The following is a 57,671-nucleotide window of genomic DNA, read 5'->3' on the forward strand; positions in this document are numbered from 1 at the left end:
ATACTTCTCTTCTTCGTCCTCAAGGCAAATCACCTTCTGGTCGGTTTCTGTTCTGGCCGTTCCGTCAGCCTTGCGCATAGCGCCCTGAGCCTGTGCCCGGTATGTAACACGATCAATCCGTTCGCCATATGTTTCCTTTGGATTGAACTGGATTCCGGCCGCCATAGCCATTTTGTTAAGCAATGGCTTGGATAAAGAAAATACATCTTCACAGATATCCTTTCCGTTCTGGTCCTTTCTTCCAGTTTTGACAGAACCGACTTTGAAAATGTCTCCGCTGTTATCGCCCAGATCGACCGGAACCTCTTCTACATGGAATTTGTAGAATGGATTAAGCTGCACGTCCGTTGCTGTCGGAACTAGCAGATTATAATTTTTGTATGCCGTAATAACTTCCGGCAGGCTTCCTAAAACCTCTTTCATCTACTTGATTACCTCCTGAATTTGTGATAAAATGACGGTGTTCTTTAAAAAATGTGGTTCAACCTGTTTTTTAAAGTTCTGACTTGAGCCTCCGATGCGGATTTATGAGTGCCGTCTACACTTCATATCTCCTTTAAGCGTCTGGGGCTTTTAATATGCATCTCCTACAGCAAATCTGGTCAATGCGTATATCCACACCCATATGAGCGGGATTGCTATCCATTCGGATCCGAGTTCTGCGCTTCCCCTTATTGCGCAAAGCATATCACTCAGATATCCGAAAAAGATAAGACTGATTGCTGTAGGAACGATGTAAACCATCGACCTTTTCAAAAAGCGAATTCTCTTTTTCATTTTCACTCTTTTCTTTTTTTTGGAATATTTCTCATACTCTTTCTCATTAAATTCTCGCACCACGGACAGATATATCCGTGTTTTGGAATCTTCTGTAATGTACTGATGTTCCACATTCTTTCGCACACCTTGCACTTTGCGTACATTCATCATCTTGCCTCCTTATCAATTAAGATCAATTCTTTGGCGATAACGCTCTGTAATGCACATCTGTCCATTTCGCGCCAGGTTACCGGAACCTGGCTGTTGTCCATCGCTTTCAGGATTCGCTCTGCGGCCTGATGGTATTTCTCAAGATCTTTTGCTGTCTGCATTTTCTCCTCATATACTGCCAGTCTAAGCTGACCATTTTTTTCTTCTTTCATCATCTTCTCGATGAAAATGATTGCTTTCTCTCTTTTCTCCTGTTTCAACATATGTTCCTCATGACAGCTGCACTGTTCTCCCGGATCCAGATAAGCTCCGCAGTCCGGACAGATTCTGTAAAAAGCCAATGTATTCACTCATTTCATTCAATCATGTATAATTGGTTAAATGCTTTCTTTGGGATTCTTCCCGAGGGATATCCCTTTGCAAGCTTTCCTTCTGCTATCAGCTCTGATCGCAGAGAACGAATCATCCGGTATGCCGTATCTCTACTCACATCCATGATCACTCTAACGTCGGCCGCTGTATAAAAAGAACGCTCCGCAGGTGTAAGTTTTTTGATCACACCATTTTCTGCCATACAAAACACCTCATTCCAAGTTTTTCTCAATCCAGTTTTTCAGGTTCTGTGCAATTTCGTTCACCTCATCTAATGTTTGAACGATCTTTTTAAGTTCCGGTTTTTCCTCTTCTGAGATAATTCCGTCTGCCGTAATATCAAGAAGTGATTCCTTTGCCTCGTTTATCTTCTTTAAAGAAGAAAGCATTCTCAGGCTGATTCTATCCAAGCCTTCGTTTCCAATCTTCGGCATATTCCTTCCCAACGGGCACATCTCCCGGCAATAGTTTCCTTTCAATTCCGGAGCCCTGTAACAATCTGCCATCAAAAGAACTTCCTCCTGATATGGGATTGTGCTTCCGAGCTCTATTCTTGCCAGTCGTGTGCGATCAATTCCAATTTCTTCCGCAGCACCTTCTCTGCTGCTCAGACGCTCATTTGACTTTGCCGCCTCATATCGTGCCTGGCAAAACATATTGGATGCTGCTTTCGTAGCAAATTTCGACATTTTTCTCTCCTTCTATTAACGGTATAATTTAGTTATGAATATTAGATCGTGTACTCTATGTTTATATCCAGAGCCCTGCTAATTTTTTTAGCAACCGTAGGGGCGTATCTCACACCGTTTATGGTAGTGGTTACATAATTCCTGCACATACCTACCTCATTACTCAGCTCTGTCACCGTCATGTCACGGTCTATCAAGGCTTTCTTGGCTTCTTTACACCATGGAGACAGTTTTCGTTTCAAAATATCACCTCCGATTTTCAATAAATGTGGTAAACATTTGTTGTTTACATTTGTTGAAGTTTGAATTAAAATGTGAATCAGAAGGGAGTTATCATGGATAATTGGACTGATAATCTCAAAAGAATCGGACTCGAACGTTACGGGGATGAAAATCGACGGATTCTTTCTGAACTTTTTAGAAATGGTATCCCTACCGGGAATGCTATCCTTTCAGAAGCATCTGCTGAAGCTCTTATCATTGCTGTGGCGGCTATGATCGAAGAAAATAACAAGGCACTGCTTTCTGAATTATCTATGTAACCCTATATTTTTTTACTGTGTATTCAACATTTGTTTATTACAATTTTAATATAATTCAAAATATTGAATTTGTCAATCGTTATTTTGAATTATATTCAATATTTTGAATTGGAGGTATCAATTGATCGCCGAACGAATAAAGGAAATATGCGATGCCCGTGGTACAAATATGACTTCGCTCTGTAGAGAGATAACAGGAAGTTCCGGTAACACTGCTACGTGGAAGAAAGATAAAGTACGTTCCGATTGGCTTCGTGAAATATGCAAAAAGCTATCGGTATCGGCTGATTATTTACTAGAATTATCTGAAAATCAACAAATAAACACTGGGAATAATTTAGCGTCTGACTTAGTAAATTACTCATATCCTAAGAATGATTTTGACTGGATGAGTAAAATAAATAAATTACCAGTCGAATCACAATATGAATTAAAAGGTTATTTAAATAGATTATTAGAGGAAACATCACCCACGAACGAACTTAAACAGGCAAAATAATAAGCTTCGAGTGGTACCGGAGCATAAAAAAGAAATAACTATACACATTTTGCTGTTCGTCATTGCTTGCAATATGTTTCTATTAATTAAATTCAAAAACACGAATCTGATAAATTTGAATATTTCTGATAAAAAACAAAGGATTATAAAATATGGGATTATCTGATATTTTTAAAATTAAAGATTATAAAGCCCAAATGGAAGCTCTTCAGGCAGAAAATGAAAGATTAAAGGCATACATCACGCCCGATATACAGGATGCAACTTCCCTATGTGAAAAACTTCAGGCAAAAATTCAGGAATTAGAATCCGACTTAAATTCAAAATCACAGGAAATTAATAGTATGGATAATGCTATCCAATCTAAGAAACAATATATACACTCTCTTAATTCAACTATTACTTCTAAGAAAAATGAAATTATAGTTCTGGATGATGAGATTTTGGTTCAGGAATATGGTTTATATAAACCTCGATATTCTTTTTCCAACGCATTAGGATACAAAGAAAAATTAGCTACTATACGTGCAGAACAAAAAGAACTAATAAAAAATAAAAGAGCCTTCACTGGAAATTCAAATTGGACTGTAAACGGGAGTATACAAAAGGGTAGAAAAATGGTATCTGATACCCAAAAATTATTACTTCGAGCTTTCAATGATGAATGCGATGAATTAGTTGGAAAAGTTAAATATTCAAATATAGATGCCTCGTTAAACAAAATGAAGAAGTCTGCTGAAACCATTTCCAAACTTGGTGTAACTATGGGAATCTCCCTAACAACATCTTATCTTAATTTGAAAATTCAAGAATTACAACTTGCTTTTGAATATCAAGTTAAAAAACAGGAAGAAAAAGAAGAAATTCGAGCCATGAAAGCTCAGGAAAGAGAAGCCGCAAAACTTCAACGGGAAATTGCTGAACAAAGAAAAAAGGCTGAGAAAGAAGAAAATCATTATGAACGAGCATTGTCGGATTTGAATAAGCAGCTACTTGCTTCTCCTGAAGATCCTGATTTACTTAATAAAAAAGAACTACTGGAAGACACACTCTCAAAGATAGAAAAATCATTGGCTGATCTTGACTATCGAGAAGCTAACCAACGTGCAGGTTATGTGTACATAATTTCAAATATTGGTGCATTTGGAGAAAATGTATATAAAATCGGCATGACACGTCGACTTGATCCTCAGGAAAGAGTGGATGAACTTGGAGATGCTTCGGTTCCATTTAAATTTGACGTCCATGCCATGATTTTTTCCGATGATGCTCCAGCTCTTGAGGCAGCTTTACATCGAGCTTTTGAAGCTAAAAAGGTAAATATGGTTAACACCAGACGTGAATTCTTTAATGTAACTCTGGACGAGATAAAAACGGTTATAAAAAATAACTTTGATAAAACTGTTGAATTCGTAGACGTTGCAGATGCTGAACAATATCGAATCAGTCTACGTATGAAAGAACAGCTAAAGCATAGCTCTCAAGCAAAACAATAAGCTTCGAGTGGTACCAAGACAGGAAAGGAAAATAGTTGTATGAAAAAGAAAACTTTATCTGGATTAATTGTATTTTTATTTTCTTCTATCGCATTTTCGACTATTGCAAATGCAGATTACAAAATTTTAACATCAGAAGAATTAGAAAGCATATCTCTTGGTGCTTTGAAAAAAGAATATCAGCTTTTAGCAGATGAATATTCCACTCTTTTAAATTCGTCCTCTAATTCAGCAGATGATAGTTATGATATTAATCAGTTTGCTCCAGGCACTGCGATAAAGGATGTTTATGTCAAACTCGGTGAGCCAGACGATATGCAGGATATGGATTATTTCAAAATATATCAATTTATTTCTGATGGAAATAATATTCCTTGCTATGGATTAGAGGATTTAATATTTACATTTTCCACAGACGAAAATGATAACATTGAAGATTATACACTTTCAGGTTCCTGTAGTTTAGATATGGGAACCCAAATAAACAATAAAATTGTAAATGATCTTTCAGAAAGATACGGGGATGGTAGTCTTTCCGAAAATAAATTTGGTACATCTCAAGTTGAATGGAATTTGCCATCTTCATGTAGCTATGATTCAGTATCTATGTCCAAAGACTCATACAAAAAGACTTCTATCACATTTGCTTTCAAATAGGAGAATGTTTTTATGACAATTGGTAAACGAATAAAAGACTTACGTACTGAAGCCAACTTGCTTCAGTCTGAGCTCGGAAAAGCAGTAGGTTTTTCCGGTCAAGTAGTATCGAATATCGAAAGGGGATACACGCAGCCATCAACCGAACTGGTGAACCGCTGTGCTGCTTACTTCGGAGTTCCTGCCGACTATATCCTTGGCAGAACAGTTTCCAGATATACTGCTGCCGATCCGGTCGAAACTTCCGAAATCCCGATAAAAATAAAATCCCGTATGGCTCAGTTGCAGATGAGCCTGCCGGATCTGATAAAAAAATCAAATCTCACAGAGGAAGCCTGCTGTGACATTCTGGCCGGAAAGACCATTCCGGGAATAGATGCCACTGCAAGCCTGTCAAAAGCCCTCGACACCTCTATGGATTACCTTGTGGGTAATTCTGAATACAGCTGTGCCATTGCTTCAGAAGACGAGCAGGACATCATCCTGCGGTACCGTCAGTTATCCAAGAAGGGAAAACGTATTTTTTTGGGAATGATGGAGAAGATGGAAGAAGAAAAAACAGAATAGTATATTTAACTGGGGAACCGTTGGGGTGTTATGTCAGCCGCCGGACACTTTGGTGAAAGGAGGCTGGTGCTGATGGTTACATATGGTGATTTATTTACTTTTGTAATTATGCTTTGTGCAGTTGTAACTCTTGTTATCAATTTAATGCATAAAAAATAGCGCCCTCGTCCTGGTAAGATAAGGCGCTATTTTTTTGCTGTTGTTTTATCCGGCGGTCAGGTGTACGCTGACCAACGGTTCTCTTGTTAAGTATATTATACAGTTGTCAGAAATATTTGTCAAACATTTGTTTATTACTTTTGTTGACTACTTTTGTTTAATTGGAGGATTCAGATGCCCGCTTATAAATATTTTACTAAAGACGGAAAGACAAAATGGTATGCAAACTTCTATTACGAGGACTGGCTTGGAAAACGGCAGCACAAATGTAAGAGAGGTTTTTCAACCAAGAAAGAGGCTGTAGAGTGGGAACGGGATTTTCTGGCACAGGGTGCGAAGGATCCGGACATCCTGTTTTCTGCTCTTGTTAAGAACTATATGTCCGACTGCAGTTCCCGTCTGAAGCTGACTACTCTGGAAAACAAGCGGTACCTGATTGAATTAAAGCTGCTGCCTTTTTTTAAAGATATGAAAATAGGGGATATCACGCCGATCGTTATACATCGTTGGCAGGACGCTATGATTAATCACAAGGATGAAAACGGCAGGATGTATTCTCAGACGTATCTGAAGACTATCAATAACCAAATGTCCGCTATAATGAATTATGCAGTTAAATACTATAAGCTCCGGAGTAATCCTTGCCTTGCAGCTGGTGCGATTGGAAAGAGCAGCGCGGATGAGATGCGCATCTGGACAAGGGAACAGTTTGATTACTTCCTGACATTTGAAAAGAAAAGCGCATACAGGATGGCATTCAGCCTCATGTTCTATGGTGGACTTCGGTCTGCAGAGGTTCTGGCCATTACTCCGGCGGATATCTTGCCAGACTGTTCCATATCTATCAATAAGAACTTCGTGGTGGTACAGGGAGAACAATATTTCCAGACAACCAAAACAGAAAAGAGCAAGCGCATCGTAAACATCCCTCAATCTCTGTATAAGGAGCTTCAGGACTATGTTTCCAGTATGGCCATAGAACCAGATGAGCGTATATTCTATTTTCAGAAATCCGGTATGCGGTCAGAATTTAAACGGGCAACTGCCAGATCTGGTCTTCCGGAAATCAGGATCCACGATCTCCGGCACTCCCACGCAAGTATGCTGATCGATATGAAATTTTCCATTAAAGAAATTTCGGACCGACTCGGTCATGAATCGCCAGAAACGACCTGGAAGGTATATGCTCATTTGTACCCAGGAAAAGACAGGAAGCTTGCTGACGCTCTCAATGAAGTAAGAGCCACAAATGATAATGTTAAGGATAAAAACGTATGAAACGTACAGCTTCATATAATAACAAAAATTTCCAAAAAATAAGACACTTTCTTCCCATTAACATCACCGTAGCATCACGAGAAAAAAGAAAATCCCGGAAACCCTTGTAAATAAAGGATTTCTGGGATTTTGCTCATTATTCAAACTCAATCGTACCCGGTGGCTTGCTGGTCAGGTCGTAGAATACGCGGTTAACGCCTTTAACTTCGTTAATAATGCGGTTCATAACCTTATTCAGTACTGCATACGGAATCTCAGCAGACTCGGCTGTCATGAAGTCGATGGTCTTCACTGCGCGGAGCGCTACAGCGTAATCATAAGTTCTGAAGTCACCCATAACGCCTACACTTCGCATATTTGTCAGTGCTGCAAAATACTGGTTCGGCATCCATGAAGGATCTTCACCATGTTCTTTCTTATACTCAGCTGCAGCATTGTCTACCTCTTCACGATAAATGAAATCTGCATCCTGTACAATACGAACCTTCTCTGCAGTAACTTCACCGATAATACGGATTCCAAGTCCCGGTCCCGGGAATGGCTGACGGAATACCAGTCTCTCCGGAATTCCAAGCTCCAGACCTGCTTTACGAACCTCATCCTTGAAAAGGTCGCGGAGCGGTTCGATGATTTCCTTGAAATCAACGAAATCCGGAAGTCCGCCTACATTGTGGTGAGATTTGATCACTGCGGACTCTCCGCCCAGACCACTCTCTACAACATCCGGATAAATAGTTCCCTGTGCCAGGAAATCTACCGCACCAATCTTCTTGGCCTCTTCTTCAAAAATACGGATAAATTCTTCACCGATGATCTTACGTTTTGCTTCAGGCTCTGTAACACCTGCCAGCTTGTCATAGTATCTCTGCTGTGCATTGACGCGGATAAAGTTCAGGTCAAACTGACCGTTTGGTCCGAATACACCCTCAACCTCATCTCCCTCATCTTTACGAAGAAGACCATGATCTACAAATACACAGGTAAGCTGCTTGCCGATTGCTCTGGAAAGAAGTCCTGCTGCAACGGAAGAGTCAACACCACCTGACAGGGCAAGGAGAACTTTTCCATCTCCGACCTTCTCGCGGATTTCTCTGATAGTATGCTCAACAAAAGCATCCATTTTCCAGTCTCCGGCACATCCGCATACACCAAGTACGAAGTTGGAAAGCATCTTCTTTCCTTCTACTGTATGAAGCACTTCCGGATGGAACTGGATCGCATACAGCTTCTTCTCCTCATTCTGTGCAGTTGCTACCGGACAGTCTGCTGTGTGAGCAGCAATCTCAAATCCTGGTGCAACCTGGGAAATATAATCTGTGTGGCTCATCCAGCAGATTGTTTTGTCAGATACGTCTTTGAAGATTTTGGAATCTGTCTTATCTACCAGAACCTCTGTCTTTCCATATTCGCTCACATCTGCTTTCTCAACTTTTCCGCCCAGAACATGCATCATAAGCTGTGCGCCATAGCAAAGTCCCAGAACAGGAATACCAAGCTCAAATAATTCTTTATTGCATGTAGGTGAATCTGCCTCATAGCAGCTGTTCGGACCACCGGTAAGGATGATTCCCTTAGGATTCATTGCCTTGATTTTCTCAAGATCGGTCTTGTATGAATAGATTTCGCAGTATACGTTACATTCTCTCACACGTCTGGCAACCAGCTGATTGTACTGACCGCCGAAATCCAGTACGACGACTGTTTCTCTTTTCATGTTTTCCTCCTTGTTTCTCATTATTTGTAACTGTAAAGATATTGAACCATTACCATTGAATTTTATTATAAATTACAGTTCGGATTTTTACAATGCTTATTTTCAGTTTTCCACCTTGTGTTTTCTTCCTACGTTATTGTTCACTCCGTTCACAGTAACGTAGCCAAAATTCATTCCAGATTGCCTGCGGCAATGGAATTTTGGCTTGTATGTCTCGGGATTTTGGCATATTCATGCCAAAACACCTCGCGGGATAGTGGTGTGTGAACAGTAATCTTACTTCCAATTTATAAGTTTTTTAGAATTTAATCACGTTTTTTTCAACAGTCCATCACATTTTACTCACAAATTCCCTGTATATTAATAAGCAAATAAAGCAAATGCTTTACAAACAGGTTGCAAATGCTTTTTCACATAGATTTTTAACTTTTTTCTTTTTCATACTTATGCCGGACCGCAAGGTCCGGCCCTCCTTCTTTTTACAGACCTTTTCAGGTCTTTTTTATAAGTTTTTTAGAATTTAATCACAATTTCTTCAACAGTCCATCACATTTTGCACACATTTTCCCTGTATATTAATAAGCAAATAAAGCAAACGCTTTATTTATAATAAAACTTTTTCTTTTTCATACTTGCCGGATCGCAAGATCCGGCACTCCTTCTTTTAAAATGTGAAATCCCGCTCACAGTAAGACACAACTGTGAGCGGGATTTTTGTGTTACCGCAGAGAACTAGTGTGCCGACAAGTTGATTCTTGAAACAATCTTGCAGGATAAATTTTCTTATTTCAAGGCGGAGGAAGGAGGCGTAGCGGTGGCTACGGCGACCGACGACAACGCGGAAATAAGAAATTTAGACGCAAGATTGTTCGAGAAATCAACTTGTTGGCACACTAGCTTGATTCGGTTAAATTCCCATTGTAAGAATCTCCATCAGTACCCCAAGCAATGACGGATTCAAATTCATGGATACCAGAACTGGCACTGCCTCTGTACCCAGCTCTTTCACTACTTTATAAACCTCTGTCTTCTGTGCATAGGTAATCTGTGCTTTTTCCAGAATCTCATAGACCTCTTCTGCATAGTCTCTCTGATAAACAGCTGCATCTGCCGCAAAAGTAACCTTCACCTGTGCATCTGTCGGCACATCCTTCAAGATCACTATTGTTCCATGAAGCTTCTCATCCTCTGCGGACTCTGCATCCTTATATGCCTGTCCGTTTACAGTAACCTCCTGCGGTTTGTCCTGAATGTTGCAGAAGCGAATCTTCCAGGAACGTTTCTGCGGGATTACTGCTGTATTTCCCTGTGCAGCTTCTATAATAAATACTGTTCCATTCTCATCTGCAGTCTTCGTCATTCTGGTGGACACCCAGTTCTCATCCAGGTCTTCCGGTGTGTCCCCACCGTCTTCCCAGAGTACAAATTCCCCGGATTTTCCAGGATATACAAGTACTTCCAGTTTCTCAGGATTCTCAATGGAATTATCATATCCTTCCATGTCCTTCAGCGGAATGATGCTGCCTTCACGCACAAGTACCGGTATCTCATAAATATCTCTCCAGAGATCCACTTTTCTGCCGCCCTTATATGCTCTTCCGTTAAAGAAATCATACCAGATTCCCTGCGGGATCCATGTCTTCGCACCTGCCAGTCCTGTTACCGGATCCAGCCTATCTGTGATTGGAGATACCATCATCTCTGTGCCGAAATAATAGTTGTTCGGCACTTCATAGGTTTCCTCGCGCTCCGGCTCCAGATAATACATCGGCTCTACCAGCGGCAGTCCCGCTCTGCTTGCACGACGGTTCATGGTGTAAAGATACGGAACCAGCTTATGACGCAGTTTCAGGAAATTCTTCATTACTGTTTCTACAATCTGGTTGTATTTCCACGGTTCTTTTCCATTAAACGGGTTATCTGTGCTGTGCAGACGATTCATTGGTGAAAAGACTCCAAGCTGTACCCACCTTGCAGTGAGCTCGTCGTCTCTGTATCCAAACATATGTCCACCGATATCATGACTCCACCATCCAAAACCGATGTTGCTGGCATTTGCTGTGAAATATGGCTGGAATTTCAGACTCTCCCAGGTAATGATCGTATCACCGGAAAAACCAACCGGGTATCTGTGGCTTCCTGGACCTGCATATCTTGAGAAAGTCAGCGCACGTTTTCCTTTCCACTTGCTGTCCAGATAGTGATAGTGGTTCAGCATCCAGAGCGGATCCAGTCCCGGAACCTTGGTTACAGTTCCCTGCTGCCAGTCAAGCCACCAGAAGTCTACTCCCTCTTCTTCCATCGGATGATGCAGTTCCTCAAAATATGTCTCAATGAATTTCGGATCTGTCATATCAAAAAGTACCGGTTCCTTACTTGCAGGATCAATTCCCATCTTCTCTGCAACTCTCGGATAGGCTTCTTCATAAGCACGCACTCCATCTGCCGGATGTACGTTCAGTGTGATCTTATATCCATGTTTGTGCAGCCAGTCCATAAATTCAGGCGGATTGGGGAAAAACTTCTTATTCCAGGTATATCCTGTCCATCCGCTTCCATATACAGGAGGTACATCCTCTACCAGATGCCAGTCCATATCTACAACTGCAACAGAAAACGGCACTTCTTCTTTCTCAAAACGCTCTACCAGTTCTTTGTACTCTGTCTCTGTGTATTTGTGATATCTGCTCCACCAGTTTCCGAACGTATATCTTGGAAGCAGAGGTGTTTTTCCACATAATCTGTAAAAATCCTGCAGACATTCCACATATCTGTGACCATATCCAAAGAAATAAAAGTCTGCTCTGTTTCCCTGACGTGGCTCTACCATTCCATCTTCGCCCATAGCCATTGTGTGGGAATCATCCAACACTGAAAAACCGTTTCTGGACATAATGCCATGACTCAGCGGAATCTCACCGTCTGCTTCATCCAGGGTTCTGGCTGTTCCCAGCAGATCTTTCGGTTCATCACCATAATGCCACACACGCTCGCTGGCTTTTCCACCCGCAACACGTATCATCAGACCGCTTGGAGAAAATTTCTGCCTGTCATAGTGGATTTCCAGGTCTTTGGTGTAAATATGTAATTCCTCACCGCCATCGCTCACCCTGAATTCCGGCACCGGGAAATCACGATTGCATACCATCTGTGTTGCTCTGTCCTCAAATCCTCCGTCTTCGCTGTACTCAAAACGGATCAGGGCAGTTGTCAGCATTGTAATCCTGAAATGATCGCCCACGATCACAGCTTCCTTTCTGCATACAGGATTACCTTCCAGTACAAATTTCTTTAAGTCCATAAAAGCTTTTCCTCCTTTACATCAACAACAGTTGTAACAGCTGCTTTTATGTCTATTTTAATCTTCTGCAGTCTGATTGACAATGATTTTTTCAACTGCTGAACAATTATGTGACATATACGTTACTGTTCACTCCGTTCTTAGTAACGTAGCCAAAATTCATTCCAGATTGCCTGCAGGAATGATTTCTCAAACACTAGTATGACTCACGCTAATTAACAATCTGATTCATGCTGGATAAATTTTCATCTGCAAGACGAAGGAATGAGACGTAGCGGTGGCTACGGCAAAGATATCTGACGCAGGACTTCACGCTATGATGGACTGGATCGTTTGCAGTAATTTATGGAATTGCTATAGATACAGCGATAGCTGAAGTCGTATCTACGGTATTTTGCACTTGAATATGTGTCTGGAAAAATGTCTGAAAGATAGAAAAATAAGCAAAAAAGCATCAGAATCATGATAGAAAATAAAGGTGTCCAAAAGTCCGCAAACCCTTGTAAAACAAAAAACACCGTCCCCGCGGCAATCGCATTGTCCGCAAAAACAGTGTTCTTAGTGCGCCTTCAGGGGTTCGAACCCTGGACACCCTGATTAAGAGTCAGGTGCTCTACCAACTGAGCTAAAGGCGCATATTCTTTTGTTTTCTTTGTGTTGATGTTTTGTTAACTTCTCAACGCAAGTGATATTATATATAATGTGAGATAAAATGTCAATAGGTATTTTAAAAAAATTTTAAAAAATTTTCTATTTCTTTTATTTTTCCTTTTTTTCATCCTTTTTAGACATCTTATTTAGCATCTTATTGACCTCTTCTGCTGACTTTCGCACCTGGCTGAAAGTATCGTCAAACTTTTTATGCTCATATCCAAACTGTACCATCTTATTATGGAAGGAACTTTTTCGTTTCATAGGCAGACTCCTTCGGGGCGCGAAGCGCCCCTTGGATTTTCTTACACTATATTATGCAACGCAGGCTTCATATTCCAGTCACAGAAATACAACATCTGTAAAATATTGTATTCCTATCCATTAGCTATCCAGCAAAACACTAGAGCGTGTTTGAAAAAGGCTTCCTGCAAGATGTATGTCACAATTTGCGGTATATTTTGTCCGGATGAGGGCGTCGTAACGGGCTACGACAACCGAATTCGGGCAAAATATACCGCAATCTGTTTTCACTACACATCTGACATATGCTGAAACATAGCAAAATTTATCCCCTTGAAATCACCATCTTACAAATCGGATTCCCCATAGAGGAAAATTTCTCCTCATACTCCGTCATCACATTCCCCTGCACCATCTCTTCATTATGATGCAGATCAAAGGTATAGTTTTCCAGATTCCAGCCTGCCTCTTTCACTTCTTCCAGTGAAAATTCAAACAAATCCCTGTTATCTGTCTTAAATTCCACCTTTCCGTCCTGCACCAAAATCTGATCGTAACGCGCCAGGAATTCTCTCGACGTCAGACGACGTTTTGCATGACGTGCTTTTGGCCATGGATCGGAGAAGTTCAGATAAATTTTATCTACCTCTCCCTTTTCAAAAATCTCCGGCAGAAGTCTGGCGTCTACTCTCATAAAGAATAAATTGGAATAAACCTCTCCGTTCTGCTCCAACTCTTCTCTCTTCTGCAGCGCACGCAGAAGTACACTGTCATACATCTCGATTCCCACATAATTGATCTCCGGATGAAGACGCGCCAGATCCATCAGAAATCGTCCTTTTCCCATTCCTACTTCTATATGAAGCGGCTGCTTTTTCGCAAAAACCTCCGCCCAGTGTCCTTTCTTTGTCTGTGGCTCCTGCACCACATAAGGGCTCTCCAGAATCGCATCCTGCGCCCCAGGGATATTTCTTAATCTCATAGTCTCTCCTTATATATTTTATTAGTAAAACGTTAATCGTCCACCCTCTGTCTCTTTATATCAGACAATATAAACTATAGCAATTCCATCTCTATCTTCTTTGATATTATGGCAAAATTATCTCCTTGCCATCAATAAATCTTCCTATTATATTCCTGTCATCTCCCGCATAGCAGAATCTCTCCGCTCTTTCCTCCGGGCTCAGGGTAAAGCCTTCATCCTCCAGTCCGTCAAGCACCAGTGCATTAAACCGATAGCCTTTCTCCAGAGAACCTACTCGGTCAAATACGCTTCCACCAGCCTTGGTTGCCATATGAAATGCCTGTGCAAACGTTATGTTTCCATTTCCTTCCGGTTCATAAAACTCTTTCAGTTTCGAAAGCTGTACTGCTCTTGCAACCTGTCTGTAAACAGCCGCATGCTGTCCGCCTCCGATATCACAGCCCATAGCGATTGGAACACCTTTCTCACTCAATGCTTTCGCCGGCATGATTCCTGCTATAATATTGGTAGTTGCATCCGGGCAATGCACTGTTACGCTGCCAGCTTTGCGGATAATATCCAGATCTGCCTGAGATGGGAAAATATAATGTGCAAAAATAGACGGTCCATGTTCCAGCAGTCCATTTCTCTCATAAATCTCTGCATCCGAACCATAATTTGGAAATAATTCCATCGTCCATTTCACCTCTGCCTGAGATTCTACCAGATGAGTCTGCAATCCGCAATGATATTTTGCAGCCAGTTCGCCCAGTCCTTTCATTAACGGCTCAGAACAGGTCGGTGCAAATCTCGGTGTCAGAATCGGCTGCACAGTTCCTTTTCCCTGATGTTCTGCAAGGAAGCGCTCTGTCTCTTTCAGGGATTCTTCTGTTGTCTCACACAGATACTCAGGAGAATTCATGTCCATATTCACCTTGCCTACATACGCATACATTCCCTTATCGGCCAACGCCCTGAACAGATAATCTGACGCATCATAATGAATCGTCGTGAAAAGACTCGCATGAAACGTTCCTTGTCTGAGCAGTTCTGTCACTACCTGATCATACACATTCTTTGCGTAATCCATGGATGCGAAACGGGCTTCCTGCGGAAATGTATAATCATTAAGCCAGTCAAAAAGCAGCTTGTCCATTCCGACTCCACGCTGCACAAACTGGGAAGCATGAATATGCAGATCAGAGAATGCCGGTATGATCAGACCTCTGCCATAATCTTTTACCTCCACTCCCTGAAATTTCTCAGGAAGAGTTTCATAAGTTCCCTCAACGAAACCATCCTGCACTACCAGATAGCTGTCCTCAAATACTTTCAGTTTCTCTATACTTTCCGAATATAAAATATCTCCATGGCATACAAATAATTCTTTTTTCATAATTTTTATCATTCCTCCACAAATCTTAGCTAATGATATATTTTGTACCTTTGCCTCTTCCGTAAACCTCACATGACTGAAGTCACGTGCTTCCAGACGCTTTAGGCGTCAGACTGAATATCGGCGGATACGCCTGTAACTTAGGTGCGCAGTTATGCGCATTTCCCATGCCAGATATGGCTGGTTCCCACATTACAGGTAGTCCGCTGTATATCTGCCTGTATCTATGCTGCTTTTAAGAGTTCCATTTCTGAATGGAGTTTCCTCAGATCTGCATAGACGCATGAGGTTCTACACTTTACAGGAGGGACTTTTGCCTCCAGCAAAGACCTTTCCGTTGCCGGAAGGGGTTTTAAAAGTTCCCTTATAAAATATCTGGCTCCTATATTATAGGATGCTGACAGGTCACAATTATATCGTTTTCCTGTCTGGAAAGTACAGAGGCTGTGATTTTCCCGGTCACGTGTTACCGCCCCGGAACCATCATAAGCCAGTCTGCTGGTATTCCATGCACAGATCCGGGATATCCGCATCTCTTTCCTGTGTGCCTGATGTTCACAGCGTCTTTGGATATCCCGCTTTCTCCACAGATGCAGTTTCTGTTTTTTCTTTCCCGATATCTTCCCCTGCATCTCCAGATACTCGAACACGATCACATCTGCATGGTTTTCTTCCGCATATCTTACAATCGCACCTGCAATCTTTTTACCCAGTTCTGTGTTCAGACGTTTCGTATATGCCCATCTTCCCTGTGTCTGCGCAGAGCCATGTTCCCTCTGGAATCTGCGGATCCGTCCCAGTGTGTGGTACATCCGGTCTTTTTCACTGGGATGATCTATGAATCTTCTTCCCAGGACAGTTCCGTCTGCCCGCATGATAGTACAGACTGCATCGGTATTGATCCCTAAGTCCACGCTGCAGATAATCTGTTCTTTCACAGGTGTTTTGGTAAGTGTTACTTCCTCTTTATAAGAAAAACGCAAAAAATACTTCTGGTGTCTCTTTTCCAGAGTCGGGGCAGATGCCTTTTTCCCTGACCAGCATTTTCTCAGATATTCCATATCCGTATGATCCAGACGTACACAGGACCATTTCCAGTCATGGCCATCATAGAGTTTCAGGTATGCTTCGTCTTTCCCTTCCGCACCTTCACGATACATGACATCACGGTAGAAGACCGGCATGGCGTGATTTTCATATACAAGCTTTGGTTTCCCGCTCTTTCCGTCGGTCTTTTCCCATAGATCCAGCCGTGTTTTATAAGAGAATACTGTCCCCAGTGCATGCTGGATGGCAGATCTGCGCAGATAGGAAGGCATCTTTGGGAACCGGATATCAAAATCAAAACAGGCATGGTTTTTCTTCGTAGTATGTACCAGATGTTCTGCAGCATTAAAACGCCTCTTTGCATCCGGGATTTCTGCTAATTTTTCCCATACCTGCACATAAATCCCAATCAGATAACTGACAGCAGAACGGTATATCTCCAGTGTCTGGCGGATCGGGATATTCTGTTTTCGTAATTCTACACCATAACTGGATATTATCTGCATTTTTATTTCTCCCTGATAACTCTTTTCTCAGATTCTGTTGTTTTTTCTACTACCCATGACTATATTTTAGCACATATAGTGCCAGAAGTAAACATATGTTCTTTCTTTTAATAAAAAATTTGCGCGTCTAACTCATCACTAAAGTAACGAGAATGCGACGCGCAGTTATTCAGTCTTATTGAATATATTATATGCATAAATACGCAAAAAAACAATCGTATTTTTTTACGATTGCTTTTTTGATTGCTTTTATTTTCTTCTATTCCATTCCTTGTTTAAAAAATAACAATTTTTTCCTCTCTAAAGAAAATTTAGATGGTTTTTTTCAGCAAAAGGGTGTATTATATCTAACAGATATTACTATTTTACACATAGTAAATCTGATTTTTTTGTAAGATTTTGACAACTAAGGAGGTTGAAGATGGAGCAGATACTTAACAAATTATCTGAAATCGAGCTTACAGCCCAACGCATCATGGAAGACTGCGACCGACAAAAGCAAGTGCTTTCTGAAGAAGCGGAAAAAAAATGTAAAGATTACGATGACCTGCTGGAATCTCAGACAAATGAACAGATCCAGAAGATCCGTCAGCAGCTTGAGGAAGAAAAAGACTCCCGACTATCGCAGTTACGGGCAGACACCGAGGCTACCTTTTCTTCTCTTGATGCCCAGTATGAACAGCAACACACACAGCTTTCCCGGGAACTATTTGAGAAAATTTTATCTATGTAATCAAATACGAAACATCAGGAAAGGAAGTGAGCAATAATGGGAGGCGTACTCTCCTACAGCGGACTTTCCACGAAAATCCGCGCAATGCAGAGCAGGCTCACTACCATGGAGCAGTTCGAGGAAATTCTTCAGCTCTCCAACGTTACACAGGTAGCCGCCTATCTGAAACGAATGCCGGAATATTCTTCCAAATGGGATGCACTGGATGAAAATACCCTGCACCGAGGCCAGATTGAGAAGCTTCTGAAGAAATCTATTTTCCAAAATTTCTCCAGAATCTATCACTTTGCAAATCCCGAACAGCGTAAGTTTCTGGATCTGTATTCCAAGCGATATGAAATTCGTGTGCTGAAAGAAGTTATGACAAATATCTTCGATCACCGCGACACAGACCCTGTTGATGTCTCTCCGTATCGTGACTTCTTCCGCCTGCATTCCAACATCGATGTAGACCGGATCACAGCCTGTTCCACCATGGAAGAACTGATCTCCTGCCTCAAAGGAAACGAGTTTTATATCCCGCTTTCGAAGATTCAGGAACACGAAACAGCACTTCTTTTTGACTACGGTATGGCGCTGGATCTATACTATTTTACACAGATCTGGAACGTACGCAAGAAGCTGTTTAAAGGCAAGGATCTGGAAGAAATCACCCGTACCTACGGCGAGAAATTCGATATGCTGAACCTGCAGTTTATCCAGCGTTCCAAACGATATTTCAACATGGATCCGGCAAGTATTTATGCACTTCTGATCCCTATGAATTATAAATTAAAGAAAGAAGAAATCACCGCTCTGGTAGAAGCTCCGACATCGGAAGATGCCAGAAGGATTTTCCAGAAAACATGGTACGGCACCAGATATGGGCAGCTTACTGTTGCCAATCTGGAGGAATTTTACAACTATATCCTCCGCAGTATCCTGGAAAAAGAAGCGCACAGGAATCCCTATTCTGTGGCAGTGATCTATTCCTACCTATATCATAAGGAACATGAAGTAAACCGCCTGACGATTGCTATTGAATGTGTCCGTTATGGCGTACAGCATGATGAAGCCATGCGTTATATATGTAATAACTGACATAACTCATGAGCTGATATCCACAAGTTTTATAATCTGCACATAATATTTTTTGCGGGCTATAAAAACTATAGAATAATACAGCAGATTTCATACAAGTTATATATCCATATTATGTAAACTGTATTAAAAACAACTAACCAGGAGGTGAATTTATGATTGAGAAAATGAAGTTCCTGAGCATTACCGGTCCGAAAACCGATATTGACAGAGTGGTAAACACCTACCTATGCAAGTACGAAATCCATCTGGAAAATGCCCTTTCCGAGCTGACTGCAGTGGAGAGTCTTTCTCCCTTTATGGAGATTAATCCATATAAAGAAGCACTCACTACTGCTAACAGCTTTTATGAGGAACTGACGGATACAAAGCAGATTTCCGCCCGATCAATGAATACGGAAGAGGCATTAAATACCATCCGCCGGCTTCAGTCCGATTATCAGGAACTGAGCAATACCCGCGCGGATCTGGAGAGTCAGCTTGCAGCACTTGATGAATCTTTGCGAGTGATCAAACCATTCAGAAACATCAATTACAACCTCTCCTCAATCCTGAAATTCCAGTTTATCCACTTCCGTTTTGGAAGAATTGAGAAGGAATATTATCAGAAATTTGAGAAGTATATTTATGAGAATCTGGACACGATCTTTATCAAATGTGACGAAGATGATCAGTATATCTGGGGTGTATATTTCGTGCCGGAACATGAAGCACAGAAGGTCAAAGCTGTCTATTCTTCCATGCATTTCGAGCGGATTTATATGCCGGATACTTATGAAGGGACTGCCAAATCAGCATTCGAAGGACTCACCAAAAAACGCAGCGATGTAGCTGCCAGACTGGAGTCTGCGAACCAGAAAAAAGCTGATTTTCTCCAACAGAACAAAGAAGATATCGCAGCATCCCGCAACGCGATCGCACAGCTTTCCGGCAACTTTGATGTGCGCAGACTTGCAGCATGTACCCATGGGGATAAGGATGTCTTCTATATTTTATGTGGGTGGATGACTGAGAAAGATGCACATTCTTTCCAGGCAGATATCAAGGATGACAGCCGTATCTTCTGCATTATTGATGGTGAAGAAGACGAGCATCTGAAACCTGGCGTGCACCAGCAGCCGCCGACCAAATTAAAGAATCCGAAACTGTTCAAACCTTTTGAAATGTATATCAAAATGTATGGCCTTCCAGCCTACAATGAGATGGATCCGACATGGTTTGTGGCACTGACCTATTCCTTTATCTTCGGTGCAATGTTCGGTGATGTCGGACAGGGATTGTTGCTCTTTATCGGTGGTTTCCTGCTTTATAAATTTAAACATATCACACTGGCAGGTATCATCAGCTGCGCAGGTGTATTTTCCACATTCTTCGGATTTATGTTCGGAAGTATCTTCGGATTTGAAGATGTGATACCTGCCTTGTGGCTGCGTCCGATGAACAATATGATGTCTGTTCCGTTTATCGGAAAACTGAATACTGTATTTATCATTGCCATTGGTTTTGGTATGGGAACCATCCTTTTATGTATGGTATTTAACATCTTAAACGCATGGAAAGCCGGAGATATCGAGCATATCTGGTTCGATACAAACTCCGTAGCAGGTCTGGTATTCTACGGATCCGCAGTTGTTTCCATCGCACTGATCCTGACCGGTCATACACTTCCGGGAGGAATCGTACTGTTTATCATGTTTGGTGTGCCGCTGATCCTGATTTTCCTGAAAGAGCCTCTCACAGCCCTTATTGAGAAGAAATCAGAAGTTATGCCGAAGGAAAAAGGAATGTTCATTGTACAGGGACTTTTTGAAATGTTTGAAGTCCTGTTAAGCTACTTCTCCAATACCCTTTCCTTTGTCCGTATCGGAGCTTTCGCAGTCAGCCATGCAGCTATGATGGAAGTTGTCCTCATGCTCGCAGGCGCGGAAAGCGGAAATCTTAACTGGGTAGTGGTAGTCCTTGGAAACCTTTTTGTATGCGGTATGGAAGGTCTGATCGTAGGTATCCAGGTACTTCGTCTGGAATATTACGAAATGTTCAGCCGTTTCTACAAAGGTACGGGACGTAAATTTGAGCCATTCCGCTCCGTAAAGTAAAAAGGAAATATATCAAAACGCATAATACTTTTCATTAAAATAAAACCAAGAGGAGACTTAATTATGACAACAATAGCACAGATTATTTTAGCAATCGCACTGGTACTCAGCATCATCCTTCCATTTGGATACTATCTCATTGGCGAGAAAAACCGCGGACGTTACAAAACAGCCATCGGCGTAAACGCATTCTTCTTCTTTGGCACAATGCTCATCGCCATCGCCGTAATGTTCACAGGTGCTTCTTCTGTACAGGCTGCTGCCGGTTCTGAGGCAGGTCTTGCAACAGGTATGGGCTACATCGCAGCAGCCCTTGTAACCGGTCTTTCCTGTATCGGTGGTGGTATTGCCGTTGCCAGTGCGGCAAGCGCAGCTTTAGGCGCTATCAGCGAGGATCAGAGTATCCTTGGTAAATCCCTTATCTTCGTAGGTCTTGCAGAAGGTGTTGCCCTTTACGGACTGATCATCTCCTTCATGATCCTGGGACAGTTATAAGATGCAGATGTTTTTGATCAGCGACAATATCGATACCTACACAGGGATGAGACTGGCAGGTGTAGAGGGTGTAGTTGTTCACACACATGATGAATTAAAAGATGCTTTGCAGAAAGCCATCTCCAATAAAGAAATCGGAATCATACTCCTGACCGAGAAATTCGGCCGGGAGTTTCCTGAAATTATTGATGATGTAAAGCTTCATCACAAGACCCCTCTGATCATCGAAATCCCCGACAGGCACGGTACTGGACGCAAACCGGATTTTATTACCTCATATGTAAATGAGGCGATTGGACTAAAACTATAGGCAGGTGTTAACATGACAATTGATGAAAAACTCAGCCATTTTTATGATATCACTGTTGAAGATGCCCGCGCAAAAGCTGCCGCCATTCTTGAAGAGCACAGACAGACTCTGGAAAAAATGACAGAAGAACGCAAGGCCCTCAGTGAGGAAAATGCCCAGGCACAGATCAAAGCAGAAACCGCCAATGCAAGACGTGAAGTAAACAAGGCGCTTTCCGCAGAACAGCTCACGATCAAACGCGACTGGACCAAGAAACAGAATGATTTAAAAGAGAAAATCTTCTCCGAGGTAAAAGAACTTCTCAAATCCTTCACCAAAACTTCGGAATATGAAGATTATCTCAGTGAAAAGATCAAAGAAGCTCTGGACTTCGCCGAAAACGATGAAATCTCCATCTATCTTTCCCCGGAAGACAGCGCACTTGCAGAGAAGCTTCAACAGCGCACAGGCGCAGCCATCCAGCTCGCCAAAGACTCTTTCCTTGGCGGTATCCGCGCCACGATTCCTCACAAGAACATCCTGATTGATCACTCTTTTGCAGGAAATTTCGAGGCAGCATACAAAGAATTCAAGTTTGACGGAGGACCAGAATATGAGTAATACAGGTATTATCTACGGTGTCAACGGCCCCGTCATTTATCTGAAGGGCGACAACGGATTTAAAATCTCCGAGATGGTTTATGTAGGTCCGGAACATCTGGTAGGTGAGATCATTGGCCTGAAAAAAGGCATGACCACCGTACAGGTTTTTGAGGAAACTACAGGACTCAAACCAGGAGATACAGTTACAGGTACAGGAGATGCCATCTCCGTACTTCTCGGACCTGGAATCATTCACAATATCTTTGACGGTATCCAGCGTCCCCTGGAAGAAATTGCTAAAGCTTCAGGTAAATATATTTCCCGAGGTGTCAGCGTAGACTCTCTTGACACAGAAAAAAAATGGAAAACACACATCACAGTAAAAGAAGGAGATGTCGTAGGACCTGGTTCTATCATCGCAGAAACCCAGGAAACCGATTCTATCCTTCATAAATCCATGGTGCCTCCGAATCTCACAGAAGCCACAGTTATCCATGCGGTTTCTGACGGAGAATACACCATTCTGGAACCAATCGTAACCATTCAGTTCGCAGACGGCACTACCAGAGATCTGGCACTTGCGCAGAAATGGCCGATCCGTATCCCAAGACCGACACACAAACGTTTCCCTGCAAGCGTTCCGCTTGTCACAGGCCAGCGTATTCTGGATACCCTTTTCCCGATTGCAAAAGGCGGTACAGCCGCTGTTCCGGGAGGTTTCGGTACCGGTAAAACAATGACACAGCATCAGATTGCCAAGTGGTCTGACGCAGATATCATCATCTACATTGGCTGCGGAGAGCGTGGAAATGAGATGACTCAGGTTCTGGAAGATTTCAGCAAACTGATTGACCCGAAATCCGGAAACCTGATGATGGACAGAACCACACTGATTGCTAATACTTCAAACATGCCGGTTGCGGCACGTGAAGCTTCTATTTATACAGGTGTTACCCTCGCGGAATATTACCGCGACATGGGCTACGACGTAGCCATCATGGCAGACTCCACTTCCCGTTGGGCCGAGGCACTTCGAGAGCTGTCTGGACGTCTGGAGGAAATGCCTGCCGAGGAAGGTTTCCCTGCATATCTGGCATCCAAGCTGTCCGCATTCTATGAGCGTGCGGGAATGATGCAGAACTTAAATGGAACGGAAGGCTCTGTCTCCATTATCGGAGCTGTTTCCCCTCAGGGTGGTGACTTCTCAGAGCCTGTCACACAGAACACCAAGCGTTTCGTCCGCTGCTTCTGGGGGCTGGACAAATCTCTTGCCTATGCCCGTCACTTCCCTGCGATCCACTGGCTGACCAGCTACAGTGAATATCTGGAAGACCTGACACCATGGTACAGAGAACATGTTTCCCCGAAATTTGTGGCAGACAGAAACCAGCTGATGGCGATTCTGAATCAGGAAAGTTCCTTGATGGAGATCGTTAAACTGATAGGTAGTGACGTTCTTCCTGATGACCAGAAACTGACACTGGAAATCGCCAGAGTCATCCGTCTGGGATTCCTCCAGCAGAACGCTTTCCACGCAGAAGACACCTGCGTACCTATGGAAAAACAATTTAAGATGATGGAAACGATTCTCTATCTTTATGAAAAATGCCGCGCGCTGATTACCCGCGGAATGCCTGTTTCCATACTCAAAGAAGGCAACAATATTTTTGAAAAAATCATTTCCATTAAATATGATGTAGCAAATAATCAGCTTGAGAAATTTGACCAGTATAAACAGGATATCGACACTTTCTACGACGACATTATGAAGAGAAACGGCTGATGCCGGGAGAGGAGAAGTTTATGGCAATTGAATATTTAGGCTTAAGCGAAATAAACGGACCTCTGGTGGTCCTGGAAGGCGTCAAAAATGCCTCCTATGAGGAAATCGTAGAATTTCACATGGACGACGGGACTCGCAAGATCGGCCGTATTATTGAGATTTACGAGAACAAAGCTGTAATCCAGGTTTTCGAGGGAACAGACAGCATGTCCTTAAGCAATACCCACACAAGACTGACCGGACACCCAATGGAGATCGGACTTTCCCCGGAGATCCTGGGACGAACCTTCAACGGTATCGGCCAGCCAATCGACGGACTGGGCGACATCACCCCGGAAGTCAAATTAAACATCAACGGACTTCCACTGAACCCGGTAGCCCGTGAATACCCACGAAACTATATCAACACCGGTATCTCCGCGATTGACGGACTGACCACGCTGATCCGTGGTCAGAAGCTTCCGATCTTTTCCGGAAATGGTCTTCCACACGATAAGCTGGCTGCACAGATCGTACAGCAGGCATCCCTGGGAGAAGGCTCTGATGAAAAATTTGCCATTGTTTTCGCAGCAATGGGTGTCAAATATGATGTCGCAGAATTTTTCCGCCGTACCTTCGAGGAAAGCGGAGCTGCAGACCACGTAGTCATGTTCCTGAACCTGGCAAACGATCCGGTTGTTGAGCGTCTTCTTACACCGAAGATTGCCCTCACCGCCGCAGAGTATCTTGCTTTTGAAAAAGGAATGCACATCCTGGTCATCCTGACAGATATCACTTCTTTCTGCGAGGCCATGCGAGAAGTATCCTCCTCAAAAGGTGAAATTCCGTCCCGTAAAGGTTACCCGGGCTATCTGTACAGTGAACTTGCAACCCTGTACGAACGCGCCGGTATCGTCAAAGGCAAACCAGGTTCTGTAACCCAGATTCCAATCCTGACCATGCCTAACGATGATATCACCCACCCAATCCCTGACCTTACTGGTTATATCACCGAGGGCCAGATCGTTCTGGACAGACAGCTTCATGGGCAGGCAATCTACCCGCCGATCAACGTACTGCCATCCCTTTCCCGTCTGATGAAAGATGGTATCGGTGAAGGCTACACCCGAGCCGACCACCAGGACGTAGCAAACCAGCTTTTCTCCTGTTATGCAAAGGTTGGAGATGCCAGAGCCCTTGCTTCTGTTATCGGTGAGGATGAGCTCTCTCCACTGGATAAACGATATCTGGTATTTGGTAAGGCTTTTGAAAATGAATTCGTCGGTCAGTCAGAGACGGAGAACCGAAGTATCACCGAGACTCTTGATAAAGGCTGGGAGCTTCTGGGACTTCTTCCGAAGGAAGAACTTGACCGAATCGATACGAAGATCCTCGATAAATACTATCACGAAACAGTACGCTAAAAGAAGCGAGGTGATTGAATGGATCCGAATACCTTTCCCACCAAGGGAAACCTGATACTTGCAAAAAACTCGCTGAAACTTTCCCGTCAGGGTTATGAACTGATGGACAAGAAGCGTAACATCCTGATCCGCGAGATGATGAATCTGATTGACCAGGCAAAGGATATCCAGACGCAGATTGATGTCACTTTCCGCGCCGCTTACGCTGCGCTCCAGAAGGCAAATATGGAAATCGGCATTGCCTTTGTCCAGCAGATTGCCTGTACCGTTCCCATAGAGAATTCCATCCGTATCAAAACCCGAAGCGTTATGGGTACGGAGATTCCTCTTGTGGAATATGACAAAACCAGCAATACCCCAACCTACGCTTACTACAGCACAAAGATGTCCCTGGACGAAGCCAAGGTTGCATTCGAGAAGGTAAAAGAGCTGTCCATCCGCCTCTCTATGGTGGAAAATGCAGCCATCCGTCTCGCAGCCAACATCAAAAAGACGCAGAAACGTGCCAACGCACTGAAGAATATCACAATTCCGAAGTACGAGGCACTGACCAAGGATATCCAGAATGCACTGGAAGAAAAAGAACGTGAGGAATTCACCAGATTGAAAGTTATCAAGCGAATGAAGCAAAAATAAATATAAAGTGATTAAAAACAGCCAGATGAATGTCCGGAATCCAAAAATTCTGAACCCATCTGGCTGCTTTTTACATGTGGAAAACTATTTAAAAAGTTATCCCCATCGTCATTTCTTTTGTGTATCTGTCATCCACATCTGTCTCTCCTATGTGGAAATTTCATCTTTTACACACTCGGATTCTCTTTTTATATTCTGTTGTGTATATCTGCATAATATCTTTCTGAATATTCAGACTATTTTTATATATAATCCTTTATTTTGTCTTTTGCACACAATATTATATGATTTTTAGAATATAAAAAAGTCAATAGATTTTTGATTTTTTCTGTCGTAAAATGTGGATTTATCATTTTACACAAAACATTCGTTTCTTTTTCTGTTATGTAAATCAAGTATTCCACACAAAAAAAATGTGGATAATGTGGATAACTTTGTGTATAACTTTAATTTACGGGATTTTTTAAAGGTTATACATGTGGATAGAATGTGTATGACTTTATCCACTTATCCAACCTTTCGACATTCTTTGTGCAATTTGTCGAATCCCCTGTTTTATGCTTCTTATGGGTGGGTAAACGAATATTCAAGCAAGTCCCACCCACTGCTTATTGCTCTTCGTAACCTCTGCAGGCGACTTACTTGATTCGGTTAAACAGACACATAAAAAGCCTCATTTATCGTTACTCAAATATAAGAGTAAGCTCTAAACGAGGCTTTTACATAATCACAATTATTTCTTATTATTCCATGAATGTTCCAATTGCTACCGGCTGTTCATAATCATAGTTAGAAATCTTGATTCCTGTAGCAGCACCGCTGGCATGAATAATCTTTCCATCACCGATATAAAGCGCTACATGATCGATAGCTCCGCTTCCATAGAATACCAGATCTCCCGGCTCAATCTGGCTGATATTTTTCTTAGTGGAGGCATCACACTGGGCTGCTGCCACACGCGGAAGGCTATAGCCAAAGTTGGCAAATACAGACATTACAAAGCCAGAACAGTCAGCGCCGTTTGTAAGGCTTGTTCCACCGTATACATAAGGATTTCCCTCAAACTGCAATGCAAAATCCACCACTGCCTGTCTCTTGGCAACACGCTTTGCTTCTGCCTCTTCGGCTGCTTTCTTCTTTGCATCCTCAACTGTCTGTTGGATACTCTCCAACGCTGTTGCCTTTTCCTGCTCTGCTTTCTCAGATGCCTTTTCCGCTTTCTCGATTCTTCTCTCCTCGCGGATCTGGGCTGCTTCCTCTTTCTTCGCTACAAACTTCTGAGTTTCCTCTTCTGTCTGCTTCGCAAGAGCGCTTGCCAGAGCACTCACACTTCCGGTTGCTTCGCTGCTGTCTGTTCCGTCAGAAAATACCTGCTCACCGTCATCAAACTGTGCCGCACTCACTCCTTGTGTCAGAACCATAGAACTTACAGCTACTGCCATTAAAATTGCTTTTATTTTATTATTCATTTACCTGTCAACTCCTGTTAATATACACTCCAACCTCTGGGACACTTTCACTATGCTTCTATTTGGCATATTCATATTGCCGTGAATCAGACAAACACCTTCCAAATATCAACTGGCGAACATCATTCTCTACATTCCTTGAATAATGAAGCCCCATTAATTGTTACTTTTTTGTTACAACAAGTTACGCATTTGTGTATATTAGCACAGTTGTCAAGTTATGTCAAATGAAAAAAGTGTGAAATAGATATACTAATCACGCTCTCTGTTAACGAATTTTCAAAATCAGAGTGAAGTATAACATTAATGCCGAATCAGATAATTATGTGCAGAAGTCACCGCATTCGCGCCATCCGCCACCGCTGTCACAACCTGTCGCAGCATCTTTGTGCGGATATCTCCCGCTGCAAAAACACCCGGTGTTTCCGTAATTCCTTCTTCTCCCGCAATAATATATCCGGCTTCGTCAAGCTTCACCAGACATTTGAATTTTTCTGTATTTGGAAGGATTCCTACAGCAATAAAAACTCCATCTGTATCGATTACGGATTCTGTATCATCCAGGACATTTCTGATTTTCAGTCCTGTGACGCATTCTGTACCCTGAATCTCCACTGCCACACTATTCCATATCATCTCCACATTCTCACATGCTGACAAACTCTCCTGGAGGATTTCGTCTGCGCGCAATTCATCCCGTCTGTGAAGCAGATAAACTTTCTTACAGATTCTTGAAAGAAAGATTGCGTCCTCCACTGCCATATTTCCACCACCAACGACAACCGCGGTCTTATCCTTAAAGAAAGCACCATCGCAGGTAGCGCAGTAAGAAACACCCATTCCGGACAGTTCTTCCTCGCCAGGAATATTCAGTCTGCGATGGCTTGCACCACAGGCAAGGATCACTGTTTTTGCTCTGTATTCATGTTTCTTTGTTCGGATAATTTTCTCAGTTCCGGCATCTTCTACTGACAGGACATTCTCCCTTACAGGTTCAATTCCCAGCTTAGCCGCATGTGCTCCCATAGCCTCACCAAGATCCATCCCGCTGATTCCCGGCATTCCCGGATAGTTGTCCACCTCGTAAGTGTTAAGTACCTGTCCGCCCTGAGCAAACTGCTTATCCAGCCATAAAATATTCATCTTCGCTCTGGCAGCATAGATTGCCGCGCTGATTCCCGCAGGACCTGCTCCCAGAATCACTATATCGTAAATCTCTGACATCCTCTTACCTCCATCTGTTGTTACCAAATATGATAGCATACTCCCCCCTCTTTTCCAATAAGATAGTAAAAAGCGCCTTCCGAGGTGGATATGCGTATTCATATGAGCATCCCCAAAAGATTCCTTGCCCTCTGCCTGGTTTTTGCCACAGGAATCGGACTGGGCTGCCTGTCCGATCATTTTATTTCAGAAAATTCCCGTTTTCAGGCTTTTACCGACGAATTATTTCAGTCTGAAGTAAGCAATAACACGCTCACCCTGCATTACACCCTCGCCAATCCCTCCAAAAAAGGAATCAAAAAACCCGAAGTCACCCTGGGTACTGTCCTCTCAGACTCAGACAAAACAACCAACATCTGCCAGAAATATGAAAAAAAACTGCAATCCTTTACCTACTCCAAACTCTCCAAGGAAAACCAGCTTACCTGTGATCTGCTCCTTCTCTACTTCCACACCAGGGCATCCCTTGGAAAAAACAGCATTCTGGATGAGCCGCTAGGTCCAAGCCTGGGCGTGCAGGCACAGCTCCCGGTTCTTCTCGCAGAATATTCTTTCTATAAAAAAGAAGATATTTCCGATTATCTGAAACTCCTAAGTACCATAAAACCATATTTCCAGAGCATCCTGAAACTTGAAAATCAAAAGTCCCAGGCTGGTCTTTTCATGAGCGATACAACCCTTGACCGGATTCTGAAGCAATGCCGTTCCTTTATTGCTGATCCTGACTTCAACTATATGGATGACATTTTCACTCAGAAATTAAAAGCCTTCTCTAATCCTGCCCTGACTGACAAAGACCAGAAAAAGCTCTGTACATATCATCACAAACTAATCTGCGAAGAAGTAATTCCTGCCTATCAGGAGCTGATTAATGGTCTGGAGAAACTTCGCGGAACTGGGAAAAGCAGCCGGGGACTGGCTTTTTTTGAGGGCGGTCGTGAATACTATATTTATCTGCTCAGAAGCCAGACCGGAACCTACGTCCCTGTCAAGAGAATCGAACAGCGCCTGTCCTCCCAGCTTCTTTCTGATTATCATCAGATCCGTTCTCTTCTTCAGAAAGATCCTGACTTGATTTCTGGTCTGTCCAGATACGTCAACGAACTTACACTGTCCCCGGAACAAATGCTGGATGCACTGCCCAAGCTTATGACTGAAGATTTTCCCACATTAAGCGATGTGACCTACGAGATCCGGTCTGTCCATCCCTCCATGAAAAGTTTCCTCAGTCCGGCCTTTTACCTCACACCACCTGTTGACACCCAGAAGCCAAATGTGATTTACATTAATGATTCCGGCCGCACTACCAGTCTGGAACTCTTCGGCACTCTTGCCCACGAAGGATTTCCCGGACACCTGTATCAGACAGTTTCCTTCGCCCGAAGCAATCCCTCTGACATCAGATACCTTGTCGCTTCTTCCGGTTATGTGGAAGGCTGGGCCACTTACGTGGAATCCTACGGTTACGAATATGCTGCCTCCCTTATGAAAAACTCTGCCGCAGCCAAAGGCGCAGTCCATCTGGCATGGCTGAACCGTAGTATGAACCTGTGCATCTACTCGCTGATAGACATTGGCATCCACTATCGTGGCTGGGACGCCGCCCGCACTGCTGCTTTTCTAAAAGCTTTCGGCATCACCAACGTCTCCACTGCAAATGAAATCTACCAGTATATTATCGAAACCCCCGGAAATTATCTGAAATACTACTGGGGATACCTTAACTTCCTTGATCTGAAAACAACCAGCCAGAAAAAACTTGGCGATAATTTCAACCTGAAAGAATTCCACCGAAAGATTCTGGAAATCGGCCCGGTACAGTTTCCGGTGCTGGAAAAATATATGAAGTAAAGCATTACTGTTATCATTCAGCCATCTGAACGGCAGGGTAGAATCCGTGTAAGTATGGATTACAGGCGCAACAAAGGCAGAGCTAATAACTTATAGCTCTGCCTTTGTTGTATTTTCTGATATTTACCTTGAAACAATCGCCTTTCTGATAAGGTCCACCGGTATGATCAGTATGGCAAGTGCCATGGATACCAATAAAGCCTTAGGCTCAAGCATGGTTGTGCTGAATACTTTTCCACCGATCTCAATGATGATCGTCTGAAGCACAAAAATCGCACCCATTACCAGTAAGAAGTTCTTATTCTCGCCAATGTGCTCAAACAGGTTAAACTTCTCTGATCTTGTATTCAGACTGTTAAAGATGATCGCATAGATGAAAAATGCAAACATAAATGTCTTCTCATAAAGCTCCGGATCTGCACAGGATGCCGGTGTTACAAAGCTCGTAATACCACCTATATTCTCAAGGATCAATATCGAACCCAGAGTAATAAAGATCGCACTCGTACCGATTGCAGACTTAATATAGGAAGTCAGGATATTATCAGTTCTCTTCGCCGGCTGCTCGTTCATGTATCGGTTCAGAATCGGCTCACCGCCAAATGCCATCGCTGCCAGTGTATCCATAATCAGGTTGATCCACAGAATCTGAACAATGGAGAACGGCTCTGTCCATCCAAGTATCGGAGCGATAATGTTCATTAACAGTGTACTGATATTTACCGTAAGCTGGAAAATAAGGAACTTGCCAACAGACTTAGCCATGGTTCTGCTGTTAAGCACGCAGTCCTTAATAGAAGTTAAACTGTTATTAAGAATAACAACATCTCCGGCTTCCTGCGCAACTGCTGTACCATCTCCCATTGCAAAACCAATATCTGCCTGTTTCAGTGCCGGCGCATCATTGACACCGTCACCGGTCATACCACAGACATTGTCAAGCTGCTGTGACATAGATACCAGTCTCTTCTTATCAAGTGGTTTCGCTCTGCTTACTACTTTCAGATTCGGAAGAACTTTCTTAAGTTCTTCATCAGACATCTTCTCTAACTGTTCATGAGTAAGAACAACGTCCTTCTTCTCATCCATAAGGATTCCTGCTTCTTTTGCAATCGCAACAGCAGTTTCTTCCGCATCACCGGTAACCATAACTACCTGGATTCCTGCATGATTAAGAATCTCAACAGTCTCGATAGCATCTGTTCTTACGTTGTCACGCAGACACAGAACAGCCATAAGAACTGTTTTCGCACCATCGATCTTTGCTACGGAGAGAAGCTTCATCGTTCTCTTCGCCTGTGCGTGCATCTGTTCTTTTACTTTATTCTTATCTGCTTCTGTGAACTCTTTTTCTTCTCCGTCAGGGAGCATATAGTGTGTTACTTTCTCAATGATATTCTCTGTAGCACCTTTCCAGTAGATAAGTCCACTCTTAAGTGTTACAGTTGCACATTTCTTCTCTGAATCAAATCCGCTGATGTCTTCTACTTTCTCAGGATCATTATCTGAATCATTATAGCCATGATTGAGTGCATAGGAAAGCAGGGCTCTGTCCATGTTGTTGCTGCCGATTGCTTTTCCTTCTGCTGAAACTTTCGCAAGGTTATTCAGGGTAATTGCTTCAATAAACTCTTTATTCTGAATAGAATCAATAATGTCGCCTTTACCTGTGATGAACTCAACCAGTGACAGATTTCCTTCTGTGATCGTTCCTGTTTTGTCACTGAACAGCACATTCATATAAGCAGAATCTGAGAATGCAGCTTTATGGCTGACAAGAATATTCTTCTTATACATAGATTCTGTATTCATCGACTGAACCAGACTGTTCATCATCGGAAGACCTTCCGGAACCGCCATGATAACGATAGATGCCATAAGCATAACGGCCTCTGCGATAACAAGAAGAACGGAAACAACGGTAATTGCTTCGTCAGCTCTTATAAGAGTAAGGACAACGTGTAAGATACCTGCGATTGCTGCCGCGGACACACCTAATTTACCGATTCCTGCTGCAACACCCTCCAGTTTAAGACTGGAAGTATCTTTTCTCTCTTCTTCCTCATTATTATCGGTCAACGCCTTATTGATCTTTCCTAATTCGGAGTTATCACCAATAACCGTTGCAACCATATACCCTTCACCGGAAGTTACTACAGAACCCATGAAAACTTTTCCTGCTGAGGAATAATCAGTGGACTCTGCATCAGCCATATCTGACACTGCTGCCTTGTTCTCATCTCTTGACTCACCATTTAAGGCAGCCTGGGAAACCTTGATTTTTCCTTCAAAAATCAGACCGTCAGCCGGAACTTTATCTCCTGCCTGTACAAGAATCGTATCGCCTTTGACGATCTCACTTGTAAGGATGTTGACAAGCTTTCCGTTTCTCATAACTTTGGCATAGGTCTTACTGTACTCTTCCTGAAGTGCTTCACTTCTGGAAGTATTTCTGTACTCTGATAAGGTACTGAATCCGGTAGCAAGTGCGATCGCGATCACAATACTTATGATCTCTACAGCATCATTTTCGCCAGACAATGCCGTGACAAAGATTCCCAGAACTGCCAGAATTACCTTAAGTGCCAGTGCCGCACACAGAACCTTGATCCAGATATCGTCAAATGCACCGATAAACATCGACCAAAGTGACTCTGTTTCCTTCTTGGCAAGTTCGTTCGTGCCATATTTCGCTTTACTTTCGTTAACCTGCGAATCGGATAATCCGCACATTAACTGTTCTTTGTTCATATCACTCATAAACCTGAATGACCTCCTGCTATTTAGTCTTGTATAAATCCTGTCCTATCAAATGTTTACAAAAGAGGAACTATACTATGGTTTCTCTTATTATGAGCAAATGCTCTCTTCAGATACATAATGTTATGCAAATCTCTGGCAGAGTTCTCCAAGCCCAGGATCTTTCGTGCCATTTCCTATCGCATTGAATTTCCATTCACCATTATATCTATATATTTCCCCAAAAATCATCGCAGTCATTCCTGAATAATTCTCTGTTAAATTATATTTGCACATTTCTTTATTGTTTCTGGCATCGACCAGGCGGATAAACGCATTCTCAATCATTCCGAAATGCTGCTTTCTCTTCACTGCCTGATAAATATTTACAACAATAACAATCTTATCATTCAAACATCATACAGATACTCTTTAACTGCAAGAACACTCTCAATGTTAATATTCACGCAAAAAATTATAGAATTTTTCTATTCGTATGACTTGAAAAACGTCTCCAGCTTCGTAAGTGCCGTAGTCAGCGCTTCTGTCTCCTCAACATTCAGTCCTTTCAATACAGCCAGAACCATCTTCTCGTGGAAATCCTTATGGTGATGATAAGCCCTCTCTCCCAGCTTAGTCAGCGAGATCAGCACCACTCTTCTGTCCTCTTCACTTCGCCTACGCTGGATATATCCCTTCTTCACAAGGTTGTTTACTGCAATTGTCAAAGTACCGACCGTCACATTCAACAATCTGGCTACTGTTGACATATTTTTCTGTTCCCGGATACCCAACGCATCAATAATGTGCATATCATTGACTGAGATATTCTTATATTCTCCAGTGATCAACGCTCTCTCTTCCAGGTCCAGAATCTCATTAAATAAATTGACCAGCACATCATTGATCGCTTCATAATGGTTCATCCGGCTACCTCCCTCTTCTTAATTGCTTCTATTATACACTAAAATACTTTGCCTCACAAAGCATTTTTAGATGTTTTCAAAGAAATTCCCGCAGGCTTCTTTCTTTGGACTCTGAAATTTGATATAATAAAGCGATAAGACATCAGGACAAAATTTATTTTGCCTATTCTAAGATCTTAAAGGAAAAACTTTATGAAAAAAAATAATATACCTCTTAATTTCCGGGAGAAAATCAACTCCCGCATCAGCCTTCTGTGCTCGATCGTGGTTATGGTCCTGCTCGTTCTGGTGATCCATCAGCTCGATTATACCCTGATACGCAAACCTCAGAAGGAAGCCGCCGAAGCGGCATCACTCAAAGAAGAACAGGAAAAAATAGCAGCAGAAACACCGGAGATCTCCACTGCAAGTGTAATCGCAGTCGGTGACAATCTCTATCACAGCAAATTATATGAATCTGGTGAGTATGATTCCGGAACATGGAATTACGACCATATTTATACGCACATTCTGGATCAGGTCCAGGCTGCCGATGTCGCTATGATCGACCAGGAAACTGTTTTTGCACCCAGCCATGATGCAGTCAGTACCTACCCGTCATTTGCCACACCCGAAGAGGTTGGTGACGCCATTATCAAAGCCGGATTTAATGTTGTAGAATCTGCTACCAACCACGCAGATGATTATGGCTATGATTACCTGAAAAACACTCTGGATTTCTGGAGCACCAACTATCCAGATATTCCTGTACTTGGAATCCACTCCACTCAGGAAGACGCAGATACCGTAAAAGTAAAAGAAGTCAATGGAATCAAGATTGCTTTCCTTGACTATACATATGGCACCAATAATTCCGGTGTCGGCGACGGTTACGAATACATGCTTGATATCTTTGACAAAGACAAGATCACCACAATGATCCAGAAGGCCAAAGAAGTCAGCGACTGCATTATCTTCGTCGCCCACTGGGGAACAGAAGACGAAACCATGCCAAATGAATATGAGAAACAATGGGCTGCTTTCCTGATGCAACAAGGTGTTGATGTTATTATCGGCGGACATCCACATGTACTTCAGCCTTATGGACAGCTTTCTGATGACCAGGGACATACCACTACTGTATTCTATTCTCTGGGAAACTTTGTTTCCACTCAGCAGGAACTCCCGGAACTTCTGGAAGGAATGGCAAGCTTTACAATTCAGAAATCCACTTTAAACGGAAAGTCCACCATCCAGATTCTCTCTCCTACAGTGAAGCCTATGGTCATGCACTATAACCATGATTCTGGAGAATACGGACCATATATGCTGGATGATTATACGGAAGAACTCGCAGCTTCACACAGTGTCCGCAATCTGATTGGCGATGAATTTACACTCGAGAACCTGAAAGCCAAATTCAAAGAGATCATGTCCATGAATGTAAAGCCGTCCACTAACACCAATCTGCTGAATGTCAAATTTGACTGGGAAGGCAACATGATCGATAAGACTACCGGAAATGTAGTGGAAGATACAGAATCTATTCACTCCTGGGAATACCTGGCAGACACTGCAGGTGGTTCTGATAGTTCGGATAGCTCAGATACCTCTGACACCACAGATAATTCTGACGGTTCAGATAGCTCAGACAGTTACAGCGACACCAGCTATGACAACAGCGATGACAGTAGTTATGACACTGGCAGTTATGATAGCAGCTACGACAGTAGTTATAACGATGGCAGCTATGATAGCAGCTACGATGAAAGCTATTGATTATTTATATGTAAAAAGGACTGTGCTCTGCATAGTCCTTTTTACATATCATGCTATTTTTATAAACCTAACAGCTTCTCCGCATTCTGTCTGGTCACTTCAATAACCTCTTCTGCCGTAATCCCTTTCAACTCTGCGATTGCCTGTGCCACATAAGGCAGATTCAGAGAAGAATTTCTCTTCCCTCTGTTCGGCTTCGGAGCCAGGTACGGGCTGTCCGTTTCCAGCACAAGCTGAGACAGCGGCGCATACTGAACAGTCTCCTTGATTTTCTTCGCATTCTGAAAAGTAACCACCCCGCCAATTCCCAGATACAGTCCCATCTTCAGATACTCAGCCGCAATTTCCCTGCTATAGGAAAAGCAATGAATAATACCGCCATACATACCGCCCTGCATATACTCTCTGATAATATTAAGAGTATCCTCCGCAGCATCCCTGCTGTGAATCATAAACGGCATTTTTTCTTCTCTCGCAATATCAAGCTGGACACGAAACATCTTCTGCTGAATCTCATGCTCTTCTTTGTCCTTATGCCAGTAATAGTCCAGACCAATCTCACCGATTGCCACCATCTTATCCATACAAGAAAGTCTGCGGATCTCATCCAGAGTTTCCTGCGTCATCTTATCCGCATCATCCGGATGAACTCCCACAGCTCCATATATAAAAGGATATTTCTCCATCAGCTCCACTGTATCGTGTAAACCGTCTATAGATGCACAGACATTAACTATCTTCTCAATCCCGCCATCATGCATAGATGCAAGAAGCGCCTCTCTGTCTGCGTCAAAAGCCTCGTCGTCGTAATGTGCATGTGTATCAATAATCATTTTCTTCGTTCTCCTCGTATGGTCGCCATGTATCCGCTAACTTATATCCCTTGTGAAACATCAGAGAAATTACTGACAGCGACTTTATAAATATTGCTGATTATTATCCGGTTAAACAGATATTATCTTTAATCCAGTATTGTAAGCTCATCCCCTGGATGAATCACACCGCCATGCAGAACTCTTGTAAAAACTCCCTGCTTTGGCATAATGCACTCACCCATTTTCTTAAAAATCGCACATCCGCTATGACATTCCTTGCCGATCTGCGTCAGCTCCAGAACCACATCATTGCATCCAAATTTTGTACCGATCGGAAGTGTCGCAAAATCAATCCCCTGAACCACCAGGTTCTCTCCAAATGCTCCATCCTCCACTTCAGCGCCACGCGCGCGGAAATCTTCAATCTTGTCAAAAGAAAGCAGGCTTACCTGGCGATGCCATTTTCCTGCATGCGCATCACCCTCAATGCCCCAATCCTCAACGACCTTTATTTCCGGAACACTCTTCTTCTGTGTTCCCTTCGCCTCACTTGTACAGACCGCAATTACTTTTCCCATAAGATTATCCCTTTTACCTTCCTGATTTTATTCGTCACCGTTTATTTATAGAAATCCCATAAAATGATGCCATTAATCCAACTCATCTTGCGCAGTTTCCAGTCTCACCTGTCATAATCTCGATCCCATGTCCCAGTGCATCAATAATATACTCCAGACTCTCTTTCACCGCCTTAGGACTTCCCGGCAGATTAATGATCAGCGTTTTTTTACGAATTCCTGCTGTCGCGCGGCTGAGCATTGCTCGCTTGGTGATCGTCATACTGTACGCACGCATTGCTTCCGGAATCCCCGGCACACGTCTGTCAATAATATCCTCTGTCGCTTCCGGTGTAATATCTCTCGGGGAAAAACCAGTTCCACCCGTAGTCAGGATCAACTCTGCGGCACCACTATCCGCAATCTCTGCCATTCTTTCTGATAACATCTTTCTGTCATCCGGCAAAATATCCGCAGATACAACCTCATATCCATTCTTCTCCACGATCTCCCGAATCGCCGGACCGCTTAAATCCTCACGCTCCCCACGATATCCGGTATCGCTGGATGTAATAATCGCTACTCTTTTCATCTTGTAAAAACCTCCGCAATTTTTATTTATATCCATTATACACCCTTATTCCGATTTGCCCAACAGATATTTCAATCGGATATTCGCAATCCGCTTTCGCTACGTGGCTCTAAACCGAATGACTGCTCTGCAGTTTCGGTTAAAAATAGAAATCCCCACTCTTACCGCCAGTTTTCTCGACCAGATGGATATTTGACATTACCATATGCTTATCAATTGCTTTACACATATCATAAATCGTCAAAAGCGTCACCTGAACACCAGTCAACGCTTCCATCTCCACACCAGTCTTTCCCTCAGTCTTAACTGTACAGAATGCGCGGATAATTCCATTCGCCTCGTCCAGTTCATAATCCACCGAACACTTCTGAATTGGAAGCGGATGGCACATCGGAATCAGTTCAGAAGTCCTCTTAACTCCCATGATCCCGGCTACTCGCGCCACACCAAGCACATCCCCCTTCTTCACGGAACCATCCTTCACCGCCGCCATAATAGCCTCTCCTACATGAATCTCACCTGTAGCAACCGCCGTTCTATACGTAACATTCTTCCCGGAAACATCCACCATAACTGCGTTTCCGTTCTCATCAAAATGATTAAAACCCTGTGACATAATTTATCCCCTTTACATTGTTATTTTCATTTTCAGACAAAAAACGAGGCTTTTATTACACGAAATCATGCAATAAAAGCCTCGCCCATTCATCACGATACGGATGGAGTCTTTACCCATCGAGATTGACAACATCATGAACATGCACGTGCCAGCTACTCCCCTTTATCTAATACTAATATAGCTTTTGGGGACGCATTTGTCAAGTTCATTTTTCGGAAATATTCACAGAATTTAATCTGTTTTTTCAGTAAATTTGTCACTGTTCACTTTGTAATCAGCAGATCTCAGCACCTGCCGGCATTTCTTTTTCCGGTACCATCAGGGAAAGGTTTCCGTCTGCATCTTCTGCGCAGAGAATCATTCCTTCACTGAGTACTCCGGCAAGTTTGGCTGGTTTCAGGTTTGTGACTACCATAACTCTCTTGCCTACCATTTCTTCTGCACTGTAGTGTGCTTTGATTCCGGATACGATCTGGCGTACCTGGCTTCCAATCTGTACCTGTGAGCAGAGAAGTTTCTTGGATTTCTTTACTTCCTCGCAGGAGATGATCTTACCAACCTGGAACTGGAGCTTGCCGAAATCTTCAAATGTGATTTCTGGTTTTGCCTCGATGTCAATCACATCCTCCTTCTCTTCTTTTGCAGGCTCTTCAGCTTTTGGTGGATGAAGCTCTGCTACTTTTGCCATTACTTCTTTAAGGTCAAGACGTGCGAAAAGGATCTCCGGTTTCTCAGTTACTTTATTTCCTGATGGATAGAGACCGAATGTCTTGAGGTCTTCTAAGCTTCTGTCCTGAGCATTTAACTGGGCAAGAATTCTCTCTGTTGTTTCCGGCATAAAGGATTTCAGCAGGGTTGCGCCGATGCAGATTCCCTCAACCAGGTTGTAGAGAACTGTTGCAAGACGGTCTTTCTTTTCTTCATCTTTTGCAAGTGCCCATGGCATTGTTTCATCGATATATTTGTTGCAGCGTTTGAAGATGGTGAATACTTCTGTCATTGCGTCTGCCACGCGAAGTTTGTCCATTTTTTCGTTTACTTTTTCCGGTACGGAGAGGATGAAGTTCTTGAGATCATCATCTACAGGCTCTGTTACGCCTTTGTTCTCTACTACGCCGCCAAAGTATTTGTTAGACATGGAGATTGTACGGTTTACAAGGTTTCCGAGAGTATTTGCAAGCTCGGAGTTGAGGCGTTCTACCATCAGTTCCCATGTGATGACACCATCGTTCTCGAATGGCATTTCATGGAGTACGAAGTAACGTACCGCGTCTACGCCGAAGAAATCTACCAGTTCGTCTGCGTAGATTACGTTTCCTTTGGATTTACTCATTTTGCCATCACCCTGAAGGAGCCATGGATGTCCAAATACCTGTTTCGGAAGTGGCAGATCCAGTGACATCAGGAAGATTGGCCAGTAAATTGTATGGAAACGGATGATGTCTTTACCAATGAGGTGAAGGTCTGCCGGCCAGAGTTTGTTGAACTGTTCTGTACTTTCTCCATCGCAGTCGTAACCGATTCCTGTGATGTAGTTTGTGAGGGCATCAAGCCATACATATACTACGTGTTTCGGATCGAAGTCTACCGGAATTCCCCATTTGAAAGATGTTCTGGATACGCAGAGATCCTGAAGTCCCGGAAGAAGGAAGTTGTTCATCATTTCGTTCTTACGTGATTCCGGCTGGATGAAATCCGGGTGTGTGTTGATGTAGTCGATCAGTTTGTCAGCGTATTTGCTCATTTTGAAGAAGTATGCTTCTTCTTTGGCAGGTACGCATGGACGTCCGCAGTCAGGACATTTGCCGTCTACAAGCTGGGATTCTGTGAAGAAAGATTCGCATGGTGTGCAGTACATTCCTTCGTAGTATCCTTTGTAGATGTCGCCTTTTGCGTACATTTTTTTGAAGATTTTTTTGACCTGTTTTTCGTGGTCTTCGTCAGTGGTTCTGATGAATTTGTCGTAGGATGTGTTCATCAGATCCCAGATTCTCTTAATCTCGCCGGATACGTTGTCTACAAATTCTTTCGGGGTGATACCGGCTTCTTCGGCTTTTAATTCGATTTTCTGGCCGTGTTCGTCAGTTCCGGTCTGGAAGAATACGTCATAGCCTTGCTGACGTTTGTAGCGGGCGATGGCGTCGGCTAATACAACTTCATAAGTGTTGCCGATGTGCGGTTTGCCTGATGTGTAAGCAATCGCGGTGGTAATGTAGTATTTCTGTTTTTCCATAGTTTGTTGTCTCCTTTTTTTAATGTGGACGTTTCGGAAATAAAAAACGTCTCCCCAGAGTTATCTGAGAAGACGAGTGTTTGCCCGTGTTACCACTTCTGTTCGTTTCCTGCTCGCGCGGGGAAACCTTGGGAGGTACGTGTAATACCTCTACGCTGTAACAGGCGTGCCTGTCGCTGCCTAAAGTCCATGACTCTCAGCAGTGCCTCTCGGAAGCCATCTTCGATCTGCTCCTTGCATATCCCTCTCAGCCTTCAGGACTTACTATCGTCGTCCATGGGGATTTCTCTGTAATACGGTCTGCAGATGTACTCTCTTCTTCAATGAGTTTGTATTATTTCGTAACAGCAGCTCAATCTATAATCGAGGAATGCTGTTGGTTATAGGAAATAATTATTTCCTGTTATAGGGAAAATATAGCACATTTCTAAAGGTTTGTAAACCCACTGAAGTGTGCTGTCGATGGTTTTATTATATTTCGTTACTGTTCACTCCGTTCTCAGTAACGTAGCCAAAATTCATTCCAGATTGCCTGCGGCAATGGAATTTTGGCTTGTATGTCTCGGGATTTTGGCATATTCATGCCAAAACACCTCGCGGGATAGTGATGTGTGAACAGTAACTATATTTCTGATGTTTTATCAAGAAGCTCTTTTACACCTTTGAACGCCGCATCTATTTTTCTTTCTTCCAAATGATAATTTAAAACATAACGAGTTCTCGCCTCCCATAACGAGAACATTACGAAAATTCGATCGGATATTCGCAATCCGCTTCCGCTACGTGGCTCTACACCGAATAACTGCTTCGCAGTTTATCAGGAGGGGCTTGTACCCCTCCTGATACAAGCAAGTCCCCACCCACTGCTTATTGCTCTTCGCAATTGAAGCAGGGGACTTACTTGATTCGGTTAAATACAAATTTTTATCTTGACAAATATAGTCTATTATTGTATAGTAACAATATCAGTAATGATTATCGTTATTAAACATATTTATTTACTGAAACTCAGAGAAGGGAGGAATACCATGGCGACACTGAAATATAGCCGTCAGAGGGAATCAATTAAGGAATTTCTCCGGAACAGAACAGATCATCCTACGGCAGATGTGGTATATGAGAATATGAAGCTCATTTATCCGAATATCAGTCTCGGTACGGTATATCGCAACTTATCTCTGCTTGCTGATCTGGGAGAAATCAAGAAGCTTTCCTCATTTGCCGGTGCGGATCATTTTGATGGACGGACCGAGAGGCATTGTCACTTTATGTGTACCAGATGTGAGCGGATCATGGATCTGGAGAGTGAGGGGATTCATCACATTATGGAGCTTGCGGGTGAGAACTTCGGCGGAAAGATTACCGATTACAGCGCTAGATTTTTCGGACTGTGTGAGGACTGCCTGAGAGAAACAGCCGGAACTCCTGTAAAGGCTGACGATGCTGCTAATGATAAAAAGCAGCAAAAAAGTTAAAATAAAACTTGATTTTTTATATCAAGTATGATACTCTAAGGTCACAGCAAAGCAGTAACAATTACTATTATCAAAAACAGATAATAGTACAGAACAAACAAACTGATGTCATTAAGAATAAATTTTAACTGACATCCAAATAATAAATCATTAAGAAAAAAGGAGATTTTAATTATGACAAAATGGGTATGTAGTGTATGTGGTTATGTTTATGAAGGTGAGAAAGCTCCGGAAGCCTGTCCTGTATGTAAGGCACCGGCTGATAAATTCGTAAAGCAGGATGGCGAAATGTCATGGGCTGCTGAACACGTTGTAGGTGTTGCTCAGGGATCCAGTGAAGACATCATGGCTGATTTAAGAGCAAACTTCCAGGGTGAATGCTCTGAAGTTGGTATGTATCTTGCAATGGCAAGAGTTGCTCACAGAGAAGGATATCCGGAAATCGGTTTATACTATGAAAAAGCAGCTTATGAAGAAGCAGAACATGCTGCTAAATTCGCTGAATTATTAGGTGAAGTTGTAACAGACAGCACAAAGAAAAACCTTCAGATGCGTGTAGAAGCCGAGAACGGTGCTACAGCTGGTAAAACAGACCTTGCTAAACGTGCAAAAGCTGCTAACCTTGACGCTATCCATGATACAGTTCATGAAATGGCAAGAGATGAAGCAAGACATGGAAAAGCATTCGCTGGTCTTCTTAAGAGATATTTCGGAGAATAATTCTATCGGAAAATCGCATAAAATAAACCTTTTAAAGGGAGAACCTCAATGGTTCTCCCTTCAGACTGTAGACAAAGTTGGTGCTGGAGATAATCTCCAGCACCACTTTTTTTTAAAAATGTCTTTTCCTTTAATAACCGCTCAATATTATGGATAGTCGATATTCTTTCTTCCCTTTTGTCCAGTATCCTGGCCAGTTTTTTCAGGTTCATACATGCAAAAGTAAGCCCCGCTTTCATTTCCATCCGGGCTCTCCCTATGTATTGTGTATAACGAAATCCATGTTGTTCCTTGGCTGTTCCGAAAATCCTCTCGATTGTTTCCTTTCTTAGGTCATATATCTGTTTAGTGCCAAGTGTATGCCTGATATCCTCCGCTTTCTCCATATATTCTTCCCACACATGGCGGGTAACCACTTTTATGTGTTCTTTACTTTCCGTACATCTATGAAGATTGGGGCAACTGGCACATATTTCTCCGCAGCTTACGTATTCCCTATACCCCTCTCTGTTTGTCGTTTGATAGGATAATATATGGTTTTCCGGACATATGTAGCAGTCATAGTACTCATCATATGCATACTCATATTTTCGGAAAAACCCTTCCTTTGTCATTGGCCTCTTGTATGGGAACAGAGGCTCGATACCATCTTCTAACAATTCATGGGCGATTGCTGGTGTACGGTAACCGGCATCTGCAATGATCATAGCCGGTGAATAGATCTTTATCTTGTCATAAAGTGTTTTGAATGTCCGGCTGTCATGTTCATTCCCCGGATGAATGCTGTATCCCAGGGTCCAGCATGTCTAATCCGAGGAACCATCTGTAAGCAACGTTTACTTCTATCTCTTTGATGGTCTGCCTCATACTTTTGATTCCATAAAGATATTGAATGAAGGGAATCTTAATCAGCATGACAGGGTCCATACTGGGCCTTCCGTTATCAGGGCAGTATTTTTCTTCTACAAGCTCATATATAAAAGTCCAGTCAATGGCTTTATCAATTAAACGCAGCATATGGTTTTGGGGAACCATATCATCCATACAGAGCATTATCATCTGTTCCCTTTTTTTATCTGAATTTTTTGTCATCATAAAAAACACCGCCCTTCTGATATTTGTATTATACCAGAAAAACGGTCGTAAACATAGAAAAGCCCGGCTTTCGCCGGGACTTTGTCTACAGTCTGAAACATCGCTGTCATGGCAGCGATGTTTTTCTTTTTCCTTAGATCATTTCCGACGTAGTATTGGTGCATTTAACCAACCACGTATCCCCTGCTCCATATGATTGGGTTTTCTCACAAATCCGCTTCCTACTTCTCATTTTCTCCTTAAAAAGCGACGATCTTTATTATTCCGCATAAAAGGGAGGATATTGACCAGTGATGATTTAAGGAATATAATAATTCCGTGATAGAACAAAATCCCCAACAATCATGGAAGAAGTACGATGAAAAAGGAAACCATTGGTGGCATGCTCAAAGACTTGAAAAATGGAAAAATTGTTCAATGCCCAGAATGTAAAGAAGGAAAGAATGTTCCTGTAAAAGAGAATGATATCCATTTCAAATGCAAATTATTGATTAAGAGACCAGCTATCGATAATGGCCGGTGGTATTTCTGATAACCTGCCAAAACGGCGCATCGATTAACATAGGAGGCATGAAAATGAAATGTTTCAGTGAAAAAGTATATCTTGAGATCACTCCTCCCACGGAAGAAGATACGAAAAGTGACCAGCATAGGATCTGTCAGACGTTGTCCGACGTTGGATATAAGAATGCCAAAATCCCTCTTCACATATTGCAAAAGCTTTACCCCCTGTGCAGAGAATGTGATTATCACATCACAGTAACGCTGGTATACAGGGAAAAGGACTGGATCGTGACCGATGTGGAGGCCGGAGACACACGGCAGATGCACTATGGACTTGCTGTGGACTACGGTTCCACCACTATTGTCATGCAGCTGGTCGACTTAAATACCGGGGCTGTCGTTGCACAGGTACGCGGCACCAACGGGCAGCGCACCTACGGAACCGATATTCTCACTCGCATCACGTATACCATGGAGGATTCCGGACATGCAGATGACCTTCAGAAAGTCACGGTTGAAACCTTTCAGTCTCTGATCGGACAGCTGGCTTCGCAGACCGACATCAAAGTCCGCAGCTGTCCGATCATGATCGTCTCCGGCAACACGACCATGATTCATTTTCTGCTAAAGCTGAATGCATGGACCGTATTTTCCTCTCCCTTCGCGCCGGTCACTACAGAGCCCGGATGGTTATGGGGAAGCGAACTGGGACTTGATTTTTCCGGAATGCTCTACATCATCCCCTCTGCCTCCAATTATGTGGGGGGAGATATTGTAAGCGGACTTCTGAATCTGGATATCCGCCAAAGTGAAGACACCCTCCTGTTCTTCGACATCGGTACCAACGGAGAACTCGTTATCGGCAACCGCGAATGGATGTTAGCCGGCGCTGGTGCCGCAGGTCCGGCTCTGGAAGGCTATATCAGCCGTTTCGGTATGCAGGCCGGGAAGGGTGCCATAGATACAGTGACGATCCACGGCAAAGACCTGACCTTTACCACGATCGACGGAAGCCGCCCGGTGGGCATCTGCGGTTCCGGCATTATCGATCTACTGGCCCAAATGAGACTTCATGGATGGATCAATATTGCGGGCACATTGAATCCAGATGTCACTCCGCGGATCATATATCTGGAGGAGGAACAGGAGTATGCCGCCGTCTATGCCACTGCCGAAGAGTCCGGGAGCGGAGAACCACTGTATTTCTCACAGACGGATATTAAACAATATTTGGATACCAAAGCCGCTGCCTACACCATGATGGACTGTCTGCTTGAGTCAGCAGGATGTCTGGAGACAGATATTTCCCATTTTTATCTGTCTGGTGCTTTTAGTGCTCATTCTAATCTGGAATCCGCCATCACGATCGGCATCTTTCCGGATCAGCCCCGTGAGAAATACACCTGTATCTCCAACGCCTCTCTGGACGGTGCCCGTATTCTGCTGCTTGACCGCACCAGAATGGACGATATTCAATATTTTACAGAAAATCTTTACTGCGTACAATTTGCATCCATTCCGGATTTTCTGATTCGCATGCAGGCAGCAAAATTCATCCCGCATACGGACATAAAGCGCTACCCGACGGTGGAAGCATCCTGTCGGAATCTCTCTTCCTGATTATAGCGATGGATACTCAGAATCAGTCATGCAAGCTCATGGAAGTGACCGGTGTCAGGCGCGGATTGACAGATAGATGCGCTGCAAAGCACCTGAATCAGGAAACCAGACCGCAGCCTGTGTCCAGAATCATACCGAGCTGACTTTTCTGACAGAAAGAAATCCAAAAAATCTTTGCGTTCAGAAAAGGCCAGGAGAACTGCTTCTTGGAATCTTTGCCAAAATAGACTTTGTCTACAGTCTGAAGGGAGAACCTCAATGGTTCTCCCTTTTTATCCGTTCGTATTTTCATCATTGGAAGCTTAACTGGATTTCGCCTGAAGTCTGGCAACCTGATCTGTCAGAGCATTCATCTTAACCTCATTAATCATAATCCTGTTCATCCAGGTAGCCGACACATCCATCTTATTGATAAGATTCAGATGATTCTCTGCAAGGATTGAAATATTCCTATCCGTTATGTTCTCCAAATGCAGTCTGATATCTGCAAAGTTATTTCTGGTCTCTTCTTCAAAACACTTCTGACGCTCTTCCATTCGGTTCATCTGGCTTTCGAATTTATCCATTTGGTTTTCGAATCCATCCATTCGACTTTCGAATTTATCCATTCGACTTTCGAATCCATCCATTCGACTTTCGAATTTATCCATTCGACTTTCGAATTTATCCATTCGCGTTCCAAGTCCTCTGACCTCCGTCAAAACGGCTTCCAGTATTTGTCTGTCCGTCACCAATTCCACCTCCTCCGTAGCCCGTATCGTTCTTTTGCATGTGATTGATTATATCATATCTATAAAAATATGTCTATAAAAAATCCATAAACATACGATGCAAAATAATCTGACAGTTACTGTTCACTCCGTTCTCAGTAACATAGCCAAAATTCATTCCAGATTACCTGCGGCAATGGAATTTTGGCTTGTATGTCTCGGGATTTTGGCATATTCATGTCAAAACACCTCGCGGGATAGTGGTGTGTGAACAGTAACATCTGACATTCTATTTGTTATTATTATTCATCTTCGCCTCAATCGCCGCACCAACCCTGTTATAAACAGTCACAGCATCCTGAATATGCGGAATCGTATTTCCATCTGCTCCGGAAGCACCTGCGGAAACAAAGATATATTCCCTGCCCTCAATCTCCGCAAAACTCACCAGACAGTGTCCTGCCTCACTGGTATAGCCGGTCTTTCCGCCGAGGATTTTTCCACCTGTGACTGTCGGATCAGACAGATTTTTAAACATTGTACTGTAGTAAGTAATTCCATCCGGGTGGATATTTGTAACTCCGGTAGAATGTCTGGAGGTCTCCACAATCTCACGAAACGTATCATTCTTAATGCAATACTTCATCAAAACAGCAATATCCTTAACCGTACTGTAATGATCCGGGTTATGCAGTCCTGTAGAGTCACAGAAATGGGTATTCTCCATTCCAAGCTTCCTTGCTTTCTTATTCATCAGCTCCGCAAAATCCGCCTCTGAACCACTGATTGTATCTGCCAGCGCAATACAGCACTCTGCCCCCGAAGGCAACATCGCACCATAGAGAAGATCAATCACCCGAACCTCTTCCCCCGGCTGAAAACCTGCCTGTGTAGCATCCTGCTCATATAATCCGGTGAACATCTCATTCGTCAGAGTAATTTTCTCATCCAGATCATCAAAATTCTCAATCCCCAGTATCACAGTCATAATCTTCGTCATAGAAGCCGGATAAATCTGAGCCTCCCCGTTAATCTCACCCAGAATCTTACCTCCCCTGGCCTGCATCAGGATCGCATTCGGACTGTTGATACCACTGATATCCACTTCCTTCAGAACCGGCTGCTCAAACTGCTCAAACCACTCCTTCACGCCCTTATTCCATCCGATCATGATAACCAGCGCACAGATAATGATCACCTCAACAAACACACAAGCCACAATCCTGCCCCGATATCTCCATGCATAACTTCTTCCACCGCTCTTTTTCCGTCTCCTGCCAGCCACAATAACGCCTCCTGTCTGCCTCTATAACATTACTCAGAAAAAATATATCTAACAAATCTCTAATTCATCCCCCTACTATAACACACCCTTACCAAATCCTGTAATCTTCCATTCCTGTGCGTCCCCATACCCGCCAACCTCAAAATGCAAAAAGACTCTCAGAGAAATCTCCGAGAGTCTTAAATTGCTAAAATCTATTATGCTAATTTCATCGGGTTGATCTTCACACCAGGTCCCATTGTCGGAGCAATAACAACGCTCTTTAAATACTGACCTTTCAGTGTGCTTGGTCTAGCCTTAACGATAGCATCGATCAGCGTCTGGAAGTTGTCGCTTAACTGTTCTTCTGTAAAGGATGCTTTACCAACCGGAACATGAATGATGTTGGTTTTATCAAGACGGTACTCAATCTTACCTGCTTTGATATCGTGAACTGCTTTAGTAACGTCCATTGTTACTGTACCAGCTTTCGGGTTTGGCATTAAACCTTTCGGTCCAAGTACACGACCAAGACGACCTACAACACCCATCATATCTGGAGTTGCAACAACAACGTCAAAGTCTAACCATCCTTCGTTCTGGATCTTCGGAATTAAATCCTCAGCTCCAACGAATTCAGCACCTGCTGCTTTTGCTTCTTCAGCTTTAGCATCTTTAGCGAATACTAAAACACGAACTTTTTTACCAGTACCGTGTGGCAGAACTACTGCACCACGGATCTGCTGATCTGCATGACGTCCATCGCAGCCTGTACGGATATGAACTTCGATAGTTTCGTCAAATTTAGCAACTGCAGCTTTTTTAACTAAGCTGATAGCTTCTGCGGTATCATATAATGTAGCGCGGTCTACTGCTTTGGCAGCTTCCACGTATTTCTTTCCTCGTTTCATTTCTATAACCTCCTGTGGTATTTGCGGGGAACGCCCTCCCACTTACTATTTAATATTAAAATTAATCAACTACTTCGATTCCCATACTTCTTGCAGTACCAGCGATCATGCTCATAGCTGCTTCAAGGGATGCTGCATTTAAGTCTTTCATCTTAAGTTCAGCGATTTCCTGAACCTGAGCTTTAGTAACCTTAGCAACTTTTGTCTTGTTCGGTACGCCGGAACCGGATTTAATCTTAGCAGCTTTCTTAAGAAGAACTGCAGCCGGCGGAGTTTTGGTTATGAAGCTGAAACTTCTGTCTGCATAAACAGTGATAACTACAGGAATGATTAAGTCTCCCTGATCTGCTGTTCTTGCATTGAACTCTTTTGTGAACTGAACGATATTTACACCGTGCTGTCCAAGAGCCGGACCTACAGGTGGTGCTGGAGTTGCTTTACCAGCCGGAATCTGTAATTTGATATATCCTGTTACTTTCTTTGCCATTTTTCGGCACCTCCTATGTGGTATTGGCGGGGGTTTATGGTCCCTCCCACGATATTGTTACCTTTGCTTGTTACATCTGTTTGATTTCTGCGAAACTAATTTCTACCGGCGTTTCGCGGCCGAAAAGTTCAACATTGATCGTTGCTGTCTGTTTCTGCACATTAAGGGCAGTGATAACACCAACGGTATCTTTCCAGGCACCGCCTGTGACAACAACTGTATCACCCTCTGCGAAATCGACCTGAATTTCCTCTTTCTTGATACCAAGAGGAAGCATCTCTTCCTCGGTCAACGGTACCGGCTTGGACCCTGGTCCAACGAAGCCTGTCACACCTCTGGTGTTACGGACAACATACCATGTATCGTCATTCATAACCATGTTGAGAAGTACATAGCCAGGAAACATTTTCTTCTGAACCTGTTTCAGAGCCCCGTTTTTCAGCTCAGCCACTTCCTGCAGCGGAACACGAACTTCAAGGATCTGGTCTTCCAGGTGTCTGTTTTCGATGGTTTTTTCAATATCGACTTTTACTTTGTTCTCATACCCGGAATAAGTATGAACAACATACCATTTCGCTTCTGACATACAATCACCTTATCCTTATTTCATTAAAAGATTAATGCCTTCGAGAATAAATGAATCCATAACGCTGATCAGTACGCAGAGAACAATTGATACGCAAACTACTACGATAGTCTGCTTGATCAGTTCATTGCGATCTGTCCAGACAATTTTTTTGAATTCTGACTGAAGTCCCTGAAACCAACTCTTCTTCTGGCTTTTGCCAGCAGATTTTTCATTTCCTTGCATAGCCTGACCTCACAATTCTCTGTGAGTAACTGTTTCGTCCAGTTACCTTGGATTACTTTGTTTCCTTATGCAGAGTGTGTTTGCGGCAGAACTTACAATATTTCTGAGTTTCCATTCTCTCAGGATGGTTCTTTTTCTCCTTAGTCATATTGTAGTTACGCTGCTTGCACTCGGTACATGCTAATGTAATCTTAACGCGCACAACTTCCACCTCCAGTGTTTTCATTTGCATGGTCATTTCCTCATGCCTGACGATGTATCCGTCATCTTTTTCGGGCATAAAAAAAAGACCTAACTTCCATGTCGCTTGTCAAGTTTATCACACATGACATGCTTAAGTCAAGTCTTTTCTTATATTTATGCTTATATTTCATCGCATATTTTTTACAGGAACTTCCCTAATCTGCCTTTACCCGGTCGGCTCTGTCTGAAATATGATAGGAACCCTTGAAGGTACGTTTCACCTGATACAGACATCCGTCTGCCTCCTCATACAGGTCCTGGAAAGTGATATCTCTTCCATCTGAGAAAACAATCCCCATAGATGCGGAGATCATTACCTCCAGGTTTTCTTTCACATAATCAATATGCAGCTTCGCAGAAAGTACACGCAGACTCTCCTCCGCCGCTTCCCTGGTCATATCCGGCAGAAATACTACAAACTCATCACCGCCCAGACGACAGACGATGTCCTGAGCTCTGCAATGCTTCTTCATGATCAGGACAACCTCGCAGAGAGCCCTGTCTCCCCACATATGTCCCATGACATCATTGAGCGTTTTGAAATTATCCAGATCCACAATAACAAAAGTATTTACACATCCCGGATGAAGTTCCTGCACAAGCATCCGGTTGATGGCAGATGTGCCCGCCGCCCTGTTCATGGCACCCGTCAGAAGATCCGTCCTTGCCTCCTTCTGAAGCTTGAGCATATCATTCTCCATATCCGTAACATCCTCGACACTGCCGACCATACGGGACACTTTTCCCGATTCATCGTACAGATTCGTAGTCTTGACCTGCAGATACCGCACACGTCCTCCTGCCCTCACTTTCACCTTCTGTGAGTGCAAAGCTTCAGCAGAATCTGTCCTGGCGAATATATCCCTGATCACAGAACAGGTTTCCGGATTGATCTCCCTGATTTTCCGAAGCAGAACCGGTACGCTGAGTTCCGACTGATCCAGTCCCAGATTCTGATACTTATCATTCAGAAACTGTATCTGCTCTGTTTCCACATCATAAGTAAAAACACACAGATCACTTTCCCTTGCTGTGATGCGGTAAGTTTCCTCATTCAACGTAAGCTGGCGGTTCAGATTGCGGATAGCGATTCTGTCCTCACGCCGGAAATACAGATAAACTCCAGTAACTGCTATAAGACTCAGGATGATCACCAGAGTAATCACAAATACCCATATCCGATATCTGAGTCCTGCCTGATAAATATACCTGTTATCAGCCATTGTTACCGCAAACAGCTTCGTACCGTCCACAGGTGCCGCAGCCACCATATAATCTCCATCTTCACCTGAAATTGCAAAGTAATATAGGAATCCGCTGTCCATCCGGAACTTAATATCGGAAATCGGCATACTCAGTTCACGCCCCTCCAGCCAGGTCAGGAAATCATTACCAAAAGTATCATTGCCGCCATCAGGCACAATATATTTTCCATGATTATCTATCACAAAAAGCCCTGCATATCCTTTTCTACGGTCTGCCTTTCCATATACGTCCAGACTGCTGCACGGAAGCGTCCCACAGAGCACTCCCTTAATCTGCTGTGCCTCATTTTTGACAGGTACTGACAATATCACTCCATCCGCGTAGGGATATCCATTTTCTGCCAGACCCCTGTTACCTAACATAGCCATCAGGAAGTATTCTTTCAGGGAATAAGCCTGTCCGTCCTGCACGCAGCGGCCATCCTCACTGATAATCTTCAGCGAATCAAACTTCTCTGTGTGACGGTGAAATTTCTCCCTCAGCATCTCCTCTGTCTGTACTTCATCTAAAGGCATATCACTGATATAATCTGCCGCACACTCCAGAAGATCATAGTACATATCAATCCGGCTTCCGACAAGTGCTGCATTCTGCTCTGTCCATTCCAGAAGAGAATCTCTGGCTCTGGAATTCTCTGTTTTCATCACAAAACTGTTAAAATAAAATAAGACAGCTGTGATGATAATCACTGCGATCAGTCCTGCCATAAACAGAATCCGCTTTCGCTTCTTTTTATCATCTGTGCCGTTCTTATCATCAAATCTTTTCATACGCAGCTTTCTCTCCTCCGCTCTCGTTCTGCCTATGATAAAGTCATATACTGCCAGTCCTTTCTACAGACTGGCAGTTATGTCTTGTATTTCATTATATAGACCTGTGGAGAGATTGTCAAACAGAACGTCACTATGCACATATGAAAAGCGGAGCCCGCAAACGGACTCCGCTCTGGTGTTACTTATTTATCATTTTTTCTTTTCTTCTTGTAGAAGATTCCGCCTGCAATGGCAAGGGCTGCGATTACAAGAACTGCTGCATAAGCACCGATCGGGGTGTTATCGCCGGTCTTGACTGCTACCTTTCCACTGAGTGCACTGCTGTAAGAAGCCGGTGTTGAACCTCCGCCTCCAGATGTTCCCGGAGTTGTGGAATCGCTCGGTACAACCTTATTGACGATCTTCAGAAGACCATTGTTATAGCTGTACTCAATTTCTCCATCTACGGAGAAGTTATAATCATCATCAACTTCGATCGTTACACTTCCCGCACCTGTATAGCCTGTCGGAGCCTGAACTTCTGTCAGAGTGTAAGTACCCGGATCAAGCTCTAACTCATGAGCACTTGCCTCAGATGTCCACTCATCCACTACAGTTCCGTCTTCATCTGTCAGTCTGAAGCTTGCACCTGCAAGACCAACGCCATTTCCGTCCGTCTTCTGTACACGAAGCTTACCATCTGACTCTTCCGGAATCTTATTTACAAGATTAATGTTACCAGTCAGATTCTCCTTACTCAGAGCAACTGTACCTTCACCTGTTACTTCATATTCAAAGACATCAAGGTCAAGAATATTTCCATCCGCATCTGTTTCCAGAATGTAGTAGTTGATCGGCTCTGTACCGTCTTCGCCTCCAAGAGGAACCTCAACAGTAACTGTGTCATTCTGTACCAGCGTTACTACCGTGAACAGATTATAAACACCATCATCGCCCTTTGTAAAGACACCTGCATAGAACGTATCGTCCGTAGTTGTCTGTGTGGTACCTTTCAATACCTGTTTGTTAATGTTGATCTCGCCCTTATAGGAATAACCTGTAGGAATATCAAAGAATACATTCTCCAGGTTTACAGCACCTTCCTTAGGACCAGCTTTCAGATCCAGTTTCACGGTGTTGGAACCGCCGTCAACTGTACACATAAACTGTGATCCATTATGCATACCCTGCTGATCAAGATTAATCACATTGCCGTTTGCATCTGTCTCATATACATAATAGGTACCCTGTGCCAGATCACTGAATGTCACACTTCCTGCGGAAGCATTTACCAGATGAATGGCCTGTGGAAGAGCTCCTTTGTACGGATACTTACCAACTGCATCTGTAAACAGATTTACATAGAAGGTATCGTCCTGAGCGATCAGGTCTGTGAAATCACCGCCATTTGCGTAAGTAACTTTCTTGGTTACTGTGATCTGACCGGAACCAGATGCCTGGTAGTCAACCATAGTAACTTCGATTACGTCTTTGTCTTCCATCTTGAATGTCTGGTCCGGAGCTACGGTGTAACCGGACGGAGCTGAAACCTCACTTAATGTGTAGGTCTCGCCTACTGTGAGGAGACCTGTGATCTCATGAGCCTTTCCGTCAGATGTCCACTTGTCAAGTTCCTTACCGGTGGAATCTTTCACTACGAGCTGTGCACCGCTGAGTGCTTTACCGCTCTCGTCAGTCTTGAGGATGCTTGCTTTAGTCGGAGCATCCTTCATTACAACCTTGGTTGTCTTTCCAGTCTTATCAACAGTAAACTCAATATCTTTAGCTGTTCTGTATCCTGCCGGAGCACTTACTTCGTGAAGAGTATACTTTTCACCTGCTACCAGTTTATTTGCTACTGTATGAGTTGTTCCATCGGATGTCCACTGTTCTACAGTTGCGCCATCTTTATCAAGAACCTGCAGAACTGCTCCTGCAATTTCCTTAGATCCTGTCAGATCAGTCTTACTGATATTTACACCTGTAGGTGCATCTTTCATGACAACTCTTGTTGTAGAGCCATCTTTATTTACAGTAAATTTCACATCTTCTGCAAGTACATATCCTTCCGGAGCTTCCACTTCGTGAAGAATATACTGTTTACCTGCTTCAAGTGTCACTTCAACTCTGTGTTCTTCTGTAGAAGATGTCCAGGACTCCAGAACTTTTCCATCGGTATCCAGAATCTGTAATTTCGCTCCTGCAAGTTCTTTTGTTCCTGACAGATCAGTTTTTGTAACTACAACCGTATTTGGTGCATCATACATTGTTACTTTCTGCTCACTTCCAACTACAGAGTCATTACGTAAGGTAAATTCTACATCTTCTGCATAACCATAACCTGCAGGTGCAGTTTTTTCATGGAGAAGATATGTCTTTCCTGAAACCAGACCAGTTTCTGTATAATGAGGAGTGCTTGTTGTTGTCCACTCATCTACTACTTTCTTGCTATCCTTCTCAATAATCTGAAGAACTGCTCCCGGAAGCTCTGCTTTTCCTGTAATATCTGTCTTGCTGACACACAGTCTGAGTTTCGCATCACGCATTACTACACTTGTTGCTTTTTCATGATTTACATAAAGTACCCCACTTTCATCTACAGCAAATGTAATATTATCTGCTTTTGCATATCCGCTCGGTGCTGATACTTCCTCCAGTGTATAAGTAACATTCGGTTTCAGTACACCTGTTACAATCTTATCTTTACCAGCTTCAGTCGTCCACTTCGGAACTACTTCCTTACCTGTTGCATCCAGAACTCTCAGAACTGCTCCTCCAATGGAGTCTGTTCCAGTGAGTGCTTTCTTACTGATCGTTACAGCGTTTTGTTTATTTTCTATTTTAATTTCTGTAACCGAATCAGTTGTGCTCAAAGTAAATTCCTGTGGTTTTGCAAGTGTATATCCGGCTGGTGCACTGATCTCAGAAAGTATATAAGTCACACCTTCTGTCAATCCACTTATTGTATGTGCCTTCCCGTCGGTTTCCCAACGGTCAATCAATGTATTTGAATCTTTGTCTCTGACCTCCAGAATTACTCCACTTAACACATTTCCTTCTTCATCTACTTTCAGAATGCTTGCTGTTGTCTGACTGTCAACCATCTTAACAGAAGTATTCTTGCCATCTTCTACAGTAAATTTGACATCAGCTGCTTTTCGATAACCTTCCGGTGCAGATAATTCTCTCAAAATATATTCCTTACCAACTGCAAGTCCTTCAATATATTTTGCCTGACCATCTGAAATCCATTGTTCTACAACTGTCTCTCCGTCTAAGATTGCAAGTTCAGCACCACTTACACCTTTTCCGTCATTATCGACTTTCAGTACAGTGACACCTGTTTTCGCATCAGACATGATAACAATTTTACCTGTTGTATCTAACTGTCCACTTTCACTCAAAATTTCAATACTGCGGGTTTCATCGTTTTTAATTGTAAAAATAATTGGATCTGCTGTTGTATATCCTGTTGGAACCGCAATTTCTTCCAGAATATAAGTATTTCCTGCAACCAGCCCATCACTGACTGTATAGTCTGTATCTGTAGTCGTCCATTCTGCAATCGTAGTGCCAGGTTGCTTAGCTGCTGTATCATACTCAGAAAGTCTTAATGTCGCATCTTTCAGGTTCTTTGTACTCTCTTCATCTTTCTTTGTAAGATCAGTTTTTCTGAACTTAAGACTGATTACTTCATTCTTAAAACACTTCTCATCACTGCTCATTGCATCTGATTTATCAGTTACAACAGCCGCTGAAAGATTTCCAGCTCCATCATCTGTAACATTAACAACTACTGTACGGGAACTATGGTCATAAATGTACTTATCACCTGTTGCCGGCTGATCTTCTGTAATAATGTAAGTATGTTCACCAAGAGGATTACTGTCCTTACTATATTCATATTCAATCGGCGTAAAGGTAATGGTTCCATCTGCCTCATTTTTTCCTGTCGCAACTGTCGTTCCATTTTCTGTTACAGTAAATGTAAACGCTCCAGCCTCAAGAGTAATATTTTCAAGAGCTTTGCCTGTATTGTCTACAATTTCCTTCTTGCCTTCGAATGCAACAGAAGTAGTTGATTTATAAGTATTCGCAAATACAATTGCATCCTGTGTTGCTCCGCTTGCATCTGTAATTACTTTTGTAGTTATCAGTTTATGGCTATCCTGCTTATCTATACCTACAGTTACATGAACATTATATACATCCTCACTGTAAGTATATCCTTCCTCTGTGCCCTTGTTCTCTTTTACTGTGTAGTAAAAATCTTTTCCTACATCATCCTGGTTATAAGACAGTGGTGTAAATATGATGTCTGAGCCATGATTAAATATGGTTTCTTCATATGCATCTTCGCCTGTCAGTGCTTTACCAGTGTTGTCGACTCTTGTCAGAGTAAAACTGAACTGATTATTATTGTCTGCCAATTTCAAAGGACTGAGTGTCTTCTGTGCCACTATCTGTGCAGTTCCATCAGCTTCATAGACATTCTGAAATTCTGTTATAGCTTCATCTGGATCATCAAAAGTAATATTTTGAATTTCACCGTTGACCTCTCTTCTCCATTCAGCATCTGTTTTCAGTGTTCCATCATTATTATCGGTAACTTCTACATAGATAATGTATCTCTGGTCAGATACCGTCACACCGTTCATCTTTTTATCCGGATTAAGTTCCTGAATGCTGTATTTATAAGTTTTTCCAACATCAGATAATCCATATTGTTCTTCTGCGATTGTTCCTGTCAGTTTTCCAACAGATGTATTTTCATCAGCAGTTAATTTCAATGTGCCAATGACTTTATCTTCGTTTCCATCTGTTTTAACAATCTGGAATTTGAAATTATCACCATTCTGGAATTTTCTTCCCGCAAGTGTTTTGTTTACTTTAAAGTCATA

Annotated in this window: 52 protein-coding genes, 1 tRNA gene and 2 pseudogenes (2 of these 55 only partly in view); 22 read left to right on the forward strand and 33 right to left on the reverse strand. The window is 42.9% G+C overall.

From position 1 onward, the window contains the following. From ACTNC0_RS08990 to ACTNC0_RS09015, 6 genes are all read right to left on the reverse strand, one after another. On the reverse strand, positions 1-423 hold the 5' end (the start) of the coding sequence (locus tag ACTNC0_RS08990) for a hypothetical protein (RefSeq protein WP_441087101.1). 699 nt of this gene lie to the left of the window's left edge; 423 of the gene's 1,122 nt are visible here — the first part of the coding sequence; it begins with the start codon at positions 421-423; its stop codon lies beyond the left edge, outside the window. A 150-nt stretch (positions 424-573) separates the two neighbouring features. Beyond that, positions 574-930, reverse strand: a complete 357-nt coding sequence (locus tag ACTNC0_RS08995) for a hypothetical protein (RefSeq protein ID WP_441087102.1) — start codon at positions 928-930, stop codon at positions 574-576. Continuing rightward, the gene (locus ACTNC0_RS09000; RefSeq protein ID WP_441087103.1) at positions 927-1,271 is read right to left on the reverse strand and encodes a hypothetical protein; all 345 of its coding nucleotides are present in this window, start codon (positions 1,269-1,271) and stop codon (positions 927-929) included. Before ACTNC0_RS09000 ends, ACTNC0_RS08995 begins: the two co-directional genes overlap by 4 nt. A 14-nt stretch (positions 1,272-1,285) precedes the next feature. Further along, a complete protein-coding gene (locus ACTNC0_RS09005; protein WP_441087104.1) occupies positions 1,286-1,504 on the reverse strand; it encodes a hypothetical protein in 219 nt (72 codons plus the stop codon). 10 nt (positions 1,505-1,514) lie between these two features. Further along, positions 1,515-1,991 (reverse strand): XRE family transcriptional regulator, encoded by a 477-nt coding sequence (locus tag ACTNC0_RS09010; RefSeq protein WP_441087105.1) that lies wholly within the window; start codon positions 1,989-1,991, stop codon positions 1,515-1,517. Positions 1,992-2,032: 41 nt separating this feature from the next. Further along, on the reverse strand, positions 2,033-2,233 hold the full coding sequence (locus ACTNC0_RS09015; protein ID WP_291816672.1) for a helix-turn-helix domain-containing protein: 201 nt from the start codon (positions 2,231-2,233) through the stop codon (positions 2,033-2,035). A 93-nt stretch (positions 2,234-2,326) separates the two neighbouring features. Here ACTNC0_RS09015 and ACTNC0_RS09020 point away from each other — a divergent pair, with 93 nt between their 5' ends. The 6 genes from ACTNC0_RS09020 to ACTNC0_RS09045 all read left to right on the forward strand — a co-directional run bounded on the left by ACTNC0_RS09020 (position 2,327) and on the right by ACTNC0_RS09045 (position 7,189). Beyond that, positions 2,327-2,533, forward strand: coding sequence for a hypothetical protein (locus ACTNC0_RS09020; protein ID WP_291816670.1), 207 nt, complete (start codon positions 2,327-2,329; stop codon positions 2,531-2,533). A 121-nt stretch (positions 2,534-2,654) separates the two neighbouring features. Beyond that, entirely contained in the window at positions 2,655-3,032 is a 378-nt protein-coding gene (locus tag ACTNC0_RS09025; RefSeq protein ID WP_441087106.1) for a hypothetical protein, read from the forward strand. Positions 3,033-3,184: 152 nt separating this feature from the next. After that, positions 3,185-4,528, forward strand: coding sequence for a DUF4041 domain-containing protein (locus ACTNC0_RS09030; RefSeq protein ID WP_441087107.1), 1,344 nt, complete (start codon positions 3,185-3,187; stop codon positions 4,526-4,528). Positions 4,529-4,567: 39 nt separating this feature from the next. Beyond that, positions 4,568-5,185, forward strand: coding sequence for a hypothetical protein (locus ACTNC0_RS09035; RefSeq protein WP_441087108.1), 618 nt, complete (start codon positions 4,568-4,570; stop codon positions 5,183-5,185). Between the two features lie 12 nt (positions 5,186-5,197). After that, positions 5,198-5,752, forward strand: coding sequence for a helix-turn-helix domain-containing protein (locus ACTNC0_RS09040; protein ID WP_441087109.1), 555 nt, complete (start codon positions 5,198-5,200; stop codon positions 5,750-5,752). A gap of 333 nt (positions 5,753-6,085) precedes the next feature. After that, positions 6,086-7,189: a tyrosine-type recombinase/integrase gene (locus ACTNC0_RS09045; protein WP_441087110.1), complete on the forward strand. Its 1,104-nt coding sequence runs from the start codon at positions 6,086-6,088 to the stop codon at positions 7,187-7,189. Positions 7,190-7,325: 136 nt separating this feature from the next. Here ACTNC0_RS09045 and guaA read toward each other — a convergent pair whose 3' ends face one another. The 4 genes from guaA to ACTNC0_RS09065 form a co-directional block, all read right to left on the reverse strand. Further along, positions 7,326-8,903 (reverse strand): glutamine-hydrolyzing GMP synthase, encoded by a 1,578-nt coding sequence (guaA, locus tag ACTNC0_RS09050; RefSeq protein ID WP_008705330.1) that lies wholly within the window; start codon positions 8,901-8,903, stop codon positions 7,326-7,328. Positions 8,904-9,810: 907 nt separating this feature from the next. Next, positions 9,811-12,204, reverse strand: a complete 2,394-nt coding sequence (locus ACTNC0_RS09055) for a TIM-barrel domain-containing protein (RefSeq protein ID WP_441087111.1) — start codon at positions 12,202-12,204, stop codon at positions 9,811-9,813. Between the two features lie 562 nt (positions 12,205-12,766). Further along, positions 12,767-12,839: transfer RNA gene (locus tag ACTNC0_RS09060), tRNA-Lys, on the reverse strand. Between the two features lie 124 nt (positions 12,840-12,963). Continuing rightward, complete coding sequence (locus tag ACTNC0_RS09065; RefSeq protein WP_178761279.1) at positions 12,964-13,119, reverse strand: hypothetical protein; 156 nt, start codon at positions 13,117-13,119, stop codon at positions 12,964-12,966. Here ACTNC0_RS09065 and ACTNC0_RS09070 point away from each other — a divergent pair. Beyond that, on the forward strand, positions 13,096-13,410 hold the full coding sequence (locus tag ACTNC0_RS09070) for a DUF6783 domain-containing protein (protein WP_441087112.1): 315 nt from the start codon (positions 13,096-13,098) through the stop codon (positions 13,408-13,410). The genes ACTNC0_RS09065 and ACTNC0_RS09070 overlap by 24 nt on opposite strands. 13 nt (positions 13,411-13,423) lie before the next feature. Here ACTNC0_RS09070 and trmB read toward each other — a convergent pair whose 3' ends face one another. From trmB to ACTNC0_RS09085, 3 genes are all read right to left on the reverse strand, one after another. Then, on the reverse strand, positions 13,424-14,080 hold the full coding sequence (trmB, locus tag ACTNC0_RS09075; protein WP_441087114.1) for a tRNA (guanosine(46)-N7)-methyltransferase TrmB: 657 nt from the start codon (positions 14,078-14,080) through the stop codon (positions 13,424-13,426). Positions 14,081-14,186: 106 nt separating this feature from the next. Continuing rightward, positions 14,187-15,458: an amidohydrolase family protein gene (locus tag ACTNC0_RS09080; RefSeq protein ID WP_441087115.1), complete on the reverse strand. Its 1,272-nt coding sequence runs from the start codon at positions 15,456-15,458 to the stop codon at positions 14,187-14,189. A gap of 224 nt (positions 15,459-15,682) precedes the next feature. Next, positions 15,683-17,011, reverse strand: a complete 1,329-nt coding sequence (locus ACTNC0_RS09085; protein ID WP_441087116.1) for an IS200/IS605 family accessory protein TnpB-related protein — start codon at positions 17,009-17,011, stop codon at positions 15,683-15,685. Positions 17,012-17,432: 421 nt separating this feature from the next. Here ACTNC0_RS09085 and ACTNC0_RS09090 point away from each other — a divergent pair, with 421 nt between their 5' ends. The 9 genes from ACTNC0_RS09090 (at position 17,433) to ACTNC0_RS09130 (ending at position 26,129) form a co-directional block, all read left to right on the forward strand. Further along, positions 17,433-17,744 (forward strand): hypothetical protein, encoded by a 312-nt coding sequence (locus ACTNC0_RS09090; protein WP_118629678.1) that lies wholly within the window; start codon positions 17,433-17,435, stop codon positions 17,742-17,744. A 36-nt stretch (positions 17,745-17,780) separates the two neighbouring features. Beyond that, entirely contained in the window at positions 17,781-18,824 is a 1,044-nt protein-coding gene (locus tag ACTNC0_RS09095; protein ID WP_441087117.1) for a V0D/AC39 family V-type ATPase subunit, read from the forward strand. 155 nt (positions 18,825-18,979) lie between these two features. Further along, positions 18,980-20,920: a V-type ATP synthase subunit I gene (locus tag ACTNC0_RS09100; protein WP_441087118.1), complete on the forward strand. Its 1,941-nt coding sequence runs from the start codon at positions 18,980-18,982 to the stop codon at positions 20,918-20,920. A 63-nt stretch (positions 20,921-20,983) separates the two neighbouring features. After that, the gene (locus ACTNC0_RS09105; protein ID WP_019163225.1) at positions 20,984-21,415 is read left to right on the forward strand and encodes an ATP synthase subunit C; all 432 of its coding nucleotides are present in this window, start codon (positions 20,984-20,986) and stop codon (positions 21,413-21,415) included. 1 nt (position 21,416) lies between these two features. Further along, positions 21,417-21,725 (forward strand): V-type ATP synthase subunit F, encoded by a 309-nt coding sequence (locus ACTNC0_RS09110; RefSeq protein WP_008705340.1) that lies wholly within the window; start codon positions 21,417-21,419, stop codon positions 21,723-21,725. A gap of 12 nt (positions 21,726-21,737) precedes the next feature. Beyond that, complete coding sequence (locus ACTNC0_RS09115; RefSeq protein WP_441087119.1) at positions 21,738-22,325, forward strand: V-type ATP synthase subunit E; 588 nt, start codon at positions 21,738-21,740, stop codon at positions 22,323-22,325. Then, positions 22,318-24,090, forward strand: coding sequence for a V-type ATP synthase subunit A (locus ACTNC0_RS09120; protein ID WP_441087120.1), 1,773 nt, complete (start codon positions 22,318-22,320; stop codon positions 24,088-24,090). The genes ACTNC0_RS09115 and ACTNC0_RS09120 overlap by 8 nt, the downstream gene beginning before the upstream one ends. A 20-nt stretch (positions 24,091-24,110) precedes the next feature. Further along, entirely contained in the window at positions 24,111-25,493 is a 1,383-nt protein-coding gene (locus tag ACTNC0_RS09125) for a V-type ATP synthase subunit B (RefSeq protein WP_441087121.1), read from the forward strand. Positions 25,494-25,511: 18 nt separating this feature from the next. Next, complete coding sequence (locus ACTNC0_RS09130) at positions 25,512-26,129, forward strand: V-type ATP synthase subunit D (RefSeq protein WP_441087122.1); 618 nt, start codon at positions 25,512-25,514, stop codon at positions 26,127-26,129. 743 nt (positions 26,130-26,872) lie between these two features. On the opposite strand, the gene ACTNC0_RS09135 is transcribed toward ACTNC0_RS09130, so the two are convergent. Both ACTNC0_RS09135 and trxB read right to left on the reverse strand, forming a co-directional pair. Continuing rightward, entirely contained in the window at positions 26,873-27,598 is a 726-nt protein-coding gene (locus ACTNC0_RS09135) for a C40 family peptidase (RefSeq protein ID WP_441087123.1), read from the reverse strand. 303 nt (positions 27,599-27,901) lie between these two features. Then, positions 27,902-28,861, reverse strand: coding sequence for a thioredoxin-disulfide reductase (trxB, locus tag ACTNC0_RS09140; protein WP_441087124.1), 960 nt, complete (start codon positions 28,859-28,861; stop codon positions 27,902-27,904). Between the two features lie 63 nt (positions 28,862-28,924). On the opposite strand from trxB, the gene ACTNC0_RS09145 reads away from it, so the two are divergent. Then, positions 28,925-30,673 carry a DUF885 domain-containing protein gene (locus ACTNC0_RS09145; protein WP_441087125.1) on the forward strand — a complete coding sequence of 583 codons (1,749 nt, stop codon included), beginning with the start codon at positions 28,925-28,927 and terminating at the stop codon, positions 30,671-30,673. Positions 30,674-30,796: 123 nt separating this feature from the next. On the opposite strand, the gene ACTNC0_RS09150 is transcribed toward ACTNC0_RS09145, so the two are convergent. The 3 genes and pseudogenes from ACTNC0_RS09150 to ACTNC0_RS09160 all read right to left on the reverse strand — a co-directional run bounded on the left by ACTNC0_RS09150 (position 30,797) and on the right by ACTNC0_RS09160 (position 34,338). Next, positions 30,797-33,433 carry a cation-translocating P-type ATPase gene (locus ACTNC0_RS09150; RefSeq protein WP_441087126.1) on the reverse strand — a complete coding sequence of 879 codons (2,637 nt, stop codon included), beginning with the start codon at positions 33,431-33,433 and terminating at the stop codon, positions 30,797-30,799. Between the two features lie 123 nt (positions 33,434-33,556). Further along, a pseudogene (locus ACTNC0_RS09155) lies at positions 33,557-33,820 on the reverse strand (TerD family protein); the annotation flags it as partial. An 80-nt stretch (positions 33,821-33,900) separates the two neighbouring features. Then, positions 33,901-34,338, reverse strand: coding sequence for a MarR family winged helix-turn-helix transcriptional regulator (locus ACTNC0_RS09160; RefSeq protein ID WP_441087127.1), 438 nt, complete (start codon positions 34,336-34,338; stop codon positions 33,901-33,903). Between the two features lie 192 nt (positions 34,339-34,530). Between ACTNC0_RS09160 and ACTNC0_RS09165 the strand changes: the two genes are divergently transcribed. Beyond that, complete coding sequence (locus ACTNC0_RS09165) at positions 34,531-36,096, forward strand: CapA family protein (protein ID WP_441087128.1); 1,566 nt, start codon at positions 34,531-34,533, stop codon at positions 36,094-36,096. 59 nt (positions 36,097-36,155) lie between these two features. Here ACTNC0_RS09165 and ACTNC0_RS09170 read toward each other — a convergent pair whose 3' ends face one another. From ACTNC0_RS09170 to metG, 5 genes are all read right to left on the reverse strand, one after another. After that, on the reverse strand, positions 36,156-36,929 hold the full coding sequence (locus ACTNC0_RS09170; protein ID WP_441087129.1) for a TatD family hydrolase: 774 nt from the start codon (positions 36,927-36,929) through the stop codon (positions 36,156-36,158). Between the two features lie 128 nt (positions 36,930-37,057). Beyond that, positions 37,058-37,489: an MOSC domain-containing protein gene (locus tag ACTNC0_RS09175; protein ID WP_117675693.1), complete on the reverse strand. Its 432-nt coding sequence runs from the start codon at positions 37,487-37,489 to the stop codon at positions 37,058-37,060. 82 nt (positions 37,490-37,571) lie between these two features. Then, positions 37,572-38,060, reverse strand: coding sequence for a MogA/MoaB family molybdenum cofactor biosynthesis protein (locus ACTNC0_RS09180; protein ID WP_441087130.1), 489 nt, complete (start codon positions 38,058-38,060; stop codon positions 37,572-37,574). Positions 38,061-38,199: 139 nt separating this feature from the next. Next, the gene (moaC, locus tag ACTNC0_RS09185; RefSeq protein WP_441087131.1) at positions 38,200-38,676 is read right to left on the reverse strand and encodes a cyclic pyranopterin monophosphate synthase MoaC; all 477 of its coding nucleotides are present in this window, start codon (positions 38,674-38,676) and stop codon (positions 38,200-38,202) included. Positions 38,677-38,953: 277 nt separating this feature from the next. Further along, complete coding sequence (metG, locus tag ACTNC0_RS09190) at positions 38,954-40,936, reverse strand: methionine--tRNA ligase (protein ID WP_441087139.1); 1,983 nt, start codon at positions 40,934-40,936, stop codon at positions 38,954-38,956. A 1,004-nt stretch (positions 40,937-41,940) separates the two neighbouring features. On the opposite strand from metG, the gene ACTNC0_RS09195 reads away from it, so the two are divergent. Together ACTNC0_RS09195 and ACTNC0_RS09200 are read left to right on the forward strand one after the other, a co-directional pair. Next, positions 41,941-42,387, forward strand: coding sequence for a Fur family transcriptional regulator (locus ACTNC0_RS09195; RefSeq protein ID WP_117675701.1), 447 nt, complete (start codon positions 41,941-41,943; stop codon positions 42,385-42,387). Positions 42,388-42,561: 174 nt separating this feature from the next. Further along, positions 42,562-43,107, forward strand: coding sequence for an NADH peroxidase (locus ACTNC0_RS09200; RefSeq protein ID WP_008705373.1), 546 nt, complete (start codon positions 42,562-42,564; stop codon positions 43,105-43,107). 60 nt (positions 43,108-43,167) lie between these two features. On the opposite strand, the pseudogene ACTNC0_RS09205 reads toward ACTNC0_RS09200, so the two are convergent. Further along, positions 43,168-44,202: pseudogene (locus tag ACTNC0_RS09205) on the reverse strand (transposase). 358 nt (positions 44,203-44,560) lie between these two features. On the opposite strand from ACTNC0_RS09205, the gene ACTNC0_RS09210 reads away from it, so the two are divergent. Then, complete coding sequence (locus tag ACTNC0_RS09210) at positions 44,561-44,734, forward strand: hypothetical protein (RefSeq protein ID WP_277663816.1); 174 nt, start codon at positions 44,561-44,563, stop codon at positions 44,732-44,734. Positions 44,735-44,778: 44 nt separating this feature from the next. Continuing rightward, complete coding sequence (locus tag ACTNC0_RS09215; RefSeq protein WP_180954769.1) at positions 44,779-46,326, forward strand: ASKHA domain-containing protein; 1,548 nt, start codon at positions 44,779-44,781, stop codon at positions 46,324-46,326. Positions 46,327-46,628: 302 nt separating this feature from the next. Here the strand turns inward: ACTNC0_RS09215 and ACTNC0_RS09220 are convergent, their stop codons facing one another. The 9 genes from ACTNC0_RS09220 to ACTNC0_RS09260 form a co-directional block, all read right to left on the reverse strand. Beyond that, positions 46,629-47,057 (reverse strand): hypothetical protein, encoded by a 429-nt coding sequence (locus tag ACTNC0_RS09220; protein WP_242826253.1) that lies wholly within the window; start codon positions 47,055-47,057, stop codon positions 46,629-46,631. Positions 47,058-47,325: 268 nt separating this feature from the next. Continuing rightward, complete coding sequence (locus tag ACTNC0_RS09225; RefSeq protein ID WP_330656984.1) at positions 47,326-48,321, reverse strand: D-alanyl-D-alanine carboxypeptidase family protein; 996 nt, start codon at positions 48,319-48,321, stop codon at positions 47,326-47,328. Between the two features lie 197 nt (positions 48,322-48,518). Continuing rightward, positions 48,519-49,211, reverse strand: coding sequence for a 50S ribosomal protein L1 (gene rplA, locus ACTNC0_RS09230; RefSeq protein WP_008705377.1), 693 nt, complete (start codon positions 49,209-49,211; stop codon positions 48,519-48,521). A 61-nt stretch (positions 49,212-49,272) separates the two neighbouring features. Beyond that, positions 49,273-49,698 (reverse strand): 50S ribosomal protein L11, encoded by a 426-nt coding sequence (rplK, locus tag ACTNC0_RS09235; RefSeq protein WP_008705378.1) that lies wholly within the window; start codon positions 49,696-49,698, stop codon positions 49,273-49,275. Between the two features lie 70 nt (positions 49,699-49,768). After that, the gene (gene nusG / locus ACTNC0_RS09240; protein ID WP_008705379.1) at positions 49,769-50,284 is read right to left on the reverse strand and encodes a transcription termination/antitermination protein NusG; all 516 of its coding nucleotides are present in this window, start codon (positions 50,282-50,284) and stop codon (positions 49,769-49,771) included. A 15-nt stretch (positions 50,285-50,299) separates the two neighbouring features. Next, the gene (secE, locus tag ACTNC0_RS09245; protein WP_117675709.1) at positions 50,300-50,509 is read right to left on the reverse strand and encodes a preprotein translocase subunit SecE; all 210 of its coding nucleotides are present in this window, start codon (positions 50,507-50,509) and stop codon (positions 50,300-50,302) included. A gap of 52 nt (positions 50,510-50,561) precedes the next feature. Next, entirely contained in the window at positions 50,562-50,711 is a 150-nt protein-coding gene (gene rpmG / locus ACTNC0_RS09250; protein WP_025578252.1) for a 50S ribosomal protein L33, read from the reverse strand. A gap of 196 nt (positions 50,712-50,907) precedes the next feature. After that, a complete protein-coding gene (locus tag ACTNC0_RS09255) occupies positions 50,908-52,788 on the reverse strand; it encodes a sensor domain-containing diguanylate cyclase (protein ID WP_441087132.1) in 1,881 nt (626 codons plus the stop codon). 185 nt (positions 52,789-52,973) lie between these two features. Further along, a protein-coding gene (locus ACTNC0_RS09260) for a Spy0128 family protein (RefSeq protein ID WP_441087133.1) crosses the window boundary here: on the reverse strand, positions 52,974-57,671 show its end. Its footprint extends 6,525 nt past the window's final position; 4,698 of the gene's 11,223 nt are visible here — the last part of the coding sequence; the start codon falls outside the window, past its right edge; the stop codon is at positions 52,974-52,976.

This window comes from Blautia sp. HCP3S3_B11, assembly GCF_052064435.1.
Lineage (GTDB): Bacteria > Bacillota > Clostridia > Lachnospirales > Lachnospiraceae > Blautia_A.

Excerpts from the sequence above, each read along its gene's own strand:
- ACTNC0_RS09215 (WP_180954769.1), top strand. The coding sequence starts at position 44,779 with ATGAAATGTTTCAGTGAAAAAGTATATCTTGAGATCACTCCTCCCACG.
- ACTNC0_RS09175 (WP_117675693.1), bottom strand. The coding sequence starts at position 37,489 with ATGGGAAAAGTAATTGCGGTCTGTACAAGTGAGGCGAAGGGAACACAG.
- ACTNC0_RS09115 (WP_441087119.1), top strand. The coding sequence starts at position 21,738 with ATGACAATTGATGAAAAACTCAGCCATTTTTATGATATCACTGTTGAA.
- ACTNC0_RS09085 (WP_441087116.1), bottom strand. The coding sequence starts at position 17,011 with ATGCAGATAATATCCAGTTATGGTGTAGAATTACGAAAACAGAATATC.
- ACTNC0_RS09170 (WP_441087129.1), bottom strand. The coding sequence starts at position 36,929 with ATGATTATTGATACACATGCACATTACGACGACGAGGCTTTTGACGCA.
- guaA (WP_008705330.1), bottom strand. The coding sequence starts at position 8,903 with ATGAAAAGAGAAACAGTCGTCGTACTGGATTTCGGCGGTCAGTACAAT.
- ACTNC0_RS09165 (WP_441087128.1), top strand. The coding sequence starts at position 34,531 with ATGAAAAAAAATAATATACCTCTTAATTTCCGGGAGAAAATCAACTCC.
- ACTNC0_RS09120 (WP_441087120.1), top strand. The coding sequence starts at position 22,318 with ATGAGTAATACAGGTATTATCTACGGTGTCAACGGCCCCGTCATTTAT.
- rplK (WP_008705378.1), bottom strand. The coding sequence starts at position 49,698 with ATGGCAAAGAAAGTAACAGGATATATCAAATTACAGATTCCGGCTGGT.
- ACTNC0_RS09125 (WP_441087121.1), top strand. The coding sequence starts at position 24,111 with ATGGCAATTGAATATTTAGGCTTAAGCGAAATAAACGGACCTCTGGTG.
- ACTNC0_RS09045 (WP_441087110.1), top strand. The coding sequence starts at position 6,086 with ATGCCCGCTTATAAATATTTTACTAAAGACGGAAAGACAAAATGGTAT.
- ACTNC0_RS09135 (WP_441087123.1), bottom strand. The coding sequence starts at position 27,598 with ATGAATAATAAAATAAAAGCAATTTTAATGGCAGTAGCTGTAAGTTCT.
- ACTNC0_RS09180 (WP_441087130.1), bottom strand. The coding sequence starts at position 38,060 with ATGAAAAGAGTAGCGATTATTACATCCAGCGATACCGGATATCGTGGG.
- ACTNC0_RS09210 (WP_277663816.1), top strand. The coding sequence starts at position 44,561 with ATGAAAAAGGAAACCATTGGTGGCATGCTCAAAGACTTGAAAAATGGA.
- ACTNC0_RS09010 (WP_441087105.1), bottom strand. The coding sequence starts at position 1,991 with ATGTCGAAATTTGCTACGAAAGCAGCATCCAATATGTTTTGCCAGGCA.
- ACTNC0_RS09055 (WP_441087111.1), bottom strand. The coding sequence starts at position 12,204 with ATGGACTTAAAGAAATTTGTACTGGAAGGTAATCCTGTATGCAGAAAG.
- ACTNC0_RS09080 (WP_441087115.1), bottom strand. The coding sequence starts at position 15,458 with ATGAAAAAAGAATTATTTGTATGCCATGGAGATATTTTATATTCGGAA.
- ACTNC0_RS09195 (WP_117675701.1), top strand. The coding sequence starts at position 41,941 with ATGGCGACACTGAAATATAGCCGTCAGAGGGAATCAATTAAGGAATTT.
- ACTNC0_RS09100 (WP_441087118.1), top strand. The coding sequence starts at position 18,980 with ATGATTGAGAAAATGAAGTTCCTGAGCATTACCGGTCCGAAAACCGAT.
- ACTNC0_RS09020 (WP_291816670.1), top strand. The coding sequence starts at position 2,327 with ATGGATAATTGGACTGATAATCTCAAAAGAATCGGACTCGAACGTTAC.
- ACTNC0_RS09145 (WP_441087125.1), top strand. The coding sequence starts at position 28,925 with ATGAGCATCCCCAAAAGATTCCTTGCCCTCTGCCTGGTTTTTGCCACA.
- ACTNC0_RS09065 (WP_178761279.1), bottom strand. The coding sequence starts at position 13,119 with ATGAAACGAAAAAGTTCCTTCCATAATAAGATGGTACAGTTTGGATAT.
- secE (WP_117675709.1), bottom strand. The coding sequence starts at position 50,509 with ATGCAAGGAAATGAAAAATCTGCTGGCAAAAGCCAGAAGAAGAGTTGG.
- ACTNC0_RS09090 (WP_118629678.1), top strand. The coding sequence starts at position 17,433 with ATGGAGCAGATACTTAACAAATTATCTGAAATCGAGCTTACAGCCCAA.
- ACTNC0_RS09035 (WP_441087108.1), top strand. The coding sequence starts at position 4,568 with ATGAAAAAGAAAACTTTATCTGGATTAATTGTATTTTTATTTTCTTCT.
- ACTNC0_RS09110 (WP_008705340.1), top strand. The coding sequence starts at position 21,417 with ATGCAGATGTTTTTGATCAGCGACAATATCGATACCTACACAGGGATG.
- ACTNC0_RS09095 (WP_441087117.1), top strand. The coding sequence starts at position 17,781 with ATGGGAGGCGTACTCTCCTACAGCGGACTTTCCACGAAAATCCGCGCA.
- trxB (WP_441087124.1), bottom strand. The coding sequence starts at position 28,861 with ATGCTATCATATTTGGTAACAACAGATGGAGGTAAGAGGATGTCAGAG.
- ACTNC0_RS08995 (WP_441087102.1), bottom strand. The coding sequence starts at position 930 with ATGATGAATGTACGCAAAGTGCAAGGTGTGCGAAAGAATGTGGAACAT.
- ACTNC0_RS09255 (WP_441087132.1), bottom strand. The coding sequence starts at position 52,788 with ATGAAAAGATTTGATGATAAGAACGGCACAGATGATAAAAAGAAGCGA.
- ACTNC0_RS09200 (WP_008705373.1), top strand. The coding sequence starts at position 42,562 with ATGACAAAATGGGTATGTAGTGTATGTGGTTATGTTTATGAAGGTGAG.
- ACTNC0_RS09130 (WP_441087122.1), top strand. The coding sequence starts at position 25,512 with ATGGATCCGAATACCTTTCCCACCAAGGGAAACCTGATACTTGCAAAA.
- ACTNC0_RS09005 (WP_441087104.1), bottom strand. The coding sequence starts at position 1,504 with ATGGCAGAAAATGGTGTGATCAAAAAACTTACACCTGCGGAGCGTTCT.
- ACTNC0_RS09105 (WP_019163225.1), top strand. The coding sequence starts at position 20,984 with ATGACAACAATAGCACAGATTATTTTAGCAATCGCACTGGTACTCAGC.
- ACTNC0_RS09160 (WP_441087127.1), bottom strand. The coding sequence starts at position 34,338 with ATGAACCATTATGAAGCGATCAATGATGTGCTGGTCAATTTATTTAAT.
- ACTNC0_RS09040 (WP_441087109.1), top strand. The coding sequence starts at position 5,198 with ATGACAATTGGTAAACGAATAAAAGACTTACGTACTGAAGCCAACTTG.
- rplA (WP_008705377.1), bottom strand. The coding sequence starts at position 49,211 with ATGAAACGAGGAAAGAAATACGTGGAAGCTGCCAAAGCAGTAGACCGC.
- ACTNC0_RS09070 (WP_441087112.1), top strand. The coding sequence starts at position 13,096 with ATGGAAGGAACTTTTTCGTTTCATAGGCAGACTCCTTCGGGGCGCGAA.
- trmB (WP_441087114.1), bottom strand. The coding sequence starts at position 14,080 with ATGAGATTAAGAAATATCCCTGGGGCGCAGGATGCGATTCTGGAGAGC.
- ACTNC0_RS09150 (WP_441087126.1), bottom strand. The coding sequence starts at position 33,433 with ATGAGTGATATGAACAAAGAACAGTTAATGTGCGGATTATCCGATTCG.
- nusG (WP_008705379.1), bottom strand. The coding sequence starts at position 50,284 with ATGTCAGAAGCGAAATGGTATGTTGTTCATACTTATTCCGGGTATGAG.
- moaC (WP_441087131.1), bottom strand. The coding sequence starts at position 38,676 with ATGTCACAGGGTTTTAATCATTTTGATGAGAACGGAAACGCAGTTATG.
- ACTNC0_RS09030 (WP_441087107.1), top strand. The coding sequence starts at position 3,185 with ATGGGATTATCTGATATTTTTAAAATTAAAGATTATAAAGCCCAAATG.